Below are 57008 nucleotides of genomic sequence, written 5' to 3' on the forward strand. Positions count from 1 at the left end.
CCGTGCCCCGCGTTTCGGTCGAATGACGGATGCCGCTCACGGCTCCACTCAGTGTGGTCAGTCCCATATCATCCCCTTACGGCTTCATTCCTGCTAAAGTTTTGGCGCTTGCGCCTGCGCATCTGCCTTGCGCTTGGCTTCGGCCTTGAGGCCGTTCACCCATGCGGTGGTGCGCATGTCCGCCGCCCAAATCGCGCCCATGTCGAGCAGCGACGCTCTGGCGATGGTGACAGGGCCATATGTGCCGTGAACGTAGGAGAGCACTTGCCCGCAGGTGGCGATATCGGCGGGCAGCGTCAGGATGCTCGTGCGGGATTGCTGCGCCTGACTCAGCGTTGGAAAAAGCCGCTCGCGCGTAAGGCCACCGCCCACGGGGCGGTTTTGCGCGCGGGAGAACGAGCAGCGCGGCTTGCCCGCTTCTTCCCAGACAATCTCGCCTTCACCCACGAAAGACGGCTGGCCGTATTTGGCGGTGAGGCTGGCGCGGAATTGCTGCTGCGTCGGCGGGTTCTGCGTGTGCGGCAGATTGTGGCGCTCGATAGCGACAACCCGCGCCTCGCCGGGCGGATTAGCGAAATAGACCGTGAACAGGTCAACGGCACCGTTGGCGGTGCGCACTTCCAGACGGTCAAAAAACTCCGGCGTCGATTGCTCGGGACGTCCTTCGCCGGGCGAGTAGTTATAGCGCGTCGTGGTGCGGATAATCCGCATCGACGGGTCGAAGGCCCTGAGCGCCGCGCGGGCTTCCGCTTCGGTCATGCCGATCCTCACCCCCGCAATATCCATCTTGGCCGCAGGCGTGGAGGCTGTTTGTGCAAAGGCGGGCGTGAGCGTGACCAGCGCCACGCCGATAAGAGCGGAACAAAACGCAGCCCTTCGCTGCATCGGGAATCTCCTTATCGAATGGATGAATTGCGGCGTCAGCCCGTCACGTCGCTGATATCGTTGGCGCGCCAGTCAGGCGGCATGGTCGATTGCGCGCAGTAGCGGGCGCTGCGCTCCCAGCCGTGCTCGCTTTTAGCGGTGAAGGCCGTATCCCCCGTGACGGTGTAGATGGAGGTGCTGGTTTCCGGCGGGGCGCTGTCCTGCAAGTCCCCGCAGGCTTCCGTCACGCGGTACGTGTTCGGCCCTGTTTGCTCGATTTTCTTGAACTCGCAGAAATCCCGTGCGCCGCCGATGCCTTCACGGCGCAGCAGCGTCGTGGTGGCGTTGGAGGCTTGGCCGCACGGGGTATCGCTCTCGACGTAGTAACCACGCTTGAGCGGCAGCGCCACGATGGTAGCAGCCACTTGCGCCTTGGCCGGAACGGCTTCGGGCGCAGCAGGTGCAGCGGCTTCGCTTGTGGCAGCGGCAACCTCCGGAGTGTTGCCGGATGCCATTTCATTTGCCCCCTGTGCGGCAGCGGTATTCTCCGCCGTCGCGGCGTTCTGGCCGCAGGCGGCAAGCCCCGCCGCGAGCAGCAGCGGCACGACGAGGGAACGGGCTTTGCTCATGTCATCTCCGTGCGTGAAAATCCTTCCCGCTATGGTTAAGGTGGCGCGGAGGCCCATTCGTCCCCTAAACAGGGGAGAAATCAGGCACGGCAGGACGGCAGAGCAATCCCGCCGCATTGTTCATGCGAGGTTGTTGGTGCGGCGCTAAAGTTGATCCGCACTGCCAGATGATTGAGGGGGTATTACACGGCCATGCCGTCGCAAGAACTCTATGCGTCATCCCGCGTCTCGGGACTAATCGCGCATATTTACGATGCGGCCATAGACGACACCTTGTGGTCAGGCACCGCGAACCGCATCGCGGAAACCCTCGGCTCGACGAGCACCGTTCTTAAGCTTCACGGCGACAATGCTCGCGTGAACCTTCTCGAATGCACGGAAAACCTCATGGTGTCGGAGCGGGAGCAGGCTTGGGCGGATGACTGGCACCGCAAGGATTTATGGGTGGAGCGCAGCGTCGCCTACGGCATGTCGCGGATCATCACCGACGAGGATTTGGTGACGCGCGAGGAACAGACGCGGAGCGGCTTTTATCAGGAATGGCTCCGGCATCTGGATATTCACCACATGCTCGGGGCGGTGTTCCCCGCAGCCGAGGGCGCAGTTGGAGTTCTCGGCATCCACAGGCCGCAAGGTGCCGGAGCCTATACAGGCCATGAGCGGCGGCAGGTGGCTCTGCTCTTGCCGCACTTGCAGCGGGCGCTACGTCTCGGGCAGCGTTTCTCGGCGGTATCACAATCCTATGCCGCAGCCTTACAGGCGCTCGACAGGCTGGATACCGGCGTTCTGATGGTGGACGGCACGGGCCGTGTCATTCAAGCCAGCAGCATGGCGGAACGCCTGTTGCATGATAACGTGGAACTGGCCGTTATTCGTGGGCGGCTGGCGCTGCGCCCGCCTGCGCTGCACGACAAACTATTATCTCTGGTGCAGGGTGCGATGGACACCGCGCGGGGCAGGATCGTCAAGCCCGGCGCGGCGCTCTCCATTCCACGTCCGCACCGCATGCCGCTGGCGCTAGAGGTTGCACCCCTGCGCCCCTCAGCTTCCGCCTTTGGCGAACAGCGGCCTGCCGTGCTGGTATTTATCCGTGACCCCGAAGCGCCAATCGCCGTGGCGCGACTGCGTGAACTCTTTGGACTTACCCGTACAGAAGGTGCTGTTGCCGCCGCCCTTGGGCGGGGAGCCTCGCTTGAAGATATAGCCGTAAATATGGGCATCGGGCTTGCGACCGTGCGTAGCCATCTCAAGCGTATCCTCGCCAAGACCGGAACGCATAGGCAGGCGGAAGCCGTAGCTTTGCTGGCGCGTAGTGTTTCGACGGTTTCCAATCACTGACAATATGGGCGCGTCCGGCATAGCCGGATTGGGCTTTATGCCTTGCGGCACCGAGCCGCCATGCAGGCGCGTCTCGGCCATTCGGTAACAATCCCGCGCGCGGATAAAGCGCGGCCTTCGTCCGCATTGCTTCTTTCTTTTTTCGGGGGCGTGCCGCCCTTCACCGTCAAGACCAAGCCGTAAGGGGCAGAAAACGGGGGCCGTGTAGTCGCTGCGCTCCGGCCCGCGCCATCCCCCGTTTTCCGGTCTGGACGGCTGAATCCCCGCTCATTGCCGCGTGGCTAGTCGGTTGCATGCGCAACCCATCAGCCAAGGAAGAAAAGGCAATGAAACAAGATGTTTATGAGAGAGTAACCGCCCACATTGTGACCGCATTGGAGAATGGCGTCCGCCCGTGGTTCCAGCCGTGGAGCGCCGAGCATGCCGCAGGGCGCATCACCCGCCCGCTGCGCGCGAACGGTCAGCCCTACCGTGGAATCAACGTCCTGATGCTCTGGGGCGCAGCCTGCGAGCGTGGATATAACGCGCCTATCTGGATGACCTACAAGCAGGCGCAGGAGCTTGGCGGCAACGTCCGCAAGGGCGAGAAGGGCAATCTTGTCGTTTACGCCAACACCATCACCAAAACCGAAACCGACGAGAACGGACAGGAATCCGAACGCGATATTCCGTTCATGAAGGGATACACCGTCTTTAACGTGGAGCAGGTGGAAGGATTGCCCGCGCATTTCTATGCGCTGGCCGAGCGTCCCGCCGACACCGTGCAGCGCATCGCGCATGCCGAGGCTTTCTTTGCCGCGACCCTCGCGGATATTCGCCACGGCGGCAGCCGCGCGTTTTTCAGCCCCGCGCAGGACTTTGTGCAAATGCCGCCCTTTGAAGCCTTCCGCGAGGCCGAAGCCTATTACGCCACCCTTGCCCATGAAATGACCCACTGGACGAAGGGCGCGAACCGCTTGGAGCGCGACTTTGGCCGCAAACGCTGGGGCGATGAAGGCTACGCGATGGAGGAACTTGTCGCGGAGCTTGGCGCAGCGTTCCTTTGCGCCGACCTCAGCCTGTCGCCGGAACCCCGTGACGAGCATGCCGCTTATATTGGGAACTGGCTCAAAGTGCTGAAGGAGGACAAGCGCGCCATCTTCAGCGCCGCCGCCCATGCGCAGCGCGCCGCCGACTATCTCCACAGTTTGCAGCAGCCGCCCACCGCATTGCAGGAAGCCGCCTGAAACGAAAACGCCGGAGGGGGCAACCCTCCGGCATCTTGCGGAGCCGCCGTCATGGTGACGGCGGCTATTTCTTATCCCGCCCGACCCACCCCTGAACAGGCGGCGCGGCCTTTGGGGCCGCGCCGGACAGAGGGCTTTCAGCCCTGATATTCTTCGAAGCCGCGCTCCCGCTTGCGCGGCACGTCCTTATGGCCGCTGCACAGCCAGCAGGAACACGGGCGGCAATGCGTAGAGGCATTGCGCCCGACCGCGCGCGGCGAATGCGCAGGCGCATCGGAGAGGCCGCGCGACCATAGCGTCATGACGCGGCGCGCTCGCGCCTTCATGTGTTCTTCGTCCTGTCTGCGCCTTGCTCGCATCGTCCTATCCTGCCGCTTTCAGCCTTAATATGGGCGCTGCGCGCCATAACCGAATTGACCGAGGGATGGCCCACAACAAGGCTCGAATCAACCGGAGACAGCACCGCTTTGATGGGCGATATTGGGGAGGGTAGAAGCAGATTTTCCGCGCATGGCTGCGCGACAATTCCGCAAATTTTTCTGCACAGTACCTGCACAGGCAAAAACCGTGGGTTTTTACTGTTGTTTTTCAAATCTTTAGTGAAATCTGAAGATTTGGAGCGGGTGAAGGGAATCGAACCCTCGTCGTAAGCTTGGGAAGCTTCTGCTCTACCATTGAGCTACACCCGCACACCATGAAGCGCATGCTCCCGGCCGGCCCGACCCGATGCCGGGCAACCCGTGGTGCGAGGCGATTATCGGAACGCACGCGGAGGCGCAAGCTCGGCGGCGCAACATCACGCATGGAAAGGCCCGGCAAGAACCTGATTCGCCTGCGTCCTGATCGCATCCGTTGAGATCGTTACGCTTCCGAAATCCTCATCACGAGGGCACCCTAGTGCTTCGTTAACCAAAGCCGGCAACCTTCCGATTAGATCCGGCTGGTTACCAATGGCGCGTGATGAAGCGCTCCCCCCTCGCTCTCGTCGCGGCGTTCGCTTGCGCCTTTGCCATCCCGGCCGAAGCGCGTTCGCTGCTCGACTATGTCGGCCAATGCGTGCCCTTTGCGCGCGAGGCCTCTGGAATCCAGATCTACGGCGATGCCTGGACCTGGTGGGATCAGGCGGAAGGACGATACCGCCGCAGTGGCAAACCGCGCGTCGGCTCAGTCATTGCCTTTGCCAAACAGTCTCGGCTCCCCTTGGGTCACGTCGCCGTCGTCAGCCGTATCGTCGAGGACCGCGTGCTGATGCTCACGCACGCGAACTGGTCGCGCTTCGATGGGCAGCGCGGCCGCGCCGAGCAGGACGTGACCGTGTTCGACGTCAGCGAACGCAACGACTGGAGCGAAGTGAAGGTCTGGTTCCGCGACGCCGGCGGGCTGGGCGGCACGATCTACAAGGTCCATGGCTTCATCTACTCGCCCAATCAGCCGCGCGAGGAACTGACGAGCCGCAACCCGGATTATGTCGGCGCGCTGATCGATGCCTATGTGCCCCGCGCCAGCGGCGCGCTCCGCTGAGGGGGCCGGTCGCAACTTCGGGCTGTCACCACGCGCTCACATCTGCCATCACGCTGCGAAAAGCAGATGATGGGGCGGATAGCCGATGTTCCTCAACTTCCTAGACGAGCTACGCGTCGCCGGGATCCCGGCCAGCATGAAGGAGCACCTTTTGCTTCTGGAGGCGCTGGACAAGGAAGTGATCGATCGCACGCCGGAGGATTTCTATTACCTCTCGCGCTCAGTGTACGTGAAAGATGAGGGCCTGCTCGACAAATTCGATCAGGTATTCGCCAAGGTCTTCAAGGGCATTGAGACCAGCTTCGCGCAGGAAGGGGCCGAAATCCCGGCAGACTGGCTGAAAGCCGTTGCCGACAAATTCCTGACGCCCGAGGAGATGGAAGCAATCAAGTCGCTCGGCTCGTGGGACGAGATCATGGAGACGCTGAAGAAGCGCCTCGAGGAGCAGCAGAAACGCCACCAGGGCGGCAACAAATGGATTGGTACCGGCGGCACCTCCCCATTCGGCAATTCGGGCTACAATCCCGAAGGCGTTCGCATCGGCGGCGAATCGAAGCAGAAACGCGCGTTGAAGGTGTGGGACCAACGCGAGTTCAAGAACCTCGACAACACCAAGGAACTGGGCACCCGCAACATCAAGATCGCGCTTCGCCGATTGCGTAAGTTTGCCCGCGAGGGCGCGCAGGACGAGCTGGACATCGACGGCACGATCGACGGCACGGCGCGGCAGGGCTGGCTCGACATCCGCATGCGCGCCGAACGACGCAATGCGGTGAAGCTGCTGCTGTTCCTCGACGTCGGCGGATCGATGGACCCGTTCGTGAAGCTCTGCGAAGAATTGTTCTCAGCTGCGACCACAGAGTTCAAGAATCTCGAGTTCTTCTACTTCCACAATTGCCCCTACGAAGGCGTGTGGAAGGACAACAAGCGTCGCTTCTCGGAACGCACGCCGATGTGGGACGTGCTGCACAAGTTCCCGCACGATTATAAGCTGGTGTTCGTCGGGGACGCCTCGATGAGCCCCTACGAGATCACCCATCCGGGCGGCTCGGTGGAACATTTCAACGAGGAGTCGGGCGCTGTCTGGATGAACCGCCTGACGACCACCTATCCCGCCGCCGTGTGGCTGAATCCGGTGCCACAAACGCAATGGGGTTATTCGCAGTCGGTGAAGGTGATCCGCGAACTGATGAATGACCGGATGTACCCACTGACGCTCGCTGGCCTCGACGACGCGATGCGCGAGCTGACTCGCAAGCGCTGAACCTGGCTGGCCGCCCCGCCGCTGGCCGTCGGTTCAAGAGTGGTCACCCCGGCCTTGAGCCGGGGTCCCGATCGTCCTCCCCGACCAAAGACGACGGGATCAGTTTCAATCTGCCTCAGCGCGGCCCGCGCCAGATCCGCACGCGCGCGTTCGGCTTCACGCCGCCCTGATGCGCCGGGCAGCGGGCGTATTGGAACCGCTTGTCCATGCAGATCCATACCTCGTCCAGCCAGCCCTGCCGATCGGTGGTGATGCGCATCATGTTCGCCCGCATACCGGGATTGACTCGCGCGATAGCGGTCGCAAGCCTGCCCGCCGATAGCGGCTGACGCGATAGCGCCACCATGTCGGGATAACGCAGCTTGCCGTAAAGCGCGGTGGCGCGGCGGAAATAGCTGTCGGGGGTTTCCCCCGGCATGCACGTCCCGTGCTTTGCCCATTCGTGCTGCAGCAGCTGCGCCGACGGGGTGGCGCAGATGTTCGCGCGGATCGTCTTCTCCGACAGGAGCGTCGTGGCCTTGCAATATTGCGGCCACTCCTTGCCGATCCCATCCGGCCACAGGCCATGAAGAACGAACCCAAAGCGGTTGGAGCCCCCACATTGGAAACGTGACCGCATGGCGGCGTCGGGCTTGCGGCAATATTGCGGGGACCAGCTGATCGCGAGCGTGTAATGGCCGATCGGCAACAGCCGCTGCGGCTCCTTCTCGCTCGGCAGGTCGGGCCGAACCTGAAGCGCGGTCGCATCCGGAATACCGCAGCTATACGCCTGCGCCGCCGCGACACCGGGCGTCAGCAACAGCACGCCGGCAAGGGCACGGATCATTCCACAGGCTCCTGTTCGATGTTGTCGGCCTCGCCGAACCACAAGCGCGCGTCGGGCCGGAAGAGGTACGTTGTCGCGACGATATAAAGGACGGCAGAACCGATACCGGTGATGCCGGCAGCGGCGGACGGCATTGCCCCGCTCGCCAGCGCCATGATGGCGAACAGCAGGACGATGGCAGAAAAGGCCGCCAGGACGACCGCCACCCATTTGACGATCAGGCTCGGTCGGCGCGCCGTGAAGTACCACACCGCAAGCCTCATCAAGAGGCCAGCGGTGGCGGTTGCAGGCAACAGCCACGAAACCTGCGCCAGCGTCGGATTGGCCGCGAACTGCGCCAGCGAACGGTTCCAAGTGAGCGCCGTGTTGAGCAGCCCCAATCCAACCGCCGCGAGGTAGAGTTGCTCGTAGCGGATAATCGATGCGGGACGATCCATGATCCGATCCTCAGGCAAGGGCGAAGTCGAGGCCGATGTCAGCCGCCGGTGCCGACTGCGTGAGACGCCCGACACTGATGAAGTCCACGCCGGTTTCCGCAATGCCGCGGATCGTGTCGAGGGTGACCCCGCCAGAAGCCTCGCAGGGCACCCGCCCGGCGATCAGCGCCACCGCTGCGCGGAGTTCCTCCAGTGACATGTTGTCGAGCAGCAGGCGCGTCGCCCCTGCCGCAAGCGCAGGCTCGATCTGGTCGACCCGATCAACCTCCACGATGATCTCCGGCACGCCAGCCGCGACCGCGCGTCGAACAGCCTCGCCGACGCTGCCGGCAACCGCGACGTGATTGTCCTTGATCATCGCCGCGTCCCACAGCCCCATGCGATGATTGCGCGCCCCGCCCATGCGGGTCGCATATTTCTCGAGCACGCGAAGCCCCGGGATCGTCTTGCGCGTATCCAGCAGGATCGCGCCGGTACCGGTGAGGCGATCGACATAGGTCGAGGTAAGCGTTGCTATGCCCGAGAGGTGCTGGACGGTGTTCAACGCGGATCGTTCTGCGGTCAACAACGCCCGTGCGCGACCTTCGATGTGCATCAACTGCACGTTGCGCTCCGCTCGCGCGCCGTCTTCGAGCAGCATTTCGATGGTGGCTTCCGGATCGAGCCGGCGGAAAAATGCAGCGGCGATCTCTAGCCCGGCGACCGTGATAGCATCGCGTGTGTTCATCACCGCCGTGAAGCGAGCGTCGGCCGGGATCACCGCATCGGAAGTAACATCGATGCCTGGGCCCAGATCCTCCGCCAATGTCGCGGCGACGAAGGCGTCCATGTCGAAACTCTCGATCGCGCTCACGGCAGCGTCTCCTCTGCGCCCACACCCCACAGGCGGCTAGCCTCGGCATAGCCGGCCTGCCCCTTCACGTCGAAGCGGCACCAGCCACGCGCGCATTGGCTGATCCGGCCGATCACGCCCGGCTCCGCACGCCAGAGGACACGAGCGCCATAGGCAGGCCGGTCACGCAATTCGGTGACCGAGCCCTGAACCATCGCCGTGCGGGTGCTGCTGATAAGCGCGCCGAGCATCCAGCCCTGCGTGCCGCCGGGATCCTCCACCTTGCGCCATTCCTTGAACACGTCGACCACGCGCACCGGCAAATCCGCGCGCACATACAGCCATGTGGCCGGGAAGGTGCGGCCGGGGCCGGAGCGCATGCGCGCCTTCCCTGCCCCGATGGAGGCAAAATAGGGCGGCTTCGGCTTTTCCTTCGCCGCCTGCGCCGCGACATCGCCAGCGGACAGCGCCGTGATCGCGATCAGCGCCGCCCATAAGCCCGTCATCCGCCGCATCTTTCGCCCCTGCCGCATTGCCCCACCTGTAGTCGCGGGTATCGACCCGCTTCAACCGCCAGCCTCAACCGATCGTTGACGGACGACGAGCGCTTCGCCAAGCCCGCTCCCATGGCCGACACTCGCCGCGTTGCCAATCCGAAGGTGGTCGTCACCCGCGAACTCCCCGATGCCGTCATGGATCGGCTGGAGACGTTGTTCGATACGCGCAACAACCGCAGCGACCAGCCGCTGCCGCGCGACCAGCTGGTTGCTGCGCTTAAGGACTGCGACGTGCTGGTGCCGACGGTGGTGGACACCATCGACGCGGAGCTGATCGCCGAGGCTGGCGAGCGGCTGAAACTGATCGCCAATTTCGGCGCCGGGGTGAACCACATCGACCTGAAAGCGGCGCGGGCGCGCGGCATCATCGTCACCAACACCCCCGGCGTGCTGACCGAAGACACCGCGGACATGACGATGGCGCTGATCGTTTCCGTGCCGCGGCGGCTGGCGGAGGGCGAGAAGCTCGTTCGCTCGGGCGAATGGAAGGGCTGGACACCGGGCGGGATGCTTGGCCACCGGATCGGCGGCAAGGCGCTGGGCATCGTCGGCATGGGGCGGATCGGGCAGGCGGTGGCGCGGCGGGCGCGGGCGTTCGGGCTGTCGATCCACTACCACAACCGGCACCGGCTGCCGAAGGTGGTGGAGGCGGAACTGCAAGCGCAGTGGCATCCGAACCTGGACGAGATGTTGTCCGCCATCGACATCCTGACGATCCATACACCCCGCAATCCGGACAGCGAGAACCTGATCAATGCGGAGCGGATCGGGCTGCTGCGGCCGCATGTCTTCCTGATCAATGCCAGCCGGGGCGGGATCGTCGACGAGGATGCGATGATCGACGCGCTGGAGGCGGGACGGCTGGCCGGTGCGGGCCTCGACGTGTGGAAGCACGAGCCGGCGATCGACCCGCGGCTGCTGGCGCTGCCCAACGTCGTCATGACCCCGCACATGGGATCGGCGACCTACGAGGGGCGGCTGGCGACCGGCGAGAAGGTGATCACCAACATCCGCATGTGGGCCGACGGACACCGCCCACCGGATCAGGTGCTGGAGGGTTGGGCCTAGCCCCTTCCCTCCCCGACCACCCGGCCGGGCGGATCAATCGCCGGTCAGGATCCGATCGACCAGCTGCTTCACCGTCGGCACGAAGCCGTTCGAGTAGAAGGGATCGCGCTTGAAATTATAGGCGGAATGGCCGGCGAACATGAGGTTCGCTTCGGTATCGCCGCCATGCGCGATATCCTGCAGCGTCTTCTGGATGCAGAAACTGCGCGGATCGGCGAGACGACCGGTGGAGTTCGTCTCCGTATCCGCCCAGCTGGAGAACAGGCACTGGCTGAGGCAGCCCATGCAATCGGCCTGATCCTTGCGGATTTCCGCCTTCTCCTGCGGCGTCACGAACACCAAGGTGTTGTCCGGCGTCTTCAGCGCATCGGTGAAGCCGTGGCCGAACCATTCGCGGGCGCGCATCAGATCACCCTTGGTGACCCAGAAGTTCTTACCCTTCACGCCGACGTCGAGCTGGAAGACGTGATCGCCAGCTTCCTGCGTGGAGAAGGCGATCTGCCGTTCCGAGCGCGCCTCGAGACTGCGGAGGAACGAATTGCGCACCGCGGAGGAATAGAAGCCGGTGGGCGAGAAACGGTGGAGGAGGACATCGCCCTCCTCGATCGTCATCAGGCGTTCCTTCCACGCCTGCGGGATCGGGCTTTCCTGCGTCAGCAGCGGGCGCGTGCCGTACTGGAAGGCGATGGTGCCCAGTTCCGGATTGTCGATCCAGTTGTTCCAATCACGCAGATACCAGACGCCGCCGGCCATCACGATCGGGGTGGTATCGGGAATACCGCCTTCGCGCATCGTATCGCGCAGCGCCTTCACGCGCGGATAGGGATCCTCCGGCTTCAGCGGATCTTCGGCATTGGAGAGGCCGTTGTGCCCGCCGGCGAGCCACGGATCCTCGTACACGACCGCGCCGAGCAGCTCCGACACCTTGGAATAGGCGCGCTTCCACAGCGCACGGAAGGCACGGCCGGACGAGACGATCGGCAGATACTGGACGTTATGTTCGGCCGCGATCTCGCTGAGCTTGTACGGCATGCCGGCGCCGCAGGTGACGCCGGAGACGAGCCCGCGGGTGCGTTCCAGCACGCCCTGCAGCACGCGCTGCGCGCCGCCCATTTCCCACAGCACGTTAATGTTGATCGCACCCTTGCCGCCGGCGATGTCCCAGGCGCGCTGCACCTGCTGGACCGCGCCCTCGATGGCGTAGGCGATCAGTTCCTCATGCCGTTCACGGCGAGTGAGCGCGTGATACACCTGCGGGATGATGCGGCCTTCGGGATCGTAGCTGTCGGCATTGACCGCGCTGACCGTACCGATACCGCCGGCTGCTGCCCAGGCACCCGCGGATGCGTGATTGGTTGCCGCAACACCTTTGCCGCCCTCCACGAGCGGCCAGACTTCGCGGCCGTTGTAGACGATGGGCTTGAGCCCCTTGAACACGGCAGTAGCCACGGCTTTCCGATTACCTCTTGGATGAAGAATAAGGCGCCCTAACGAGAAAGGTTGCGTGGGGCGAGAAAATTGCGCGCGTAGCCATGTCAGGCCCTTGCGCCCAGCGCGCCGGGCCGGCCGACCGCCTCTTCGTAAAGAGCGGCATAGCGCTGGATCATCTGGCGCTCGTCATATTCCGCCACTGCCTTGCGCCGGTTCGCCTCCCCCACCCGCTTGCGCAGTTCGGGATCGGCGATCAGCGCCTGCATCGCATCGCGCAGCCGCACTTCGCCCGGATATTCGGTGATGAAGGGCGCGTTTTCCGCCGACACCATCATCGGCACGTCGCCTACCGGCGGCGAGACGATCGGCAGGCCAGCGGCCATCGCCTCCACCACCGAGATCGGGAATTGTTCGGACAGGGAGGACAGCGCCAGCAGATCGAAATGGCCCATGAAGCGATAGGGCCGATCGAGGAAGCCCGGCATCACCAGCTGATCCTCGATCCCCATCGCGAGTGCCGCGCTCTCGATTGCGGCGCGCTCCGGCCCCTCGCCCACGATGACGAGGCGAAAGCGCGTGGAGAGGCCGCCGACCGCGCGCACCAGCGCGGGCAGATCCTTCACCGCGCGCAGGCCAGCGACGGTGCCGATCACGGTTTCCTTCGGCTTGCGCACGAAGCCGGGGATCGCCTTTGGTTCAGGCCGCTTGGCGTAGAGCGCGGTATCGATGCCGTTGATGATGCGATGGACCCTGGCGCGCGGCTGCTTCCAGGTTTCGAGCGCGATCCGTTCCAGCGACGTCGAGGGCACCACCAGGCCATGCGCGGCGCTGAGCGCGAGGCGACGGTAGAGATTGCGCTCGCGCTTCAGGCCGCCGGCCTCATCCTCGTTGAAGCCATCTTCATGATGAACGATCGGCGGCACCCCGCGCCCGAACACGCGCCGCGCCATGACGCCGTCGATCGCGCCCCAATTATAGGTGAGCACCAGATCGAAGCGCCGCATGTAGCGCGCGATGGCATCGTAGCGGCCGACCGAGGGCTTGCCCTGCAGCGGCGGCGGGTTCTGCGCGATCTCGTACTTCACGCCCTTGGCGATCCGCTCGCGTGCGCCGTAGCGGCCCTCCATCCCCGAGACGATGGTGTGCCGCGCGCGATCGCCGAAGGCGTTCATCAGGCGAACGGCACGCGCCTCCTTCCCCCCGAGATCGAAGGTCGAATGGAGGTGAAGGATGTTCAGCGGGGCTGCCATCAGCGGCCTTCCGGGCAGCGCGAATGTTGAGGAAGTTGAGGCGCTGGCGCGTTTTTCGCGGCGGCCTCAACATTCGCGGCGGACAGGGCAAGGCGGGTCGGCGATGTCATGGGTGCCCCCATGACACAGGACGGGCCGTGTAGGACAGAGGGGGGTGCCGCGAGGCCATTTCGAGGACCGAACTTGCCGGCCGCGGTTATACGCCGCATATACGTTTCGTATATTCGAGCGGGAGCTACCTTCATGGGCATCGTCAAGATCAACGACGGGCTGCACGAACAGGTGCGGCGGGCGAGCGACGTGATGTGTCGATCGATCAACGCGCAGGCGGAATTCTGGATGACGATCGGGATGCTGGCGGAGGCCAATCCGACCGCATCGTTCAACGAGATCGTGCGCCTGCGCCTGGCGCGCGCGATCGCGCCGGTGCCCCATCCCAAGGCGGTGGCGTGACATGGTGAAGACGCCTGACGAACTGGATCTGATGCGCACTTCGGGCAAGCTGCTGGCCCGGGTGTTCGAAATGCTGGACGGGATCGACCTTGCAGGCATGTCGACGCTGGCGGTGAACGATCTTGTCGAGCGCTACATCACCCATGACCTGGCGGCACGCCCGGCGAGCAAGGGACAATATGGCTTCGCCTATGTGCTGAACTGTTCGATCAACGAAGTGGTGTGCCACGGCGTGCCGAGCGCGGACGAGACCATCAAGCCGGGTGATATCGTGAACCTCGACATCACGCTGGAGAAGAACGGCTTCATCGCGGATTCGAGCAAGACCTATATCGTGGGCGATGCATCCCCGGCTGCAAAGCGGCTGGTGCGGGTGACGCAGGAAGCGATGTGGAAAGGGATCGGCGCGGTGCGGCCCGGCGCGCACCTTGGCGACATCGGCTTCGCGATCGAGCGGCATGCCAAGAAGAACGGTTATTCTGTGGTGCGCGATTATTGCGGCCACGGCATCGGCCGCGAAATGCACGAGGAGCCGCAAGTAATGCATTTCGGCAAGCCGGGCACGGGCGTGCGGCTTCGCGAAGGCATGACCTTCACGATCGAGCCGATGATCAATCAGGGGACGCGGCGCACCGAGACGCAGGACGACGGCTGGACCGTGGTGACCGGGGACCGGAAGCTGTCGGCGCAGTTCGAGCATACGGTGGCGGTGACGGCAACCGGGGTCGAGGTGCTGACGCTGCGGCGGGATGAGACCGCGGTGGGGCTGCGCGGCTGATGTGTGGGCGGGGTGCGGGTTGCCCCTGACTTGACGCGGGACCCCGGCTCGGGGGCCGGGGTGACGTGCATTGGGTTGTTTGGTTGGGTTGAGCCTCGGCCGGCGCTTGTGCGGCTTACCCCTTCGCCAGCTTTGCTGGTCCCTCTGCCCTCGCGTGGCCGGACTGTTCCGGCGGGTGATCGAAGGACGCGAGGATCGGGCATGGGCCGGCGGCGGTGGCGCTGCATTCCTCGGCGAGCCGGCGAAGTGACGAGCGCGCGCGGTCGAGTTCGGCGATCCTGGCGTCGAGCGCGGTGATCCTCTCCTGCGCCAGTGCGCGGACGCGGGCGCGATCACTGGTGGCGTCCAGCGCGAGGAGCTCGGCGATCTGATCCAGCGTGAAGCCGGCCGCCTGGGCCGAGCGGATGAAGCGCAGGCGGCGAACGTCCGCCTCGCCATAGCGGCGGATCCCGCCGCCCGCGCCGCCGCCGCTCCTGTCCGGCGTCTCGAGCAGGCCGCGGCGCTGATAATAGCGCACCGTCTCGACGCCGACGTCCGCGGCCTGGGCGAGGCCGGCGATCGTGAGACCGGGAGCAGCTCCACGCGGTGCGACCACCTCTTGACTCCGTACCATGGTACAGACCCTATATCGCGGGCAGCCTGATTACCAGTCGAGAGCCGCTGCCATGACCGCCACCACCCAGATCGATCGCTCGAGCGCGCCGGCGCCAGCCGCCGGGGCACGCCGCGCCGTGCTGTACCGCATGGTGATGGACAAGCATGTGTGCCCCTATGGCCTGAAGGCGAAGGACCTGCTGCGGCGGCAGGGTTACACGGTGGAGGATCACTGGCTGCGCACGCGCGAGGAAACCGACGCGTTCAAGGCCGAGCATGGCGTGAAGACGACGCCGCAGACGTTCATCGATGGCGCACGGATCGGCGGCTATGACGATCTGCGCCGGCATTTCGGCAAGACCGTCGTCGATCCCAAGGCGACCACCTACAAGCCCGTCGCCGCGTTGTTCACGATCACCGCGCTGATGGCGCTGTCGGCGAGCCAGGCGGCGTTCGGATCGCCCTTCACCTTGCGCGCAGCGGAATGGTTCATCGGGTTCAGCATGGCGGTGCTGGCGCTGCTGAAGCTGCAGAACGTCGAGAGCTTTGCGACGATGTTCCTCAATTACGACCTGCTGGCGAAGCGCTGGGTGCCCTATTCGTACATCTATCCCTTTGCCGAGGCGCTGGCGGGCGTGCTGATGATCGCTGGCGTACTGCCGTGGCTGTCAGTGCCGATCGCCTTGTTCATCGGGACGATCGGCGCGGTGTCCGTCTTCAAGGCGGTGTATGTCGACCGGCGCGAGCTGAAATGCGCGTGCGTCGGCGGATCGAGCAACGTGCCGCTGGGCTTCGTCTCGCTGACCGAGAATGTGATGATGGTGGCGATGGCGATCTGGATGGGCGTGGCGGCGCTTGGCCTGGTGGGCGCGGGGGCGGGCGCGGTGCACGGCTGACCGGCCACGCGCCCTCCTCGCCCGGCGGCGGCGATGGGCGGGCGTCAGCGGCCGAGATGCGCCTTGGGGATATGGGTGATGCGGCAGGCGAGATCGGCCTCGCCGCTCGCCACGATCCAGCGATCCCCGCCGTCGGCAAGACCGGTCGTGAAGACGACGTTGTCGAGGTACATCTGGTCCTTCAGCGGCTCGGTGAGCAAGGGATTGGGCTCGAGCAGCGGATGGTGATCGGTGGCCAGCGTGCGCCACGGCTCGTCCTTGTCGAGCAGCGTCCAGTAGGTGCGGTAGATGCCGACGATGCCGGACGGCTCGACGCCGTGCCACAGGGTGAGCCAGCCCTGCTGGCCGTTCACGTCCGCCAGCACCGGCTGCGCGCCGCCGCCCATGCGCGCGGTGGCGACGGTGGCGGCATGCGGGCGGATGCCGGGATGCTCGCTCGGCTTCCAGTGCAGCGCGTCCGGCGAGGAGGCGAGGTTGATCGATGGGCCGGCGCGCCAGTCGCTGCCCGGCGGATAGGCGAAATAGAGGTCTCCCAGCGGGCGGGTCTGCGCCCAGTATTTGCCGCCGATCAGCCCTTCGAAGATCAGCATGTCCTTGTTCTGGTGATCGAGGACGATGCCTTCGAGCTGCCAGTCCATGGCGTCGTTGCTGGTGTAGAGCGTGGTCGAGTGGCGTTCCGGGCTGACCGAGCAGCTCGTCATCAGGTACCGGTCGCCGATGCGGGTGATGCGGGCGTCCTCGACGCCGTAGCATTGGTAGCTGGCGCGCGGGGCGATGGCGCGATCGTAGTGGACGGCCTCGACGCGGCGGCCGTCGGGATCGAGCTCGACCGGGAGCAGCCAGGAGAGCGAGGTGAGCGCCATCACCTTCCATCCGCCGCCGCGCATCATGAACTTGCGCGGATCGGCGGTGTCGACGAGCTGCAGCGGCCAGGGATCGAGGACGTAGCGGCCCTCCTCCCAGCGGATCGCCCGGACGTGGCCGTCGCGGATCGGGGTGCGCAGCGCCTCTGCCACGCGGACCATGAGGAGGAGGTTGCCGTTGGGCAGCCGGGTCATGCCCGGGTTGAAGGCGCCCAGCGCGTAGGTTTCCTCGTCGATGTGCCCGGCGAGCGGGGAGCGGGACAGGTCGACGTCGTGAGGCGTGAAGACGAGGTGGTCGAGCGGGAAGGTCATTCCTGATCCTGCATGCGCGGCGAGATGGTGACTTGCTGCACGACGGTGCGGCTTGGCTGGGTGAGGAGGTAATGGACGCCGACGGCGATGTCCTCGGCGCGCAGCATCTCCTCCTTGTTGATCCGCTCTGCCTGTTCCTCGCTGGTGCCCTCCACCATGTCGCTGCCGGTGAGGCCGGGTTCGACCAGCGAGACGCGCACGCCCTTGGGGCCAAGCTCCCGCCGGAGCGCGATGGCGAAGCCCTGGATGCCGTATTTGATGCCGGCATAGACGGTGGAGCCGGGGCCAAGGACGTACGCACTCATCGAGCCGATGAGGACGATGTCGCCCTTGGCCTTCGCCTTCGCTTCCTCGCCATCCGCGCCCATCGCCTTCGCGGCGTGCTGGGCGGAGAGGAGATAGGCGGTGAAGTTGCTGCCGATCGTGTAGCGAAGATCCGCCTCGGTCATGTCGAGCAGCCCCTCGGCGCCGCGCGCGGCGTTGATCACCGCGACGTCCAGCCCGCCGAGATAACCGGTCGCAGCCTCGAACAGCCGGGCGACATTCTCCTCCTCGGCAAGGTCGATCGCGATGCCATCGCCCTCGCCCACCTCGCGGATGCGGGTGAGCGCGTCCTCAAGATGCTGCTCGTTGCGGCCGCAGACGAAGACACGCGCACCTTCGCTGGCGAGCAGAACGGCGATCGCGCGGCCGATCCCGGTGGTGCCGCCCGTCACCAGCACGCGGCGACCGGCAAGCGGCGTGATGGCGGTGTGCGCGTCGGATCGATCGGTCATGAAGGCTCCAAGAACTGAGTGCCTTCCTTGACGTTTCAGTCGCTTGCCGGTTCCTTCTCGGCACGCGCCAGCAGCCGGTCGATCGCGCCCTGCACGCCGGGCTCGCTCAGCGTCGGCGCGTGGCCGATGCCGGGCAAGGTGACGAGCTGCGCATCGGGAAGCGAGGCGGCCATCCGCTCGGCGACCGCCGCGGAGAGGATGTCGGACTTGCCGCCGCGCACGATCAGCACCGGCGCATCGCCGAGCGCCGCGAGCGCGCGCCACATGTCCGACCCGGCCTCGTTACCCGGTACGCGGAAGGGCTCGGCGATCTTCAGATCGTAATCGAGCACGATGCGACCGGCACTGTTCAGCCGGTAAAGCCGCTTGGCCATCGCCAGCCAATCCTCGATCCCGTAATCGGGATAGGCATGGGCATTGGCCTCCTGCACCGCGCGGGCGGCGTGCATCCAGGTTGGCCAGACGCTGTTGCGCCCGACATAGCCGCGGATGCGCGCGAGGCCGGCGGGCTCGATCTCCGGGCCGACATCGTTGAGCAGCGCGCCGGCGATACGGCCGGGCACCATCCCGGCCAGCAGCATGGTGACGATCCCGCCAAGCGAGGTGCCGATGGCGACGAAGCGATCGATGTTCTGATCCGCGAGCAGCGCCGCCACGTCCTGCGCATAGGTGAGCGGGACGTAGCTCATCGGATCCTTGGCATAGGCGCTTTCGCCGCGGCCGCGCAGATCGAGCGCGAGCACGCGGCGCTTGCCGGCAAGACGGCGCGCCAGCACCTCATAGTCGCGCGCGTTGCGGGTGAGGCCGGGCAGGCACAGCACCGGCAGCGCATCCGCCTCCCCCGGATAATCCCGCGCATGGAGGCGCAGGCCATCGTTCGACCACCAAAATAGATCCTGCCAGGCGGCCATGGTTGCACCTTTCGTTGCGCGCGCCCCATATCCACGCATGGCCCCAGAACCTCAAGCTGCCCCGCACGCCTATCGGCCCGAGACGACGATCCTGACGCTGGGCGACAGCTTCTACGATCCTGTCGAGGCAGCGAACTTCCCGCAGACGATCCTTCGCTTCCGCAACGATCGCGCCGCCGCCGAGGTGGGGCTGGACCAGCTGGACGATGCGCAGTGGATCCGCCACTTCGGCCGCTTCGAGCCGCTGCCCGGATCGCTGCCCCAGCCGCTGGCACTGCGCTATCACGGCCACCAGTTCCGCGTGTACAACCCCGATATCGGCGATGGGCGCGGCTTCACCTTTGCGCAGCTGCGCGACCGCGACGACCGGCTGATGGACCTTGGCACCAAGGGATCGGGGCAGACGCCGTGGAGCCGCTTCGGCGACGGGCGGCTGACGCTGAAGGGCGGCGTGCGCGAGGTGCTGGCGACCGAGATGCTGGAGGCGCTGGGCGTGCGCACCTCGCGCAGCTTCTCGCTGATCGAGACGGGCGAGGCGCTGGAACGCAACGACGAGCCCTCCCCCACCCGGTCAGCGGTGCTCGTGCGGCTGAGCCATAGCCACATCCGCATCGGCACGTTCCAGCGGGTGGCCTATGCCCGCGACGAGGAGGCGATGCGCCGCCTGGTGCGCTACGTGCTGGCGAACCTTTATGGCGAGGATGGCGAGGATCCGGTGCGGCTGCTGGAGCTCGTCGTGGCGCGCACTGCCGAGCTCGCCGCGAGCTACATGGCGGCGGGCTTCGTCCATGGCGTGCTGAATTCCGACAACATCAACGTCACCGGCGAAAGCTTCGACTATGGCCCGTGGCGGTTCGCGCCGACGTGGGACCCGGAGTTCGTCGCGGCCTATTTTGATGCCGCGGGGCTTTATTCCTTCGGGCGGCAGCCGCAGGCGATCCATTGGGACGTGATGCAGCTTGCCGCGTCGCTTCGCCTGCTGGCCGAGGCGGAGCCGCTGATCGCAGCGCTGGACGGGTTCGGCCCCGCCTATCAGCCGGCGGTGACCCGTGCCTTGCTGTGGCGGATGGGACGCGAGCCGCGCGAGCCCGAGGCTGACGTGGCCTTCATCCAGACGACCGAGCGCGCGTTGCGCGAGACCGGCGTCGGGATCAACGATTTCTTCTTCGACGTGTTCGGCCAGCCGCTGCCGCCGAGCTATGGCGCGGAATGGGACGAGGTGCGCGCCGGGCTCGACGCGCGGCAGCTGCGCGCCGGGCGGGACCATCCCTATTGGTCCGGCGAGCCGTGCGGGATGCAGATCAACGAGGTGGAGGCGATCTGGGATGCGATCGCGCAAGGCGACGACTGGAGCGCCTTCAACGCCAAGGTCGCGGCGATCCGCACGATGGGCGAAGCGCTGCGATGAACCGTCCGCGGCGGGCGCGCCTTGTCTGGCCGTAAAGAACCAACGTAAGGACAAAAGGAAGGATTGCCCGCTATACGCCGGGCGAACGCTAGAGGTCTGATCCGTGAGCGAGTTGGTTTCCCTCGAGCCCGCCACCGGCGCCGAATTGTGGCGCGGGGCGATCGGCGACGTGGACGCGGAAGTCGCCGCCGCGCGTTCCGGCTGGTCGACCTGGGCGGCGCGGCCGCTGACCTTCCGGATCGAGACGATGCGCCGCTTCGCCAACGTGGTGCGGCAGCGGCACGAGGCCTTCGCCGACATCATCGCGCGCGAGACCGGCAAGCCGCTGTGGGAAGCGCGCACCGAAGTCGACAGCGTGATCGCCAAGGTCGACATTTCGGTCTCGGCCTATTCCGAGCGCTCCGCGCAGCGGCGGCTGGACGCGCCGATGGGATCGCGCATGGCGCTGCGCCACAAGCCGCACGGCGTGCTGGCGGTGCTGGGCCCGTATAATTTCCCGGCGCATCTGCCGAACGGCCACATGGTGCCGGCGCTGATCGCGGGCAACGCGGTGGTCTTCAAGCCATCGGAAAAGACGCCGGCGACGGGCGCCTTCCTGATCGACTGCTATCGCGCGGCCGGCGTGCCGGAGGAATGCGCGCGGCTCGTCATCGGCGGGCCGGACGAGGGGCGCGCGCTTTCCGGCCATGACGGGATCGACGGGCTGCTCTTCACCGGATCGGCGCGCACCGGGATCGCGCTCAACCGCGCCTTCGCCGAAAAGCCCGAGAAGATCCTGGCGCTGGAGATGGGCGGCAACAACCCGATCGTGGTGTGGGACACGCCCGATCTTTATGCCGCGGCGGTCATCATCATCCAGTCCGCCTTCACAACGGCGGGCCAGCGCTGCACCGCCGCACGGCGGCTGATCGTCGACGAGAAACTGTGCGAGCCGCTGATCGAGCAGGTCAACGCGTTGCTCTCGCGCCTGATCGTCGGCGCGCCGCATGACGACCCTGCCCCCTTCATGGGCCCGGTGATCGACAATGAGACCGCAGACCAGCTGACCGAAAGCTTCCTCGCGCTGCTGATGCGTGGCGGGCGGCCGGTGCGCCATCTGCAGCGCCCGGTGGAGGGGCGGCCGTTCCTGCTGCCCGGCATCATCGACATGACCGACGTGAGCGAGCGGCCCGATATCGAGCTGTTCGGCCCGATCCTGCAACTGGTGCGGGTGGATGATTTCGACGCCGCGATCGCGGAGGCGAACAACACCCGCTACGGGCTGTCCGCCTCGCTGATCAGCCAGACGCCGGCACTGTACGACCGCTTCTGGGCCGGCGCGCGGGCGGGCATCGTCAACTGGAACCGCCCCACCAACGGCGCCTCCTCCTCTGCCCCGTTCGGCGGCGTCGGCTGGTCCGGGAACCACCGGCCGAGCGCCTATTACGCGGCCGATTATTGCGCTTATCCCGTAGTATCGAACGAAGCCGAGGCCGCGCGCGCCTCGATCGGCATCGGCCTGCGCGACGCCTGAGACGGGAAACCGGGGCGGCGGTTCTCCGTTTAGGACGGATGCGAAACCTTTCCTGCGCGATTGCGCTTGCCGTGGCGCTGGCCGCCTGTTCGTCCGAACCCGACCGATCGAATGAGACGCTGCCGGCCAACGGGCCTGCCGCGGACGTGACGGCGGCGCCGGTCCCCTCGCCGGCGCCGACGCCGGTCGTGAGCGCGAGCCCCACCGCAGCGCCTTCGCCGGATGTGACGCGAGTGGCGGGCAAGACGCTGGCGCTGGAGGGGCTCGGCGCGTTGCGGATCGGGGAAGCGGTGCCGCGCGGCAGCGGCTGGGCGGAGCGCGGGGCGCAGATCGACGAGGGGTGCCGCACGGTCAGCTCGCCCGACTATCCTGGCGTCTATGCGATCGTGACCGAGGGCAAGGTGCGGCGGATCACCGTGGGACAGCGATCCGACGTGAAGCTGATCGAGGGCATCGGCATCGGGACGCCCGAACGCGAGGTGCGCCAGGCGTTCGGCGGCTTCCGCGCCGAGCCGCACAAATATGAGGACCGGCCGGCGAAGTATCTGACCGCGCCCAATGCGGCGAGCGGCGATCCGGCGCTGCGTTTCGAGATCGGGCAGGACGGCAAGGTCAGCCTGATGCACGTCGGGACGATGCCGGTTCTCGGCTATGTCGAAGGGTGCGCCTGATCCGACCTTCGCCATAGGGAATAGCTGACCTACGCCTGCGCGAAGGATCGCTCGGTTGCCGGCCGTCGCGGCAGGCTTCATCTCCCTGAGGATGGCAAGCCTTCTCGATCCCGATGCGCGTGGACGCGTCATCCTCGTCGGTGCGGGTCCGGGCGACCCGGGCCTCCTTACGGTGCGCGCGGTGGAAGCGCTGAAGGCGGCGGATGTCGTCGTGCATGACGGGCTGATCGACCCGCGGGTGCTGGAGATCGCGCCGGCCGATGCGCATCGCATCTCCGTCGCCAAGCGGCGCGCACGGCACACGCTGCCCCAGGAAGCGATCAATGCGTTGATCGTCGCGCATGTTCGCGCCGGCAGCGTCGTCGTCAGGCTTAAGGGCGGCGACCCGTTCATCTTCGGGCGCGGCGGCGAGGAAGTGGAGGCGGTGCGCGCCGCGGGCCTGCCGGTGGAAGTGATCCCCGGCGTCTCGGCGGCGCTTGGCTGCGCGGCGGAAGCGATGCTGCCGCTCACGCATCGCGATCATTCGAGCGCGGTCAGCTTCGTTGCTGGCCAGTGCAAGGGGCTGAGCGACCAGGACTGGTCCGGCCTTGCCGGCCAGGGGCGCACGCTGGTGATCTACATGGGCGTCGCGACGGCGGAGACGATCGCCGACAAGCTGATGGCCGATGGCGTCGCGCCGGACATGCCGGTGGCGGTGCTGGAGAAAGGCACCCTCCCCGGGCACCGCGCGCTGAAGACGCTGCTGGCGGACCTGGGGCCGATGGTGAACCGCGAGGGCGTCGCGAGCCCGGCGATCATCGTCGTCGGCGAAGTGGTGGAATTGAGCGATGCCGAGGACCGGCTCGCAGGATGGGCGCGTGCAGCGGAGTCGATGAACGCATGAAATTGCTGACCGGAAACGATCTGGCGACGGGGGACGTGACGTGGTGGACCGGCGATGGCTGGTCTCGCCATGTCGAGGATGCGGTGGACGTCGGCGACAAGGGCGAGGCGATCGCCACGGCCGAGGAAGGCGCGCGGCGGGTGAATGGGCCGTATGTGATCGACGCGACCGAGACGCCCGAGGGGCCGCGGCCGGCACATATCAAGGATCGCATCCGCGCGCTGGGGCCGACGGTGCGGCCTGACCTGACATTGAAGCCGGCGGATGCGAACGCCGGCAGCTGGGTGATCTGATCGCCGGGTGATGGGAATAACGCCGCTGCGCCCCAAGGGACCGCAGGCGGCATTTGTGGACCGCTGCTGATGTATCAATACGACCAATATGATCAGTCGATCGTCGACGCCCGGGTGGAGGAATTCCGCGACCAGGTGAAGCGTCGGCTCGCCGGGCAGATCACCGAGGACCAGTTCAAGCCGCTACGGCTGATGAACGGCCTCTATCTGCAGCTGCACGCCTACATGCTGCGCGTCGCGGTGCCGTACGGCACACTCGACAGCCGGCAGATGCGGATGCTGGGGCATATCGCGCGCAAGTACGACCGCGGCTACGGCCATTTCACCACGCGCCAGAACATCCAGTACAATTGGATCAAGCTGGAAGACGCGCCCGACATCCTCGCCGAGCTGGCGACTGTCGAGATGCACGCCATCCAGACCAGCGGCAATTGCATCCGCAACATCAGTTCGGATCAATATGCCGGCGCCGCCGCCGACGAGGTGACGGACCCGCGCCCGTGGGCCGAGCTGCTGCGCCAGTGGAGCACGTTCCACCCGGAATTCAGCTACTTGCCGCGCAAGTTCAAGATTGCCGTGATCGCGGCGCCGGAGGATCGCGCGGCGATGCGGCTGCACGATATCGGCATCGAGCTGGTGGAGCGCGACGGCGTGCTCGGCGGGCGCGTGTTCGTGGGCGGCGGCATGGGCCGCACGCCGATGATCGCGCCGGAGATCAAGGACTTCGTCACGGCGGACGATCTGCTCAGCTACGTCGAGGCGTGCCTGCGCGTCTACAATCGCTACGGCCGACGCGACAATATCTACAAGGCGCGGATCAAGATCCTGATCCACGAGCTGGGCGCGGATGAATATCGCCGCCAGGTGGAGGAGGAATTCGGCCATGTGAAGACGCTGGGGATCGATCCCCCGGCGGCGGAGCTGGAGCGGATCAGCGCCTTCTTCGCGGCGCCCGCGTTCGAGGCGGGCGCTTCCGAGGAGATCGACCGCAGCGATCCTGATTTCGCGGTGTGGCTCGACCAGAACGTCCGCGCGCACAAGGCGCCGGGCTATGCCATCGTCAACATCTCGCTGAAGCCGGTGGGCGGCATTCCGGGCGATGCCTCGGCCGACCAGATCGAAGTTATGGCGGACCTGGCCGAGCGTTATTCGTTCGACGAGCTGCGCGTGACGCATGCGCAGAACATCGTCCTGCCCCACGTGCGCAAGGCCGATCTTTACGCCGTGTGGCAGGCGCTGACCGAGGCTGGCCTCGCCGAGGCGAACCTCGACCTCATCAGCGACATCATCGCCTGCCCGGGCCTCGATTATTGCAGCCTCGCCAATGCACGATCCATCCCGGTGGCGCAGAAGATCGCGACGCGCTTCAGGGATCTCGACCGGCAGCGTGACCTTGGCGAGCTCAAGCTCAAGATCTCCGGCTGCATCAACGCCTGCGGCCACCATCATGCCGGCCACATCGGCATCCTGGGCGTCGATCGTAAGGGCAAGGAGAACTACCAGTTGCTGCTCGGCGGATCGGGCGCGGAGGACGTGAGCCTCGGCAAGATCACTGGCCCCGGCTTCGACGAGGACGGCATCGTCGATGCGATCGAGCGCGTGACCGACAAGTTCGTCGCGGTGCGCGAGCCGGGCGAGCGCTTCCTCGACACCTATCGCCGCGTCGGCTTCGACGCGTTCAAGGAGGCGATCTATGGATAACAATCTCCTGCGCTTCCGCGACGACGAGGCGCATGACGAGCCGGCGATCACGCTGGACGCCTTCCTCGAAGGACAGACCAACGCCGGCGCGGTGCGGATCGAGGCGGGCGACGATGCGCGCGCGCTGCTGCCGCACATGGGCCAGCTGGCGCTGGTCGAGGTGAGCTTCCCGACGTTTCGTGACGGGCGCGGCTATTCCGCCGCGCGGGTGCTGCGCGAGGCGGGCTATACGGGCGAGCTGCGCGCGGCCGGGGACGTGCTGGTCGACCAGATCCCGTTCATGCGCCGCTGCGGCTTCGACAGCTTCGCTCCGCAAGCGCCGATCGATCCGGACACGCTGAAGCGCAGCCTGGAGCGCTACGATTATCATTACCAGGCCGCGGCCGACGCCGCGGTGCCGGTGTGGAAGCTGCGCCATGGCTGAGGCCGCGCGGCGCCTCGACATGATCGACGTCGCACCCGCCTTCACCCAGGCGGATGCGGCGGCGATGGAGGCGCGCTTCGCCGGCGTCTCGACGCAGGACATGCTGCGCGAGCTGCTGACGGGCGAGCTGAAGGGCCGCATCGCGGCGGTTTCGTCGTTCGGTTCGGAATCGGCCGTGCTGCTTCACATGGTGGCGCAGGTCGACCGCGACGTGCCGGTGATCTTCACGAACACCCAAAAGATGTTCGGCGAAACGCTTGAATACCGGGACGATCTTGCCGAGCGCCTCGGCTTCACCGAGCTGCGCGTCTATCGCCCCGACCCACGGATCCTGGCGGCGAAGGACGGCAATGGCCTTCGCTGGTCCTATGATCCCGACGGCTGCTGCGAAATCCGCAAGGTGGAGCCGCTGCGCCGCGCGCTGCTGCCGTTCGGCGCCTGGATCTCGGGCCGCAAGGGCTTCCAGTCGGCGACCCGTGCCGCGCTGCCACGGTTCGAGATCGACGACGGCCGTCTGAAGCTCAACCCGCTGGCGGATTGGGACAAGGCGCGGCTGGAGGCCTATTTCGCCGAGCACGAACTGCCGCGCCACCCGCTGGAGGCGGACGGCTACCCCTCGATCGGGTGCAAGCCCTGCACGTCCAAGGTGCTGCCGGGCGAAGACCCACGCGCCGGCCGCTGGCGCGGCTGGGAGAAGGTGGAATGCGGCATCCACGTGCCCGAGAAGCCGGGCGAGGAGCCGGTGTTCTGATGGCGCCGCCGGTCGGGGAGATTGCCCCCGCCGGGCGCCGCGACGCGCGAAGCAGAAGAAGCGGGATCCCGGACCAAGCCCGGGATGAGGGTGGCGCCTAGTAGCCGGCGTAGTCGCTGAAGCGGGTGACGCTGGGATCGAACTTCATCGTCACCTTGCCGGTCGCGCCGTGCCGCTGCTTGGCGATGATCAGTTCGGCGAGACCGTACACGCGCTCCATGTCGCTGGCCCATTGCGCGTGATCCTCGAAGATCTTGGCCGCGTCTCCCTCGGTCGGGCGCTTGGGCTCCTTCGCCGCGACGTAATAATCCTCGCGGAACACGAACCAGACCATGTCGGCGTCCTGCTCGATCGAGCCGGATTCACGAAGATCGGACAGCTGCGGGCGCTTGTCCTCGCGCTGCTCCACCGCACGGCTGAGCTGCGACAGCGCGAGCACGGGGACGTGGAGATCCTTTGCCAGCGTCTTCAGACCACGGCTGATTTCGGAGATTTCCTGCACGCGATTGCCGTCGCTCGCCTTGCCACTGCCTGAGAGGAGCTGGAGGTAATCGACGATAACCAGGCCGATTTCGTTGTTGTGACGACGCTGGAGGCGGCGGACGCGGGTGTGGAGTGCGCTGATCGAGAGACCGCCGGTGTCGTCGATGAACAGCGGCAGGTTCTCGAGGTCCGCGGCTGCGGCGGCGAGCTGGTGGAACTCGGCGCGGCTGATGTCACCGCGGCGCAGCTTTTCCGAGGTGATGCGCGATTGCTCCGCCAGGATACGCGTCGCCAGCTGATCGGCGGACATTTCGAGGCTGAAGAAGGCGACCTTCGCGCCGATCGATTCGCTCGGCGCAATGCCGGCCTTCATGTCCATCATCCAGCGCTGCGCCGCGTTGAAGGCGATGTTGGTGGCAAGCGACGTCTTGCCCATGCCGGGGCGGCCGGCGAGGATCATCAAGTCCGACCGGTGCATGCCGCCGATGCGAGCGTTCACCGTGTCGAAGCCGGTGGTGATGCCCGAGACCTTGCCGCCGGAATTGAGCGCGGTCTCGGCCATCTTCAGCGCGACCTTGGTGGCCTGCGCGAAGCTCTTGATCGCATTCTCGGTCGTGCCGTCGGCGGCGACCTTGAAAAGTTCTTCCTCGGCGAGTTCGATCTGGGCGCGCGGGTTCACCTCCTCCGAGGTATCCATCGCGCGCTCCACCAGCGTGCGCCCGACCGTCACCAGCGAGCGGAGCATGGCGAGATCGTAGATCTGCTGCGCGAACTGGCGCGCGCCGATCAGGCCCGCGCCTGAGCCGGTGAGCTGCGCGAGATAGGCCGGGCCGCCAAGCTCGCGCATCCCCTCGTCCGCCTCGAACATCGGGCGCAGCGTGACTGGGGTGGCGAGCATGTCGCTGGCCCGCAGCGTCTTGATCGCGGCGAAGATGCGGCCGTGGACCGGCTCGTAGAAATGCGCCGGCTCCAGCCGGTCGACGATGTCGTCGGCAAGGCGGTTGTCGATCATCATCGCACCCAGCATCGCGGCCTCGGCCTCGACATTGCGGGGCAGGTGGATCGGTTCGGCCGGGGCCGGTTGCGGGAATGCCAGTGTCGCCATCAGGCGGCTGCTTCTACCCGCGCAACCGGCAAACGGAAACCGGGGCAGCCTGTGGATTACGAGAATTGTCGCCGCGGCGATTGGTCTCTATCGCAACAAGATGGCCGATCCGCGGATCATCGATGTCGAACTGGACGAGCGCACCATCCTGTGGCGATCGGCCGATATCGAGCAGGAACGGCGGATCGCGATCTTCGATCTGATCGAGGGCAACCACTTCGCGCCGCAGAAGCAGCATCCCGATGGCTATGCCGGGCCGTACCGGCTGGCGCTGTCGGTCGAGGAAGGCCGGCTGGTGATGCAGATCAAGCGCGAGGACGGCACGCCGCTCGAGGCGCATATTCTCGGCATGGGACGGTTCCGCCGGCCGATCCGCGATTATTTCGCTATCTGCGACAGCTACTTCCAGGCGATACGTCAGGCGACGCCGCAACAGATCGAGACGATCGATATGGCACGGCGGGGGATCCACAATGACGCGGCGGCGCTGCTGAAAGAGCGGCTGGAGGGGAAGATCGACGTCGATTTCGACACGGCACGGCGGCTGTTCACGCTGATCTGCGTGCTCCACATCAAGGGCTGAGACACATGTACGGGCTGGGCCGATGGGCGCTGATCGTGGTCGCCCTGTGCACGGCGACGTTCGCCGCGTGGCAGGCGGCGGCGCAATGGCGGCCGTCGGTGGACAAGTTCCCGGTGCAGGGGATCGACGTCGGCGAAGCGAATGGCGCGATCGAATGGCCGGTGGTCGGCGGGCGGGCGGACTTTGCCTATGCCACCGCCACTTATGGCGCAAAGCGGCGGGACGCGCGGTTCGAGGAGAATTGGGAAGGCATTGGTGCGGCCGGGCTGCGGCGCGGCGCGGTGCACGTATGGTCGCTGTGCCAGCCGGGCGAGGCGCAGGCCAACGCCTTCAACACGATCGTGCCGCGCGACGATGCCGACCTGCCGGCGGCGATCGACTTCGATTATCGCGAGGATTGCGCCGCGCGCCCGGCACGCAGCGCGCTGGTGGAGGAGATCGCCAAGGCCGCGGCGATCATCGAGGCGCATACCGGAAAGCCGGTGCTGCTGCGCGTATCGCGTCGGTTCGAGCGGGATTATGACCTTTCCACTGCCCTGCCCCGCACGATCTGGGCGGCGGGGAATTTCTTTCCGCCCGATTATGCCGCCCGGCCGTGGCGGATGTGGCGGGCGAGTGACATGCGGCGGATCGACGGCATCGACGGGCCGGTGAACTGGAATGTGGCAGCACCATGAGTGACAAAATGACGGACGAAGCGACGCGGCTGATCGCGCTGGCGCGGGAGGCGGCGCGCCATGCGCATGCGCCTTATTCCAACTTCGGCGTGGGAGCGGCGGTGCTGCTGGCGGATGGCACGGTGGTGACTGGTGCCAACTTCGAGAATGCGAGCTACGGCCTGTCGCTGTGTGCCGAGACGGTGGCGATCGCCAGCGCCAGCGCGCAGGGGCGACTGAGCGACGTGGTCGCGATCGGGGTGATCGGCGGCGTGATCCGCGACGGTGCGGTGACGGGCAGCGACGTGGTGCGCCCGTGCGGCAGGTGCCGCCAGGTGATCAACGAAGCCGCGCAGATCGGCGGCCGCGACGTGCGCGTGCATTGCGCGGGCGCACAAGGCGATGCGGTGAACAGCTACACGCTGTCGCAGCTGCTGCCGGATGCGTTCGGGCCGGCGGACCTGGGAATCGGGGTGAAGGGCTGAACTCAGCACTGCAACCGGCCGAGGCGGGGGTGCCCCCCCGCCCCGCCCCGGATCAGCCGAGTGCGTCGGCGCTCGCGTCGCCGAGGTCACTGCCGCCGTCGACGTTGATGATCGCGCCGGTGACGTATTTCGCCTCCGGGCTCGACAGCCACAATGCGGCTTCGGCGATGTCGGCCTTGGTGCCGTAATCACGCAGCGCGAGGCGCTTCTTGATCTGGGCCTCGCGCGCCGGATCGCCGCCGAGACGCTTCATCCCTTCGGTATCGCCGATCGGGCCGGGCGAGATGCCGTTCACGCGGATGCCGGCCGGACCCCATTCGAGCGCGAGGCACTTGGTGACCATGTTGACGCCGGCCTTGGCGGCGCAGGCGTGGATCTGGAACGCCGACGGATGGACCGCCTGGCCGGCAGTGATCGCGATCAGCGAGGCGCCCGGCTTCACCAGGTGATCGTAGCTGGCGCGGAAGACGTTGAACGTGCCGAGCAGATCGATGTCGACCACCGTCTTGAAGGCGTTGGCCGAGAGCTTCACCGCCGGCGCGAGGAAGTTGCCGGCCGCGCCCGAGATCAGCACGTCGATCGGGCCGAACTTGCCCGTCGCCTCGGCATAAGCGGCCTCGAGACCGGGATAATCGCGCACGTCGCAGGCGATGCCGATCGCTTCGGCGCCGGTTTCGCGGATGCCGGCGGCGGCAGCTTCGATCTTGTCAGCGCTGCGGCTGAGCACCGTTACCTTCGCGCCTTCCGCGGCGAAACCGTGGGCGATGGCGAGGTTGATCCCGCTCGATGCCCCCGCGACGAAGACGTGCTTGCCCGCATACCGACCAGCCATGATCCTCTCCCTTTTCTTACCATAACATCAGTTACGGCAGCGATGCCGTGAACCGCGCGCAAGCGCAAGAGGCAAGCCTTGCCGCGGGGGGAGGCACAAGCTAGCGATGCTGCGGGAGCGAAGAGATGCAGTCGGAAGCGCGCGAGACCCTGACCTGGGAGGAGGTGGACGCACTCGCCGATCAGGTGGTTGCGGCCGGCGTGCGCGCGAACCTGCCCTTTGTTGCAGCGCAAAGCGACATTGGCGACCCGGCCCCGATGGCCGACCGCAACGGCAAAGCCTACGCCGAGCGCATGCCCTGGGTGAAGAGCGTGCCCAATTACTGGCGCAACCGCAGCCTCGCGCTGCGTGCCAGCTTCCTCCATGCCGCGCGCGTCTTCGCCGAGCCGATCTGGTATGCCGACGGACAGCTGGGATCGTGGCGGCCAACCAGAATGCTGGAGGCGATCGATTGCGCCCGGGTGACGCAGGAATTCGGCTTCACCGGCGCGCTGATCGCCCCGGTCCATCTGGCCGGTGGGAAGGTTGGCACGGTGCTGTGGGTGGCGAACGAGCCGATCGACATGAAGGCGACGTTCGACGCGCATGCCGCGGAGCTTTTCGCGCTCGCCTTCCGCTTCCTCGGCACCCACGCGGAACTCACCTCGAACGGCAAGCGGACGCCGCCGGGGCAGCTTTCCGCGCGCGAGGCGCAGTGCGTGCGCTGGGCGGCGGCGGGGAAGACCAACGCCGAGATCGGGACGATTCTGTCGCTGTCGGTTTCCACCATGCGATTTCACCTGCGCAATGCGGCGGAGAAGCTGGGCGCGACGACGCGCGCGCGGATGATCCAGATCGCGACTGGCCACGGGTTCCTGGGACCGCACGCCTGACGCCCCTGCCCTGCGCGACCTTGGCCTGACGCAATGGTCAGCTTGGAGGCGGTGCGGCGTGCGGGCATGATGCCGGCATGGAGAGCCTGAACAGCGCAGACGCGCGCGCCTTTCGTGATGAGGTGCGCACCTTCCTGTCCGAGAAGCTGACGCCGGAGCTTCGCCGCGGCGCCCGGCGCGGGACCAGCGTGTTCCTGCATCCCGACATTGCCGATGCGTGGCAGCGGATCCTGCACGCGCAGGGCTGGGCCGCACCGGACTGGCCGGTCGAATATGGCGGCACCGGCTGGAACGAGATCCAGCGTTACATCTGGGCGGAGGAATATGCCCGCGCCCACGCCCCCGGCCTGTCGCCGATGGGGCTGAAGATGGTGGCGCCGGTGATCATGCATTATGGATCGCCCGAGCAGAAGGCGACGCTGCTGCCGCGCATCCTGTCCGGCGAGGATCGCTGGTGCCAGGGCTATTCGGAGCCCGGCTCCGGTTCGGACCTCGCGTCGCTGAAGCTGCGCGCGGTGCGCGACGGCGACGATTATGTGCTGAACGGCTCCAAGATCTGGACGACGCACGCGCATTTCGCGAACCGCATGTTCTGCCTGGTGCGCACCAGCACCGAAGGACGCCCACAGACCGGCATCACCTTCCTGCTGCTGGAGATGAAGACACCGGGCATCACCGTGTCGCCGATCCACACGCTGGCCGGCGAGCATGAGTTCAACCAGGTGTTCTTCGACGACGTGCGCGTGCCGGTGAGCGGCCGCCTTGGCGCGGAGAACGACGGCTGGACCGTGGCGAAGCACCTGCTGACCTTCGAGCGATCCGGCCGCTATGCGCCGGGACTTGCGGCATCGCTCGACATGATCCGCGAGGCCGCGGAAGCGACCGGATGGCTCGAGCACGAGGGCAACCGCGAGCGGCTGGCGCGCGAGGCGATCGCGGTGGACGCGCTGCGTGCAATCGAGCTTGCCGGCCTCGAAGGCGGCGGCCCGGCGGATGCGGTACGCCCGTCGATGCTGAAGGTACTGGGCACCGAAGCCTCGCAGCGCATCGACCTGCTGGCGCTGGAGATCGCCGCCGGTTGGGAAGGCGACATCGACGATGCGCCGGACGCGATCGCGATCGCGATGCCGAAGTATCTGAACAACCGTGCGTCCACCATCTATGCCGGATCGAACGAGATCCAGCGGGATCTGATCGCGCGGGTGGTGGTGGATCAGGCAGCCTGAGAGCCCGCCGGCGGGAGGAACGGATAGACCCCCTGCCCCCGCCGGCGGGTGGGGGTGTGAATAACAAGCGTCCCGGCCGGAGCCTGTGACGCTTTAGCCGCCTATGCTGCCGCCTTCGCGCGGGCGGGCGCGGGGTTCGAGAACTCCATGCTGTCGTCGACCGAGCCGAAACGCAGCGCCATCACGTCCAGCGCATAATTCTGGTTGAGCTTCCACGGCTTGCGGTTGCCCTGCTTGGGCAACTGATCGGCCACGCGCTGGATGTAGCCGGAGCTGAAATCGACGAACGGCTCGGGCGTGATCGTCTCGTCGCCAACGCGCGGCGTTGCCTGACGCAAGCCACGCTTCTTCATCGTGTTGAGGACGCGGCACATATACATGGCGACGAGATCTGCCTTCAGCGTCCACGAGGCATTGGTGTAGCCGAACGTGAAGGCGAGGTTCGGCACGTCCGAGAACATCATGCCCTTGTACTGGAGCGCCTTGCCGAGGTTCACCGGCACGCCGTCCACCACCGGGCTGATGCCGCTGAGGAGCTTCACCTCGAGCCCGGTAGCCGTGACGATGATATCCGCCGGCAGTTCGCGACCCGACGTCAGCAGGATGCCATTGGGCGTGAACCGCTCGATCGTGTCGGTGACGACATCGGCGCGGCCAGCCTTGATCGTATCGAACAGATCGGCGTCCGGCACGAGGCACAGCCGCTGATCCCAGGGATTGTAGCGCGGGGTGAAATGGGTCGCGACGTCATAGTCGGGGCCGAGATGCTCGCGGACCTGATCGAGCAGCTTCTGCTTCACCTTTTCAGGCTTGGTGCGTGTCATCCGGTAGAAGATCATCCCCATGATGACGTTCTTCCACCGCGTCATGCCGTACGCCGCCTTGCTCGGCAGCTTGGCGCGCAGCCAGTTGGCGAGCGCATCCTGGCCGGGGCGCGAGACGACATAGGTGGGCGAGCGCTGCAGCATGGTGACGCTGGCGGCCTGCTTCGCCATTTCCGGCACCAGCGTGACTGCGGTGGCGCCGCTGCCGATCACCACCACGCGCTTGCCGCTGTAATCGAGATCTTCGGGCCAATGCTGCGGATGGACGATGCGGCCGCCAAAATCCTCCTGCCCCTCGAAATGCGGCGTGTGGCCGCGATCGTAATCGTAATAGCCCGAGCACATGTGGACGAAGTTGCAGGTGAACTGGACGGGACCGTCTGGGCCATCGGCGCTGATCGTCCAGCACGCGTCAGGCGTCGACCATTCAAGGCCGGTGACGCGGTGGCCGAAGCGGATGTTCCGGTCGATCCCGCCATCGCGCGCCGTTTCCTCGATATATTCGCGGATCGATGGCCCATCGGCGATCGACTTGGCCTTCGTCCAGGGACGGAAATTGTACCCCAGGGTGTGCATATCGCTGTCTGACCGGATGCCGGGATAGCGGAAGAGGTCCCAGGTGCCGCCCATCGCCTGGCGCGCTTCGAGGATGAGGTAGCTGCGGTCCGGGCAGCGTTCCTGCAGGTGATGCGCCGCGCCGATGCCGGACAGGCCGGCGCCAACAATGATGACGTCTACGTGCTGCTTCATGCGCGATCCTCTTCCTTGACGCGCATCGTATCGCATCAATCGGTTGCGGAAAAGGACCGATCGCCACCGGGGCGTCGGCGTAGTGCCCCGCCCATCATCACGGGCGGCGCACGATGCCTGACCTACCCTCAATAATCCTTCGAGTAGCGAAGCTCCGCGTTCGATCCGCCGAACGAGCCCGCCTGGGTGAGCAGGCTCAGCGACTTGGTGAGCGCGATGGTGAGCTGCGTCGCGGTGAAGCCGCGAGCGTCGGTCACGATCTCGATATAGATGTTGTCGGTGAGGTACTTGCCCGCCGCCAGCGCGCTGCCACGGCCGGTCGCTTCGTCCGCGCCGAGGATGCGCAGGCGATCGAAGCCGGTGGCGGAGCGCAGCTTGCCGAGCGGGTTCAAGCCGCCGCCCGAGCCGCGCAGCGAGTTGAGCGCTGCGGCTAGCTGGATCGCCTCGGTCGCCGACAGATTCTCCGGGTTGGTGCCGAAGAGCAGGCGGCTCAGCACCTCGTCCTGCGGCAGGCTGGGCGTGGAGGTGAAGCTGATCTGCGGGCGCTGGCCGGTGCCGGTAATGCTGATGACGAAAGTGGTACCCGCGTTGACCGTCGTCGCGCGGATATCGATCTCCGGATCCGTCAGCGGGCCGCCGACGAAGCGGATGCGGCCGCGATCCACCTCGAAGCGCTTGCCGGCGAAGGAATAGGTGCCGCGCACGATATCGAGCCCGCCACTGATCGTCGGGGCAGCGGAAGTGCCGCCGACGCGGATGTCGGCCTCCCATTCGCTTTCCAGCCCCATGCCGGAGACGAACAGGCGGTTGTCCGCACGGATCCGCATGTCGAGGCGGAACAGGCCCGGCGGAGATGCGGGCGGCGGGCGATCGGTGATGCGCGCGGGGCGAATGTCGCTCTTGCGACGCACGCCGGTGAGCTCGGGCACCTCGGCCGCGCCCTGACGGATGATCTCGTAGCGTGCCTCGGGGATGGTGAGATCGGCCTTGATCAGGCCGCCACCGCGCCCGTTGGTGATCGACACCGTGCCGGTGGCGGTGGCGCCGATCGAATCCGATCGGGCGAGCTGCGCATCGTTAAGGCGCGCGTCGATCTGAAGCGGATAGCCCTGCTCCGCGGCGAGGCTGACATAGCCCTGTGCCTGGACGGTGCCGCTGCCGGCCCGCGCGGTGAGGCTGTCGAGCTGCAGCCGATCGTTATTGAAGCGCGCACGGATCGCCATCTGCGACAGGCGCGTGCCGTACGTTTCATTGTCGTAGGTGAGCGCATCGGCGCGGATCACGCCGTTCAGCCGCGGCGCGGACAGGCGGCCGCCGAAATCAGCGGCGATCGCGATCGGGCCGCTGAGCTGCTGTTCCGGGAGCGCCGCCAGGCTGAACAGCACGCCCGACGGGCCATTGTAGCGGATGCCGCCGCTGAGCGGCGCGGCCATCAGGCGCGACACCCACGAACCGCCGGCGCCGAGCGGGCGAAGGAAAGCCTGCATCCGTCCGACGGTGGTCGGCCCGCGCTTGAACAGCGCGCGTGCTTCCGCGCCGTCGCTGACGAGGCGACCGGCGAAGACCACGTCGACCGGATCCGACACGGTGGCGAGGCTGGAGCGGGTGAAGCCGTTGATCGCCAGGCGCACATCGGCCTGCGGGAACGCACTGGCATTCGCCTGCGCGAAATCGAGGCTGCCGGTTGCCTTGCCGCCGATGCCGAGATTCGGAACCAGCGCATTCGCGACCGAGAGATCGAGCGCATCGAGCCGCAGCTGCGCGGTGACGCCGCTGCCATAGGTGCCGGCGATCCGCGCACGGCCCTGATCGAACAGGATCTGCGTCGGCGCGAGGCGATAGGTGCCGTTGCTGGCGGTGATCCGCGCAGGGTTTCCGGTGCGGAAGTTGATCGCATTTGCCTGGCCCTGCAGCGCGACGAGATAGTCGTTGGGCGCAAGCCGGGCGTTGGCGGCGAGGCGGAACGGCACGCCGTTCGAACCGGTGAACAGCGCCTGCGCCGTGCCGCGCCCGCCGGCATAGTTCACCTTAACCCGGCCAGTCTGGATCACCGTCGGGCCGTAGCGGAGGTCGGCGACCTGCGCGTCGGCGACCACCTGCGGCGTATCGTACAGCACGATGCTTGCCGTCACGAGGGCGCGGCCGATTACGAAATCGACGTCGCCCGGGATGGTGGCGGCATAGGCGCGGGCGTTGACGTCGGCGCGCTGGTATTTGCCCTGCGCGCCGAGCTGGACTGCACCCGTGAGGCCAGAGCCGGCGAATTGTACCCGGCCTGAGAAGGGCCCCGCCGCGGTCTGCACGACACGGCCGGAGAAGTTGACGCCGGCAAAGACGATACGCCGGATGTCGATCGCAAGTTGCGCGCCCGGCCGCACCAGAACGTCTGCGGTGAATGGGCCGTAGGTGGTGCCACCGGTCGCCGTCACCGCGTAGGCGCCGCCGCGGCCGACGATGCGCGCATTGAGATCGACGAGACCGACGCCGACCCCGGGCCGCGGGGCACGCAGCGTCACCACCGGCGCAGCAGCGCTGCCGGTGACGCGCGCGGACAAGGGACCGTATTGGTTCGAATAAGCGTCTGCCGAGACGAGCACCGCGCCGGTATTGAGGTCGTACCGGCCCTGCCCGTTCGTCACGCGGAATTGCGGCGCGTTCACCTTCAGACTGCGGAAGGTGACGATGCCGTCGGTATCATAGCCGAAGTTGCTGAAGATCGTGGCATTGCCGCCGAGGAAGCTGCGCACGCCATCGTTGAAGATCTGACGCGTCTGGATGCCGACCCGGCCGACGATGCCGAAGCCGCCGTTGGGCTTCGTCACCAGTTCGGCATCGGTGTTGAGATTGATGATGCCGACGCTTTCGACGCGGAAATTGTTGACCCGGCCCTTCAGCGCGCCGGTGTAGCGCCCCGTTTCCATGTTGGCGGCGACGATCGCGGTGGCATCGATCGTATCCGACCGGATGCGCAGATTGTCCGACAGGATGGTCGGCATGTCGATCGCGAGATCGCCGTCGATCCGCACATTGGTGGTCAGCCCGCCGAGCGCCGGGTTGAGGCCGCTGATCCGCCGCGCGCGGGCGTGCACCGGCACCATGATGCGATCGGCGTCGACCCGCGCGAGCCCCTCGGCATAAAGGTTCTCGACCGTGGTTTCGGCGAAGCCCAGCGCGGTGGCGCGGACCTTGTAATCGACGGTGGGCGTGGCGAATGCGCCGTTCAGGACGACGCGCGCGAGCACGTCGCGACCGCGCAGGTTAGGCGCTATCGCACCGGGGGTGAGCAGCTTCGCATCGACCGCGAAATTGCCGAACTGGCTGTTGGCGAAATCGAGGATGCCGCCAGCGTCTACAGCGAGCGCCGAGGAGGTGAGCTTGACGCGGGTATCGGCCCGGCGTTCTGCCAACGTAGTGTCAATCGCGACATCGAGCTGCGGCGCGGTGAGACGTTCGACCGGCCCCTCGAGATAGAGTCCGGGGCGCGTGGCGCCGCGAATCTCGATATGCCCGTTGCGCGCCGAGAGGTTCAGATCGGCGAGCCGGCCGGCGCCCAGCGTCGCGACGGCCTTGCCCTGCCACGACTTCCAGTCGCCGCGCCCGTCGATCGTGGCGGTGAGCGGCGCCTTGGTGCCGGCGAGGCCAGAGACGAGGCCGCCCGCCGGCGCGAAGAGGCGCGCATCGATATCAAGCTTGTTCTCGTCCGGCACGGCATCGAGCCGGAGCTTCAGCGTGTCGCCGCCTGCGATGCCGGGCGCACGCAATGCGCCAGCGTCGACCGTCAGCTGCGCGCGGCGATCGGCGATATGTGCCGCGCCGTTGATCTGCGCGATGTGGCGCTGCCCCGCGACCGCGGGCTCCATGACGAAGCGGGCGACGCGAAGCCGATCGATATCGATATCGAGATCGGGCAGCAGCGGCGCGTTGGGGTCACTCGGCTGCGGGATGAATTCGGGATTGCGCGTCATGGTGATGAGCTGGCTTTCCAAGCTCTTCACGTTGACGTGGTTGTTGATGAACGAGAACGGCCGCCAGTCCACATCGAGCCGCGGCGAGGAAATGAACACGCCCTTCGGATCGCTGACGCGCACGTCGCTGAGCACCATGCGGCCGTAGAGCGAGCCGTCGATCCGCCCGACCTTGATGTTGAGCCCGCCGGCGGTGCGGTACCCACCGATCTGGTCCGCCACGAGGCGGCGGCCCGGATCGGTGTTGATGCCGAAGATGATCGCGACGAGCAGGAACAGGAGCACGAGCAGCGCGATCCCGATCCACTTCAGGATGCGCTGCCAGAGCGGCCGGTGAACGGTGACTTCCTCGGCCGGGACGGTCTGGGCGTTGTCCATGGCCATCAGAATGCCTGACCGACGGAGACGTAGAGCGCGATCTTCGGATCACCCGGCCGCGGGTTCAGCGGTGTCGCGACGTCGACGCGCATCGGCCCAAAATTGGTGTAGAACCGCCCGCCGATGCCAGCGCCGAAGCGCAAGTCCGACGCCTTGGGGAAGGTACTTTCATAGGCATTGCCGGCATCGATGAAGGGGACGATGCCGAAATTGCCGAAGCGGTAGCGCGCCTCCAGCGAGAATTCGTTGATGCTGCGGCCGCCGATCGGGCGCAGATCGGCGTAATCGATGTTGCCGTCTTCGTCGGGGATCAGTGTGGAGACCGGCTCGAGCGGGCCGAGCCGCTGATAGCCATAGCCACGGACCGAGCCGCCGCCGCCGCCGTAATAGCGCCGCGACGGCGCGATATCGTCGCGCGCGATGCCGAAGATCGAGCCGGCACGTGCGCGCCCCGCGATAACGAGGCTGTCGCTGACCGGCACATAGGCGGTCGCCTCCACCATCGTGCGGGCATAGGGGCGCACCTCGCCCTGAACGGAGGTTTCCGGGCTGAGATTGAGCTTCAGGCGATACCCCTTCGTCGGGTTGAGCAGATCGTTCGACGTATCCCACACGGCCTGCGTGGGGATCGCGGCGATGCCATAGGTGCGGCGGACGCGCTCGTTGCGCTCGAAGTCGAACACGCTTTCGTTGGTGAGGACGAGTTCGCCGCCGAACACATAGGTGAAACGCTTCTGCCAGATCGGCGTGGAATCGTATGACCAGCGCGCATAGGCCGTGCCGGTGAAGGCGTCGAACGCATCATAGTTGGAGTGATCGGCGGTGATGCCGGCGGCAAAGGTGCGGTCGCGCTTGCCCGCATTCTGCCGCCGGAACGTGGCTGCCGCGCCCTGCTGCTGCGTACCGGCGACTGCGGCGAGGATGACGGCGCCTTCGGGTGGGAAGAGATTGCGGTGCGTCCAGCCGCCGGCGAGCTTCACGCCCTCCCCAGTGCCATAGCCGGCGCTGCCGCCGAGGCTGCGCCACTTGCCCTTTGCCTGCTTGACCAGCAGATCCACCTGCTCGGTGCCGTCGGGCCCCGGCTGCCCCGTGCGCACCGGTTCCACGCCCACGCGATCGAACAGGCCGGTCGCGACCAGCGCCTCGCGCAGATCGTCGGCCAGGCGATTGTCGTAGAGCTGCCCCTGCTTGAAGCGCGGGAAGATCGAGAGGTGATCGAGATCGAAGACCGGATCGCCCTCCATGCGCAGCCGACCGAACGACGAACGCGGGCCGGTTTCCACCGGAAGCGTGTAATCGCCCGTGAACGTCTCATCATCGAGCAGGATGTCGCGCTCACCCACCTTTACGAAGGGATAGCCGCGCTGCGGCAGGACGAGGCTGACGTTGGCCTCCGCACCCTGGATCCGGGCCGCCTCGATCGGATCACCGACCTTGAGCGGCAGCTGGGTGCGCACGAGGTCCGGCGGCACCGTCGGATCGGCGTCGACCGTGACCTTGGCCAGCGTGAAGAGCGGACCGGGCGTGGCGGCGATGACAACGCGAAGGCGGCCGGGCTCACCGGGAACCGCCTCCAGCGTGGAAGTGGCGACGCCATCATAATAGCCCATCGATTTCATCAGGCGGATGGCGAGCTGCGCATCCTCCTGGGCGCGGGCATTCACCTGCGTGGCGTTGGCGGCCTTTCCGTCGCCTTCCCGCAACGCCGACAGCGACTTGAACTCGCCTTCCAGCCCAATATCCGCAAGGCCGCGGACTTCGGTTTCGTAGCGGATCTCGGGTGCATCCGCGTCGGCGACATCGGCGGCGGTCACCAGCGGAACCGTGTCGGTGCTGCTGAGCGGGGTGAGCGGCTGCGCCAGTTCGCCATCGAGCGGTGCCGGCGGCGGCATGGTGCCGGTCGGAACGATCGGGGCCGGCGTGGCGGTGGATGGCGCTGAAGTGGCAGGTGCGGACGTGATCGGTGGCTGTGCCGGCGTGCCGGCGTCCGCCGGCATCGGCTCGAGCGGCGCATTGATGTCGTTCGACAGCGGCGGGAGTGCGGCATCGAAGGTCGCATCGGGGACGATGGGGGCATTGCCCTGCGGATCAACCGCCGGCGTTCCCGGCGCTGGCTGAGCGGACGTCTGGTTGTCGCCCGGACGTGGCTTCGGCGCATCCGGCCCCTGCGCCGGCGCGGTGCCGGGCTTTGCCATCTGTCCGCCGGCTGCCGTCGATGCCGCAAGCAACGCAGCAGCCAACCAGCGATGACACCCGGAATTGAACCCCACGCACTGCCCCTTCTCGTACCGGCGGGGCTGCATCTTTGGCTATACCCCCTCCGCTCCGGCTAACGATGCCACAGGCAAAAGGTTGCGATGACTACGTAATAATCCTCAACGACGAGGGGTGGAACGGCGCTTCGAAAGCGGTTACGGCCGTCACTATCGCCCAGCGTTTCAATAAGTTTCCGCGGTGTCGCGGCGCCGCGCTGGAGCGATCCTCATGCGGAGAAAGCAGCCCTCTTGCGGAGAACGGGATATAATGCATCGTCTGTTTGTTCAGCGCGGCGAGGCGGCTTGTCCGTTGATGAGAGCGACGGGCTGCGAGCGGGATTGATGCATCTGATGAACGGACGAGGGCTCGCCCTGGCGGGGGCGCTGGTGCTGGCCGCATGCAGCGGCGGAGAACAGGCAAGCGAAGGCAAGGGAGCGGGCGGACCCGGCGGGCCCGGGGGCGGGCCGGCGCAGGTCGGCTATGTCGTCGTCCAGCCGACGCGCGTGCCGCTGATCACCGAGCTGCCCGGGCGGACCGTCGCCTATCGCAGTTCCGAGGTGCGGCCGCAGGTGAGCGGCATCATCCAGAAGCGCTTCTTCAAGGAAGGGTCGGTCGTCCGCCAGGGCCAGCCGCTCTACCAGATCGACCCCAGCCTCTATCGCGCCGCCGCCAATGAGGCACAGGCCAATGTCGCCAGCGCGAGCGCCACTGCGGAAGCCGCGCGGATCCGCGCCGAGCGGCTTCGCCCGCTCGCCCAGATCGAGGCGGTGAGCAAGCAGGACTATACCGACGCGGTCGCGACGCAGCGCCAGGCCGAGGCCGCGATCGCGCAGAACCGGGCACAGCTGGAAACGGCGCGCATCAACCTTCGCTTCACCACCGTGCCGGCGCCGATCACCGGGCGGATCGGGCGATCGATCTTCACCGTCGGCGCGCTGGTGACGACGAGCCAGGCCGATCCGCTGGCATCGATCCAGCAGCTCGACCCGATCTATGTCGATATCCAGCAATCGGCAGCATCGATGCTGCAGCTGCGCCGCGCGCTTTCCAGCGGCGGCGTGCTGCCGGCGACCGCCACGGTGCGGCTGAAGCTGCCCGACGGCGCCGATTACGGCGCGACCGGCGTGGTCGAATTCTCCGAAGTGGTGGTCGACGAGCAGACCGGCACGGTGACGATGCGTGCGCGCTTCCCCAATCCAAATGCACTGCTGCTGCCGGGCATGTTCGTGCAGGCGGTGTTCGCCCAGGCGATCGACGCAAGCGCCTTCCTGGTGCCGCAGCAGGCCGTCTCGCGCGATCCGCAGGGCAACGCCACGGTATGGATCGTCGGGCCGAACAACAAGGCGGTTCAGCGCACTGTGAAGGCGGGCCGGGCGATCGGCGAGAACTGGGTCGTCACCGGCGGCCTGCGCCCGGGCGACAAGGTGATCACGCAGAGCACGGGCAATCTGCGTCAGGGCGCGGATCTGCGCCCGGTGCCGGCCTCGTCCCCGGAGATCGTGCGTCCACCGTCGCCCGAACAGCTGAAGCAGCAGCAACAGCAGGCCAAGGGCAAGGCCGCCTAACGTGTCACGCATTTTCATTGACCGGCCGATCTTTGCCTGGGTGCTCGCGATCATCGTGATGATGGCGGGCGTGGGCGCGATCCTGTCGCTGCCGATCGCGCAATATCCCGACGTGGCGCCGCCGCAGGTGTCGATCCGCGCCACGTATCCCGGCGCCAATGCCGAGACGATTGAGAATTCGGTCACCCAGATCCTGGAACAGCAGCTGACCGGCATCGACGGGCTGCTGTATTTCTCCTCCTCCTCCTCCTCGCGCGGCTCCGTCTCGATCACCGCCACCTTCGCGAAGGGCACCGATCCCGACATCGCGCAGGTGCAGGTGCAGAACCAGATCCAGCAGGCGCTGAGCCGCCTGCCGGCGCAGGTGCAGCAGCAGGGCGTGGTGGTGCGCAAGTCGAACCCCGACTTCCTGCTGATCGCGGGCGTCTATGACGCCAGCGACCAGATGACGAACCGTGACGTCTCCGACCTCATGGTTTCGACGCTGCAGGATCCGCTTGGCCGCGTGCCGGGCGTCGGCGACACCAACGTGTTCGGTTCGCAGTACGCGATGCGCATCTGGCTGGATCCGGCGAAGCTCGCCAGTTTCCAGCTGATGCCGGGTGACGTGATCAGCGCGATCCAGACGCAGAACACGGAAGTCGCGGCAGGCGAGATCGGCGGCCAGCCGATGCCGAACACGCAGATGCTGAACGCGACGGTGACGGCGCAATCGCGCCTGCAGACGCCGCAGCAGTTCCGTGACATCATCCTGAAGACGCTGCCCTCCGGCGCGACGGTGCGCGTCGGCGATGTCGCGCGCGTCGAGCTCGGCTCCGAAAGCTATAATGCGAGCAGCCGGATCAACGGCCATCCGGGCGCCGGCATCGCGGTGCTGCTCGCCCCCGGCGCCGATGCGCTAAAGACCGCGGAACTGGTGAAGGCGGAGATCGCGCGCGTCGCCAAGACCTATCCGCCGAACATGCGGGTTGCCTATTCGAACGATTCCACCGCGTTCATCAAGCTGTCGATCGACGAGGTGGTGAAGACGCTGATCGAGGCCATCATCCTCGTCATCATCGTCATGTTCGTGTTCCTGCAGAGCTGGCGCGCGACGCTGATCCCGACGATCGCGGTGCCGGTGGTGCTGCTGGGGACCTTCGCCGTCTTCTATCTCGCCGGCTTCTCGATCAACACGCTGACGCTGTTCGGCCTGGTGCTGGCGATCGGCCTGCTCGTCGACGACGCGATCGTCGTGGTGGAGAACGTCGAGCGGTTGCTCGAGGAAAACCCGGAGATGACGCCGCGCGAAGCGACGATCGAGTCGATGCGCGAGATTACCGTGGCGCTGGTGGCGATCGCGCTGGTGCTGTCGGCGGTTTTCCTGCCGATGGCGTTCTTCGGCGGATCGACCGGCGTCATCTATCGCCAGTTCTCGATCACCATCATCTCCGCGATGGTGCTGTCCGTGGCGGTGGCGATCATCCTCTCCCCGGCCCTTACCGCGACACTGCTGCGCCAGCGGCACGCCAAGAATGGCGACGGCGAGACGCCCAAGCGCAGCCGGTTTGCGTGGGTGAACGAGCGGCTGGAGCGTGCGCGCGACTGGTTCAACACCAGCTTCGAGCGCGGCACCGAGCGCTACGTGACCGCGGTGCGCCGCGTGGTGGATCGCAAGTGGCTGTTCGTGGCGGTGTATCTCGCCACCGTCGGCTTGCTGGCGGTGCTGTTCCTTCGCCTCCCGACCGGCTTCCTGCCGACCGAGGACCAGGGCGGCGTGATCGTGCAATATCGCCTGCCGGCCGGCGCGACGCTCGGCCGGACGATGCAGGTGCAGCGGCAGGTGGAGAAGTATTTCGAGACGTACGAGAAGAACAACGTGAAGACGCTGTTCACCGTCTCCGGCGGCGGTGGCGGCGGCGTCAGCGGGCAGAATACGGGCCAGGGCTTCGTCCAGCTGACCGACTGGGCCGACCGCAAGGGCAAGGAAAACTCCGCCGACGCGATCGTGGCGCGTGCCGCCGCGGCGTTCCGCGCCCTGCGCGACGCACAGGTGTTCGCGCTGGTGCCGCCGGCGATCCGCGGCCTCGGCCAGTCCGAAGGCTTCACGCTCGAGCTCCAGAACACCGGTGGGCTGAGCAAGGCTGAGTTCGCCGCGGCCCGCGACAAGCTGCTGGCGGCGGCCAATGCCGATCCGAAGCTGACCGGGGTGCGCCTCAGCGAACTGCCCGATATCGGCACGTTGCAGGTGAAGACCGATCCGCAGCGCATCGCCGCGCTCGGCATCTCGCAGACCGATGTGAACACAACGCTCTCGACCGCCTGGGGTGGCCGGTACGTCAACGATTTCGTCGATCGCGGACGCGTGAAGCGCGTGTACGTGCAGGGCGACGCGCCTTATCGCGAGGCGCCCGACGACCTCTACCAATGGTTCGTGCGCGGGCAGAACGGGCAGATGGCGCCCTTCTCCAGCTTCGCGACCACCGGCTGGTCGCAGGCGCCGACCACCGTCTCGCGCTTCAACGGCATCGAATCGTTCGAATTCCAGGGGCAAAGCGCGGGCGGCAGCTCGGGCGACGCAATGGCGCGGATCGAGGAACTGGCCAGCCAGATCCCGGGGACGAGCATCGCCTGGGCCGGCATTTCCTATCAGCAACGGCTGTCGTCGGGACAGGCGCCGCTACTCTACGGCCTGTCGATCATCGTCGTCTTCCTGTGCCTTGCGGCGCTGTACGAGAGCTGGTCGATCCCGATCGCGGTGCTGCTCGTCATCCCGCTCGGCCTGATCGGTGCGGTCGCCTTCGTCACGCTGCGGGGGCTGACCAACGACGTATATCTGCAGATCGGCCTGCTGACGACGATGGGCCTCGCGGCGAAGAACGCGATCCTGATGATCGAGTTCGCCGAGCAGGAAGAGAAGAAGGGCGCGCGGGTGATCGATGCCGCACTGACCGCCGCCCGGATCCGCCTGCGCCCGATCCTGATGACCAGCCTTGCCTTCATCTTCGGCGTGCTGCCGCTGGCGATCTCGACCGGCGCTGGCGCGAACAGCCGTATCGCGATCGGCACCGCGGTGATCGGCGGCATGCTGACCGCGACGGTGCTGGCGATCTTCTACATCCCGCTGTTCTTCGTGCTGGTGCGGCGCGGCTTCCGTGACACCATGGCACGAATGCGCGGGAAGGAGCCGGGCTACCACCCGCCGGCCGACGACAATCTGCCGCCCGGCGGCACGCCGCGCCTGGAGCAATCGTGATGCGCCGCCTTGTCCCGCTCCTTCTCGGCACGGCGCTGATCGGCAATGGCCTGGCGGCATGCAGCATGGCGCCAAAGTACGTCCAGCCGGCACTTCCGGTGCCGGCGTCCTGGCCGGTGGGCGACGCCTATCTGCGCCAGACCGAGGCGGCGCTGCCCAGCGTTTCCTATCGCGACATCTTCCGCGATGCGCGGCTGCAGCAACTGATCGACCAGGCGCTGGCGAACAATCGCAACCTGCGCGCGTCGGTGGCGAACATCGAGGCAGCGCGGGCGCAATATCGCATCCAGCGCGCCGAGCTGTTCCCGCAGATCGACGTGGGCGGCGCCATCAACCGCCGCGAAGTAGGCGCCGCGGCGGCCGGCGGCGCCTTCACCGTCGGCGGGACGACCTACACCGCGCGGGCCGGCGTCAATGCGTTCGAGCTGGACCTGTTCGGCCGCGTGCGATCACTGAGCGACGCGGCGCTCAACCGCTATTTCTCGCAGGAGGCCGCGGCGCGCGCCGTCCGCCTGACGCTGACGGGTGATGTGGCGGGGGCGTGGCTGACCTATGCCGCGGATCAGAGCCTGATGAAGCTGGCCGAAGACACGGCCGCGATCGCGCGGCGGTCGGTGCAACTGACGCGCGCACGGGTGGAAGGCGGAATCGCGCCGCGCACGGACCTGCGGCAAGCGGAGCAAATCCTGGCCACGGCAGAGGCGAATATCGCCAGCCAGCGGACCGCGATCGCGCAGGACGTGAACGCGCTTCAGCTGCTGGTCGGCGCGCCCGTCGATCCGGCGCTGCTGCCGCGATCGATCGAAGAAGCCGCGGGCACGATCGCGGAGCTGCCGGCCGGCCTCGACAGCCGCGTGCTGCTGCGCCGGCCGGACGTGGTGCAGGCGGAATATGACCTGCGCGCCGCCAACGCCGAGATCGGCGCCGCGCGCGCCGCGCTGTTCCCGACGATCTCGCTGACGGGGCTGTTCAGCTTTGCGAGCACCGCCCTCTCCTCGCTGTTCACCGGCGGCGCGCTGACCAAGAATGTGAGCGCCGCGGCGGATTACCCGATCTTCCGCGCGGGCGCCGGGCGGGCGGGGATCGCACAGGCGACCGCGCTGCAGCGCGCCGCCCTCGCCACCTATGAAGGGACGATCCAGACAGCGTTCCGGGAAGTGGCGGACGCGCTGGCGCGGCGCGGGACGGTGAGCGAGGAGCTTGCCGCGAACGAGCGCTTCGCGAGCGCCGCGGCCGATACGTTCCGACTGACCGAAGCCCGCTATCGCGGCGGGATCGACACGTTCCTGACCAGCCTCGACGCGCAGCGGTCGCTCTACACCGCACAGCAGATCGTGGTGCAGACCCGGCTGGTGCGGGCGACAAACCTTGTCACCTTGTATCGCACGCTGGGCGGGGATTCGCAGCTGGAGACCACCGCAGGGGCGCCGTCGCTCACCGCGTCGCAGGAGCCGCAGCAACAGCCTTGACGCTCGCGATGGGCCATGAAAGTCTTTGCGGCATGGAATGGATCATGCCCGATCGCACGAAGATCGAGGCGAACGCGATCGTTCCAACGGGCGGCGATGTCCGCTTCGTCGCGGGCCGGACCGGGCCCGCCCCCGCCGGATGGCTTGCCGAAAGGCCTTATGACGCACCGTATCAGAGGGTTCCGCATTGCCGATCGCGACGCGATGATCACCTTCGCCAACAGCCTGCCGGATCATGACCTGCTGTTCCTTGGCCGCGACCTGAAGCATCCGCGGGTGATCGCGGCCTGGCTCGGCGCGGTCGCGGAGGGGTGGATCGACAGCCTGGTGGCGGAGGATGACGGCGTGATCGTCGGCACCGCCGCGCTGGTGCAGGATCCGCTGGGCTGGTCCGCACACGTCGGCGAGGTGCGGCTGCTCGTCTCGCACGAGCGCCGCGGCGTCGGGGTCGGCCGTGACCTGCTTGAGGCGATGTTGCGGGTCGCGCACGAACGCGGCCTCGCCAAGCTGACCGCCGCGATGACGCCGGACCAGCAAGGCGCGATCGCGCTGTTCGAGAGCCTTGGCTTCCGCAGCGAGGCGCTGTTGCGCAACCAAGTGCGCGATCGCACGGGCAATGCCCACGACCTGGCGATCCTCGCGTACGACGCGACGCGCACTGCCGCGGAACAGCGCGGCTCGAGCTTCGACATTAACTGATCCGGGAGCGGGCGCCGAACTTTGCATCTGGGTGCGCGTTGACCTTGTGATCCTTCAGGAGACGTTGCGCATGGCCAAAGCCGCCAGCGATCCGGCCGCACCGGCAAAGCCCCCCTCCCCGTTCCTGGCGCTGACGGAACTGCCGCGAGCATTGTTCGAGCTGGGTTCGCTGCCCTGGGCGGCGCCGCTGCTGGCGAGCGCGCCGCGCGGCGACGGCCATCCGGTGCTGGTGCTGCCGGGCTTCTCCACCTCCGACCGGGCAACGGCGGTGCTGCGCCATTACCTCGCGCGGCTCGGCTATGATGTGCACAGCTGGGACCTGGGCCTGAACCTCGGCCCGCGTGCGATAGGCCGGGAAGGCGAGAAGCTGGCGGCGCGGGTGAAAGAGATTCACAGCGCGACGGGACGCAAGGTGAGCCTGGTCGGCTGGAGCCTGGGCGGAATGATGGCGCGCGTGATGAGCCGGCGGATGCCCGAAGCGGTGCGACAGGTGATCTCGCTCGGCTCACCCTTTGCGGGCACGCCGCGGGCGACCAACGTGTGGCGCATCTACGAATTGCTGAGCGGGCAGAAGATCGACGATCCGGTCGCGCGCGCGCAACTGCGTGAGGGGACCACGCCGCCGCCGGTGCCCTCCACCGCGATCTGGAGCCGGGAGGACGGCATCGTTTCCTGGCGCAATTGCGTGGAGCCGTTCGCCGCCAACAGCGACAATATCGAGGTGCACGGCAGCCATTGCGGCCTCGCGGTCAACCCGGCCGTGCTTTACGCCATCGCCGACCGGCTGGCGCAGCCGGAGGACGATTGGAGGCCGTTCGACCGCAAAGGCCTGATGCGCGCGATCTGCTATCCTTCGGCCGGGCACAACTGAGCCCGGCCGAAGCAGGGATCAGAAGCTAATCCGCGCCGCCACGCGAATGTCGCGGCCGGCAAGCGGCACGAAATCCTTGGTGAAGGACGCGTGCCGGCGTGCATCGACATCGAAGATGTTGTTCGCCGACAGGATCAGCGTCGTCTCACTTTCGGTGCCGAACGGCTTCCACGACAGCGAGGCGTTGACGAGGGTGAAATCGTCGGTCGGCGTCTCGAAGGCAGCGATGCGGTTCTGCGGGGTGACATGCTCCACCTCGACGCGGCCGCCGATCGGGCCGCTCCTGGCGCTGAGCCCGGCGAGCACGCGCAGCGGCGGAATGCGGGGCACCGGGCCGCCACCGTTGTTGAGCGTCGCGCGGACATAATCGGCGACGACATTGCCATCGAGCTCAAAGCTGCCACGGCGCAGGAGCTTGGCCGTCACCTCGCCCTCCACGCCATAATAGCGCGCGCCGGATTGACGATATTGGAACACCGGCAGGCCGTTCCGTTCAAGATCGGTCTCGCCTTCGTATATGTAATCGTCAAACCAGGTGGCATAGCCGCTCAGCTGGAAGGTCAGCGGTCCGGCGACGCCGCGGGCGTAGACCTCCGCGCCCCAGCTCTTCTCCTTGCGGAAATCGGGATTGCCGACTTCATAGGCCTGGGTCGCGACGTGCGAGCCGTTGGAGAACAGCTCCTCGCCCGACGGCGCACGCACGGCGCGCGAGCCGTTGATGCCGATCTTCACTTCCGGGGCGACCGCGTAGGAGACACCGAGTGCGCCCGAGAAGGCATCGAACTGGCGGCTGATCGTGGCGACGGGTGCGTCATCGTCCAGCCCCAGGCGCACGTTGGTGCCGCGCACATTGGTATGTTCGTAGCGCGCCGCTGCCTCTAGCCCGAGCTTGCCGAAGTTGAACTCCTGCAGGGTGAAGAAGCCGTATTGATCGGTGACGTTCGGTGCGACGAACGCCTCCTCACCCACGGCAGAGAAGTCGCGGGTGAAGCCCTGGAAGCCAGTGACGCCGCGCCAGCCGTTGCGATCCGCCTGGACGAGTTCCAGCCGGCCCTCAAAGGCTTGCGAGTTGAACACGGTGCCGACTTCGCCGCCCTCAAACTCGGTATGGTCGTAGTCGGCAAAGCCCGCGCGGAACCGGATCTTGTCGATGAAGCTGCCGTAGGTGTTCACCTCGCCGCGCATGTCGGCGCGGAACTGCTTCATCCCGATGGTGACGGCGTCGTGATCATGCCCGCCGCCATGGTCGTCGCCGTGATCGTGCCCGTCGTCATGATCGTGGCCGTGGCCGTGCGGATCGGCGATCTCCGGCCGCTCGGCGACGCCGTACTTGGTGTCGTAATAGCCGACCGAGAAACCGAGGCTGCCGCCGTCGTTGATCAGCGCGACGCCGGCACCCAGCGTATAGGTTTCCGTGCCGCTGTTGGGCAGGCGGCCGCGGCGGTTGGCAAGCGCCGTGGATTCGGCGGCTTCATCGGCATGGCCGTCCTCCGCCTGATGCTCCGCGAGGTGAAGCAGATCCGACCGAAGCTCCGGCGACAGCTGATAGCCACCGATGCGCAGATCGTCGGTCTTGCGATAGCTGCCGTCGACATGGACGACGATCTGCGACGAGAGCGCCGCGTCGACGCCGGCGCCGACACTGCGTTCGTCGGCCGCCGAGCCGTAAGTGCCGGTCGCATCGACGTGATAGCCATGTTCCGGCACCACGCGCGGTATGCGCCGATCGATGACGTTGACGGCGCCGCCGATCGCCTGGCTGCCGAACAGCAGCACCGCGGGGCCGCGCAGGATCTCGATCCGCTCGGCCGTGAGCGGATCGATCGTCACCGCGTGATCGGCCGAGGTGTTGGACACGTCGAGCGAGCCAAGCCCGTCGGTCAACACGCGAACGCGCTCACCCTGAAAGCCGCGCAGCACCGGGCGCGAGGCGCCGGGGCCGAACGACGTGGCGGAGACGCCGGGCTGGCTGACCAGGGTGTCACCGATCTGCGGGCGAATGTCGCGGGTGAGCTGATCGCCCGAAATGACCGACTTACCGGCGAGAATATCGAGATCGCGCACGAACGGCGCGGTGATCACGATCTCGCGATCATTTTCGACATGGGTTGAGCTGGACGAGGCGACGGGTGCCGGCATAGTCTGAACAGCAGCGTCGTTCGGCGGCGCTTCCTGCGCCATCGCAGGGGAACAGATCGCCGCACTACCGGCAAGCAAGATCGAGATTCGTTTCACCAAGGCCCTCCCAGCACTTGGAAGGACCCCCTAAAGTGCATGAGATAATGTATCAAGGGGGTGTTATATCATTTTCTTGATCGCTTGCGGCATGAGGGAGGCTGATGACGATCTGGCTTCAGCCGATCTCGAACCACACGTCGCTGTTGGCGAACAGCTCAGCGGCATCGCGCTGAGCGCCCGAGGGGAAGGTTATTGCAACGCCAGTGGTCGATCCGCGGAGAAGGACGGCGAGCCGTAGCGCCCTACCATCAACGCGGCGTTCGAAGGCGATGACCGTAGCGTCGCCCGTCACGTCGGCCGGTTCGTAGCTGCCGCGCAGGAACAGGTCGGGATGCGCGCGGCGGTGCGCCAGCAGGTCCCGGATGAGCTTCAGTTTGGGCGGGGGATCGGCGAGGGCGTCGATTCGGGCCGCGAAGTCGACCGGTCGGCGGTTGTCGGGATCGACCAGGCTGAGGTCGTCCAGCTCAGCGCCCTGGTAGAGATCCGGAACGCCGGGGACAGTATGGCGCAGCGCGACGGTGGCCAGCGTGTTGCGTAGGGCGGCAGGCGCGATCTCGCGGACGAAATCGTCCATTGCGTCGCGAAAGTCCGAGCTGCCGATCAGTTCACGGGCGAGCGTGTTGCAACGATCCTCATAGGCCTCGTCGGGCGCTTCCCAGGAGGAGCGGAGCTTGGCCTCGCGCAGCGCCTTGGTCTGCCAGGCGATGATGCGGTCAGCGAAATCGGCCTCGGGCGTCGCCGGCCAGGCACCAAGCAGCGACTGGAAGAGCATGTAACGATCGCCGCGGTCGACGCCGGCGGAGAGCGGATCGGCAAGCGCTTCCCAGCGGGCGACTTCCGCGCGCCAGCGATCGGGGATGGTGCTGAGCACGGCGAGCCGCGCGCGGCTGTCCTCGCCGCGCTTGTGATCGTGCGTCGCGGTGGTGAGCATCGCCGCCGGCCAGCGCGCTGCGCGATCCTTCATCGCGGCATGGAATTTGGCCGGCGACAGGCTGAGCCACGCGGCATCGAAGCCGACATCGTTGCGCGAAAGCAGGCGCCCGTAGCGGTAGAAGGCGGTGTCCTCGAGCGCCTTGGCCGCAATCGGGGCGGAGAGTTGCTGGAAACGGCGCACCGCTTCGGCCGCGAGCGCGGTGTCACCCGGCGATGTGCCGGCGAGCCAATCGAGGATCAGCGCGACGACCGGCTCCTCCCCCGGCGGCACGTGGGGCGCAACGCGCCGGCGGACCTCTGCGCGCACGGCCTCGTCGTTCGCCGGTGCGCTGCTGCCGGTGCCGTAGGTGCGATAGACCGGGAAGACCCACAGCAGCCGCTCGATCGCGCGGCGCAGCATGGCGACCGTGAAACCTTCGGCGCCGCGCGCGCTGGCGGCAAGCGCAGCGAAGGCGGCGGCGCAGCCTTCCAATTGGCCGGTGAATTGCCAGGCGAGGAGCTGCTGCCGGGCAAGCAGTTCCTCCGGCGCCAGATCGGCGGGCCGGCTGCTCACATCGTGCCACAGCGCGCCGAGCGGCAGCGCCCCGGCGGGATCGTGGAGCACGGCTGAGGCCTGCTCCATGAAATCATAACCGCTGGTGCCGTGAATGCCCCAATCCGACGCCATCTCCTCGCCCGGACCCAGGATCTTCTCGACCACGATCCACGCTTGCTCCCCGAGATGGGTGCGCAGCCGGCGGCAATATCCTGCGGGATCGGCGAGGCCGTCGACATGGTCGACGCGCACGCCCCGGATCAGCCCTTCGTCATACAGGCGGAAGTAGAGCGCGTGGGTAAGATCGAACACTGCGGGGTCTTCGGCCCGCACGCCCGCCAGTTCGTTGATCGCGAAGAAGCGGCGCCAGTTGAGTTCGTCATTCGCGCTTCGCCACCAGCCGAGCCGGTAATGCTGCCGCGCGAGCAGCACCTCGAGCGGCACGTCGGCCGCTGTCGCCTGATCCTCGTCACGGATCGGGAAGCGGTGCTCTCCGTAAGCAACGATCGTCCAGCGATCCTCGTCCCGTTCCAGGGTGATGGCGCCGTCGCCCAGCGCCTGGCGGAGCGGGGTGCCGAGCACGGGGAGCAGGACCGGGCGACGCCAGTCGATGTCGAACACGCGGGCGTATTCGCTGTCTGGGCCTCGACGCAGCACGTCGTTCCACCAGGGGTTGGCCCCGTCGGCGACGCCCATATGGTTGGGCACGATATCGATGATGACACCCATGCCGCGCGCCTGAAGCGCCGCGACGAGGCTGCGGAAGCCCTCCTCACCGCCAAGCTCGGGATTGATGCGGGTGGGATCGACGACGTCATAGCCGTGGGTGGAGCCCGGCACCGCGCTGGTGATCGGGGAGGCATAGACATGGCTGATGCCGAGATCGTCGAGATAGGGCACGATCGCCTCTGCATCGGCGAAGGTGAAGCCGACGTGGAACTGCAGGCGGTAGGTCGCGCGCGGGATCATCCGGGCCTCACGTCGGAGAGCCGCCGGGTGCGCGCGGCGACTTCCGGCCGGGTGAGCAGGGCCGCGGTGTCATCGGGCATGCGGCGGCGCCAGTTGGGGTGTTCGTCGATCGTGCCCGGCAGGTTCGGCTGTTCCTCCAGCCCGAGGAGATCCTCCATCGGAAAGATGGCGAGCGGCTGGGGCGCGGCCGCCACGGCATCGAGGATCGGATCGAGCGGCGGATCGGCTGGTACGTCGCCGCTGCCGCCGATCGCGTGCCACAGCGATGCCTTCTCGGCGGTGCGCTGCTGGTCCGCAGCGTCCATGCCGCCGCGGCCGAGCTGGCGGCCCCAGTGGATGTCGCGACCGGTCCACCAGCCGGCGAGCGTGGGCGTATCGTGCGTGCCGGTCATCGCCACCGCCGCCCCGGGCCAGCGTTCGGGCGGGACGAAGGCGCCTGCCGCATCACGCTCGAACAAGAGGACGCGCATGCCGAGCATGCCGCGCGCCGCGAGATCGTCGCGGAAGCCGGGCGGCACGGTGCCGAGGTCCTCGGCGATAACCAGGGCATCGGCGCGGTGCGCCTCGATCGCGACGATGCGCTTCAGATGTGCGCCGGGCATCGTGAGGTACGCGCCCTCACTCGCGGCCGCGCCCTGCGGGATGACCCACAGCCGGTCGAGGCCGAGCGCATGGTCGATCCGGATGCCGCCGGCATGGGCAAGCGCCGCGCGGATCGTCTTGATGAAGGGCGCGAAGCCTGCGCGGGCGAGCGCGAAAGGATCGAAGGTGGTGATGCCCCAGCTCTGTCCGTCCGGCCCTAGCGGATCGGGCGGCGCGCCGATGGTTAGGCCGGTGAGAAGATCCGCCGGATGGCTCCACGCAGCGCTGCCGCACGGGCTGACGCCCACCGCCAGATCGGCGATGAGGCCGGTTGCCATACGCTCGCGCGCGGCGGCCTGCGCCGTCTTCAGGCTTTCGTTGGCGAGCCATTGGAGGAAGGCGTAGAAGCCGATCTCCTGCGGGTTTTCCCCGGCAAAGCGGCTGACCGCGGGGCCATCGGCGTCGTGGTACGCTGCCGGCCAGTCACGCCAATCGCTGGAGGCGAAGGCGGCGCACAGTGCGTCGAAGCGGGCGTGGCATTCGAGATCCGGACCGCGCACGCGGCGGAAGGCGGTGACCGCCCCGCGCACCGCATCCGACCGCGCGTCATACGCGGCGCGAAGGTGCGCGAGCCGCGCCGGGATGGCCGAATGCCAGTCGATCAGGTCCCCGGCGGGCTCTGGCGGGAGGGGGGCGCCGATCAGCCCCGGATCGGCGAGAAGCACATTGTGGAAGAGGCGGCTGGACGGCGAATAGGGGCTGAAACGACGCGGATCGCTGGGAAATAGTGCGTGCGTCGGGCTGATCGCGAGGGCGCTACACCCGGCTTGCCCAAGCGCCGCGGCGCTTTGTGCGAGCGTGCCGAAATCGCCGAACGAGGTGTCGCGGGCGCCGCGCAGCGCGGGGATCTGCACAGCCACGCCCCAGCCAAGGCCGGTCGGCTGCGGACAGCGGCGGGGGGCGATGGCGAGGGTGATCGCGTCGCCATCGATGAGAAGCTGATGGTAGCCGATCGCGTCGGGCGCCTGGAGGTCGCCGTCGAGCGTCATGGGGGCGAGCATCTCGGTGCCGTCCTCCAGCACCAGCAGCGCCTGATCGTAGGCGCGATCGAGCGGGAGGGTGGCGCCGGCCTCGGCGGAGAGGAAACGGTGCGTGGGAGGCGTGGTATCGAGGTTCGCGAGGATCGCCTCCAGCACCGCATCCGGCACCTGCTGCGGGCGGCCGTCGGCGTCGACCCACTGGCGTTGAAGACCGGCAGCGGTGGCGGCGGAATCGAGCGCGTTCACCGTGCAATCCCGGCGATGAAACGGCCATCAATGGTGAAGATCTGGCCGGCAATGGTGGGCAATGGTGCCGGATGGTCGGCGAGATCGATCGCCATGGTCAAGATTGTACCGTCCGCCAGCTGCCAGCGCGCAGTAACCGCCGCATCGCCGGTCGCTTCCGCGCCGAGCGAACGGACGTCGTGGAGCTGCGGCACGATCCGTTCGCGGCGGACCGTCAGCAGTTGGTGGTATAGTGCCGTCCAGCTGGGTGCCGCGGGGCCCGGCTGGGGCCGTGAGCTTTCGAACGTCTCCGGCGCGTTGGGATCAGGAATACGCTCGCGCGCCGCAGGATCGGCAAAGGCGGGGAATTTGGCGAACTCCCGCCGTCGCCCCTCGCGAACCGCGTCGGCGAGATCGTCGTGGAAATCGGTGAAGAAGAAGAACGGGCTTTCGCTCCCCTCCTCCTCGCCCATGAAGAGCAAGGGGATGTTCGGGGCGAGCAGCATGAGGGCAGTGGCCGCGCGCAGCTTTGCCGGATCGGTGAGCAGGGTCAGCCGCTCTCCCATGGCGCGGTTGCCGACCTGGTCGTGGTTCTGGAGGAAGTTGACGAAGCGGGTCGGCGGAAGGTGCCCGCTGGGCGTGCCGCGGGGGCGGCCGTCCTGGTTGGGGGAGGGATCGCCCTGGTAGATGAAGCCTTGCGATAGCGCGCGGGCGAGGCGTTCTGCGGGACGATCGGCGAAGTCGGCATAATAAGCGCTGGTCTCGCCGGTCAGCAGCACATGCATGACGTTGTGGAAATCGTCGTTCCACTGCGCATCATAGGCGGCGGCGTGGAGGCGGTCCGCGTCATTATGTTCGTTTTCCAGCACGAGATGGACGTGGCGGTTGGGAAGCGCGGCGCGGATCTCGGCAGCCATGGCGTCGAGGAAGCTGGGGTTGTCGATCGCATGGACCGCGTCGAAGCGAAGGCCGTCGAAGCGATAGTCGCGCAGCCACATCAGCGCATTGTCGATGAAGAAGCGCGCCACGGGTTCCTCGTCGACCGCCACCGCGCCGCCCCAGGGTGTGGCGACGTCGCGGTGGAAGAAGCGATCGGCATAGAGGCCGAGGTAATTACCGTCGGGACCGAAGTGATTGTAGACCACGTCGAGAAAGACGCTGAGGCCGAGTTCGTGCGCCGCGTCGATCAGCGCGCGCAGCTCGGCGGGGGAGCCATAGGCCTCATGCACGGCATAGGGCAGGACACCGTCATAGCCCCAGCCGCGGTCGCCGGCGAAGGCGTTGATCGGCATGAGCTGGATTGCGGTGACGCCTAGCGCGGCCATGACAGGGAGGCGCTGGGTGACGCCGCTGAAACCGCCGAGCGTGCCGGCGTGAAGCTCCATGATCACCACCTCGTGCCACGGGCGGCCGCGCCATTCGGGCACGCGCCAGTCATGGCTGTGATCGGGAACGATGCTCCAGCCGTGAACGCCGCCATGCTGGCGACGCGAGGCGGGATCGGGGACAGGTGTGTCGCCGATGTGGAAGCGGTAGCGGGTGCCGGGCGGCGCCGAGTGATCAGCGATATGCCAGCCGTCGTCCTGCGGCGTCATCGGCAGATGCGTGTCGTCGCAGTCGAGGACGACCTGCGGCGTGCCCGGTGCCCAGAGGCGGAAGCGGGTGGTGCCGTCGGGCAGCGGCTCCGGCCCCCAGGCGTTCATTCCTCCCATGCGCTGGTCCAGCTGAGGAGGACGGCGCCCTGCGGCGCGACCTCATATTC

At 66.9% G+C, this 57008-nt stretch carries 50 protein-coding genes and 1 tRNA gene (2 of these 51 cut by a window edge); 26 read left to right on the top strand and 25 right to left on the bottom strand.

The annotated features are described in order from the left end of the window. The 3 genes in view from ACH0CP_RS13975 to ACH0CP_RS13985 are tightly spaced (at most 53 nt apart) and all read right to left on the bottom strand, a layout consistent with a single transcriptional unit that may run on beyond the window. A protein-coding gene (locus tag ACH0CP_RS13975; protein ID WP_406889656.1) for a hypothetical protein crosses the window boundary here: on the bottom strand, window positions 1-40 show its 5' portion. 353 nt of this gene lie to the left of the window's left edge; the window shows 40 of its 393 coding nt (coding positions 1-40); the start codon lies at window positions 38-40; its stop codon lies off the left edge, out of view. A gap of 53 nt (window positions 41-93) precedes the next feature. After that, window positions 94-885: a hypothetical protein gene (locus ACH0CP_RS13980; protein ID WP_406889654.1), complete on the bottom strand. Its 792-nt coding sequence runs from the start codon at window positions 883-885 to the stop codon at window positions 94-96. 35 nt (window positions 886-920) lie between these two features. Further along, a complete protein-coding gene (locus ACH0CP_RS13985; RefSeq protein WP_406893922.1) occupies window positions 921-1550 on the bottom strand; it encodes a hypothetical protein in 630 nt (209 codons plus the stop codon). A gap of 135 nt (window positions 1551-1685) precedes the next feature. Here ACH0CP_RS13985 and ACH0CP_RS13990 point away from each other — a divergent pair, with 135 nt between their 5' ends. Next, on the top strand, window positions 1686-2831 hold the full coding sequence (locus ACH0CP_RS13990) for a helix-turn-helix transcriptional regulator (RefSeq protein WP_406889650.1): 1146 nt from the start codon (window positions 1686-1688) through the stop codon (window positions 2829-2831). Window positions 2832-3157: 326 nt separating this feature from the next. After that, the gene (locus tag ACH0CP_RS13995) at window positions 3158-4057 is read left to right on the top strand and encodes an ArdC family protein (RefSeq protein ID WP_406889648.1); all 900 of its coding nucleotides are present in this window, start codon (window positions 3158-3160) and stop codon (window positions 4055-4057) included. A 137-nt stretch (window positions 4058-4194) separates the two neighbouring features. Here the strand turns inward: ACH0CP_RS13995 and ACH0CP_RS14000 are convergent, their stop codons facing one another. Together ACH0CP_RS14000 and ACH0CP_RS14005 are read right to left on the bottom strand one after the other, a co-directional pair. Next, window positions 4195-4383, bottom strand: coding sequence for a hypothetical protein (locus ACH0CP_RS14000; RefSeq protein WP_406889646.1), 189 nt, complete (start codon window positions 4381-4383; stop codon window positions 4195-4197). 289 nt (window positions 4384-4672) lie between these two features. Then, window positions 4673-4746 (bottom strand) — tRNA-Gly (locus tag ACH0CP_RS14005). Window positions 4747-5017: 271 nt separating this feature from the next. Between ACH0CP_RS14005 and ACH0CP_RS14010 the strand changes: the two genes are divergently transcribed. Together ACH0CP_RS14010 and ACH0CP_RS14015 are read left to right on the top strand one after the other, a co-directional pair. Beyond that, the gene (locus tag ACH0CP_RS14010; RefSeq protein WP_294442420.1) at window positions 5018-5578 is read left to right on the top strand and encodes a CHAP domain-containing protein; all 561 of its coding nucleotides are present in this window, start codon (window positions 5018-5020) and stop codon (window positions 5576-5578) included. Between the two features lie 85 nt (window positions 5579-5663). Further along, window positions 5664-6842, top strand: coding sequence for a VWA domain-containing protein (locus tag ACH0CP_RS14015; RefSeq protein WP_294442419.1), 1179 nt, complete (start codon window positions 5664-5666; stop codon window positions 6840-6842). A 115-nt stretch (window positions 6843-6957) separates the two neighbouring features. Here the strand turns inward: ACH0CP_RS14015 and ACH0CP_RS14020 are convergent, their stop codons facing one another. The 4 genes from ACH0CP_RS14020 to ACH0CP_RS14035 are packed head-to-tail and all read right to left on the bottom strand — an operon-like array spanning window position 6958 to window position 9443. After that, on the bottom strand, window positions 6958-7668 hold the full coding sequence (locus ACH0CP_RS14020) for a ribonuclease T2 family protein (RefSeq protein ID WP_294442418.1): 711 nt from the start codon (window positions 7666-7668) through the stop codon (window positions 6958-6960). Then, complete coding sequence (locus tag ACH0CP_RS14025) at window positions 7665-8105, bottom strand: hypothetical protein (protein WP_294442417.1); 441 nt, start codon at window positions 8103-8105, stop codon at window positions 7665-7667. Before ACH0CP_RS14025 ends, ACH0CP_RS14020 begins: the two co-directional genes overlap by 4 nt. Before the next feature lie 10 nt (window positions 8106-8115). Continuing rightward, window positions 8116-8934, bottom strand: coding sequence for a carboxylating nicotinate-nucleotide diphosphorylase (nadC, locus tag ACH0CP_RS14030; RefSeq protein ID WP_294442429.1), 819 nt, complete (start codon window positions 8932-8934; stop codon window positions 8116-8118). A gap of 20 nt (window positions 8935-8954) precedes the next feature. Further along, on the bottom strand, window positions 8955-9443 hold the full coding sequence (locus ACH0CP_RS14035; protein ID WP_294442416.1) for an SH3 domain-containing protein: 489 nt from the start codon (window positions 9441-9443) through the stop codon (window positions 8955-8957). A gap of 120 nt (window positions 9444-9563) precedes the next feature. On the opposite strand from ACH0CP_RS14035, the gene ACH0CP_RS14040 reads away from it, so the two are divergent. Next, window positions 9564-10562, top strand: coding sequence for a D-glycerate dehydrogenase (locus ACH0CP_RS14040; RefSeq protein ID WP_294442415.1), 999 nt, complete (start codon window positions 9564-9566; stop codon window positions 10560-10562). 33 nt (window positions 10563-10595) lie between these two features. On the opposite strand, the gene ACH0CP_RS14045 is transcribed toward ACH0CP_RS14040, so the two are convergent. Continuing rightward, window positions 10596-11999: a nitronate monooxygenase family protein gene (locus ACH0CP_RS14045; RefSeq protein ID WP_294442428.1), complete on the bottom strand. Its 1404-nt coding sequence runs from the start codon at window positions 11997-11999 to the stop codon at window positions 10596-10598. Between the two features lie 98 nt (window positions 12000-12097). Next, window positions 12098-13243, bottom strand: coding sequence for a glycosyltransferase (locus ACH0CP_RS14050; protein ID WP_294442414.1), 1146 nt, complete (start codon window positions 13241-13243; stop codon window positions 12098-12100). 243 nt (window positions 13244-13486) lie between these two features. On the opposite strand from ACH0CP_RS14050, the gene ACH0CP_RS14055 reads away from it, so the two are divergent. Together ACH0CP_RS14055 and map are read left to right on the top strand one after the other, a co-directional pair. Continuing rightward, window positions 13487-13696, top strand: a complete 210-nt coding sequence (locus tag ACH0CP_RS14055) for a ParD-like family protein (protein WP_294442413.1) — start codon at window positions 13487-13489, stop codon at window positions 13694-13696. 1 nt (window position 13697) lies between these two features. Continuing rightward, window positions 13698-14474 carry a type I methionyl aminopeptidase gene (gene map, locus ACH0CP_RS14060; protein ID WP_294442412.1) on the top strand — a complete coding sequence of 259 codons (777 nt, stop codon included), beginning with the start codon at window positions 13698-13700 and terminating at the stop codon, window positions 14472-14474. A gap of 115 nt (window positions 14475-14589) precedes the next feature. Here map and ACH0CP_RS14065 read toward each other — a convergent pair whose 3' ends face one another. Beyond that, window positions 14590-15087 carry a MerR family DNA-binding protein gene (locus tag ACH0CP_RS14065; protein ID WP_294442411.1) on the bottom strand — a complete coding sequence of 166 codons (498 nt, stop codon included), beginning with the start codon at window positions 15085-15087 and terminating at the stop codon, window positions 14590-14592. Between the two features lie 52 nt (window positions 15088-15139). Between ACH0CP_RS14065 and ACH0CP_RS14070 the strand changes: the two genes are divergently transcribed. Continuing rightward, window positions 15140-15964, top strand: a complete 825-nt coding sequence (locus ACH0CP_RS14070) for a glutaredoxin family protein (protein ID WP_294442410.1) — start codon at window positions 15140-15142, stop codon at window positions 15962-15964. Between the two features lie 44 nt (window positions 15965-16008). On the opposite strand, the gene ACH0CP_RS14075 is transcribed toward ACH0CP_RS14070, so the two are convergent. From ACH0CP_RS14075 to ACH0CP_RS14085, 3 genes are read right to left on the bottom strand one after another with little or no spacing between them, the layout of a single operon-like run. After that, the gene (locus ACH0CP_RS14075; protein ID WP_294442409.1) at window positions 16009-17139 is read right to left on the bottom strand and encodes a glycosidase; all 1131 of its coding nucleotides are present in this window, start codon (window positions 17137-17139) and stop codon (window positions 16009-16011) included. Beyond that, the gene (locus ACH0CP_RS14080; protein WP_294442408.1) at window positions 17136-17915 is read right to left on the bottom strand and encodes an SDR family oxidoreductase; all 780 of its coding nucleotides are present in this window, start codon (window positions 17913-17915) and stop codon (window positions 17136-17138) included. Before ACH0CP_RS14080 ends, ACH0CP_RS14075 begins: the two co-directional genes overlap by 4 nt. Before the next feature lie 35 nt (window positions 17916-17950). Further along, window positions 17951-18826 (bottom strand): alpha/beta fold hydrolase, encoded by an 876-nt coding sequence (locus ACH0CP_RS14085; protein ID WP_406875535.1) that lies wholly within the window; start codon window positions 18824-18826, stop codon window positions 17951-17953. 37 nt (window positions 18827-18863) lie between these two features. On the opposite strand from ACH0CP_RS14085, the gene ACH0CP_RS14090 reads away from it, so the two are divergent. From ACH0CP_RS14090 to ACH0CP_RS14125, 8 genes are all read left to right on the top strand, one after another. Continuing rightward, window positions 18864-20234, top strand: coding sequence for a protein adenylyltransferase SelO (locus tag ACH0CP_RS14090; protein WP_294442406.1), 1371 nt, complete (start codon window positions 18864-18866; stop codon window positions 20232-20234). A 103-nt stretch (window positions 20235-20337) separates the two neighbouring features. Continuing rightward, the gene (gene astD, locus ACH0CP_RS14095; RefSeq protein ID WP_294442405.1) at window positions 20338-21747 is read left to right on the top strand and encodes a succinylglutamate-semialdehyde dehydrogenase; all 1410 of its coding nucleotides are present in this window, start codon (window positions 20338-20340) and stop codon (window positions 21745-21747) included. A 38-nt stretch (window positions 21748-21785) separates the two neighbouring features. Further along, window positions 21786-22418, top strand: coding sequence for a hypothetical protein (locus tag ACH0CP_RS14100; protein WP_294442404.1), 633 nt, complete (start codon window positions 21786-21788; stop codon window positions 22416-22418). Between the two features lie 91 nt (window positions 22419-22509). Next, window positions 22510-23301: a uroporphyrinogen-III C-methyltransferase gene (gene cobA, locus ACH0CP_RS14105; protein WP_294442403.1), complete on the top strand. Its 792-nt coding sequence runs from the start codon at window positions 22510-22512 to the stop codon at window positions 23299-23301. Further along, a complete protein-coding gene (locus ACH0CP_RS14110) occupies window positions 23298-23594 on the top strand; it encodes a DUF2849 domain-containing protein (protein WP_294442402.1) in 297 nt (98 codons plus the stop codon). The genes cobA and ACH0CP_RS14110 overlap by 4 nt, the downstream gene beginning before the upstream one ends. 69 nt (window positions 23595-23663) lie before the next feature. Continuing rightward, on the top strand, window positions 23664-25295 hold the full coding sequence (locus ACH0CP_RS14115) for a nitrite/sulfite reductase (protein ID WP_294442401.1): 1632 nt from the start codon (window positions 23664-23666) through the stop codon (window positions 25293-25295). Further along, entirely contained in the window at window positions 25288-25719 is a 432-nt protein-coding gene (locus ACH0CP_RS14120; RefSeq protein ID WP_294442400.1) for a DUF934 domain-containing protein, read from the top strand. The genes ACH0CP_RS14115 and ACH0CP_RS14120 overlap by 8 nt, the downstream gene beginning before the upstream one ends. Continuing rightward, window positions 25712-26470 carry a phosphoadenylyl-sulfate reductase gene (locus ACH0CP_RS14125; protein ID WP_294442399.1) on the top strand — a complete coding sequence of 253 codons (759 nt, stop codon included), beginning with the start codon at window positions 25712-25714 and terminating at the stop codon, window positions 26468-26470. Before ACH0CP_RS14120 ends, ACH0CP_RS14125 begins: the two co-directional genes overlap by 8 nt. A 97-nt stretch (window positions 26471-26567) precedes the next feature. Here the strand turns inward: ACH0CP_RS14125 and ACH0CP_RS14130 are convergent, their stop codons facing one another. Continuing rightward, window positions 26568-28058 carry a replicative DNA helicase gene (locus ACH0CP_RS14130; RefSeq protein WP_294442398.1) on the bottom strand — a complete coding sequence of 497 codons (1491 nt, stop codon included), beginning with the start codon at window positions 28056-28058 and terminating at the stop codon, window positions 26568-26570. Window positions 28059-28158: 100 nt separating this feature from the next. On the opposite strand from ACH0CP_RS14130, the gene ACH0CP_RS14135 reads away from it, so the two are divergent. The 3 genes from ACH0CP_RS14135 to cdd are packed head-to-tail and all read left to right on the top strand — an operon-like array spanning window position 28159 to window position 29782. After that, window positions 28159-28641 (top strand): UPF0262 family protein, encoded by a 483-nt coding sequence (locus tag ACH0CP_RS14135; protein ID WP_294442397.1) that lies wholly within the window; start codon window positions 28159-28161, stop codon window positions 28639-28641. Window positions 28642-28646: 5 nt separating this feature from the next. After that, on the top strand, window positions 28647-29318 hold the full coding sequence (locus ACH0CP_RS14140) for a GH25 family lysozyme (RefSeq protein WP_294442396.1): 672 nt from the start codon (window positions 28647-28649) through the stop codon (window positions 29316-29318). An 8-nt stretch (window positions 29319-29326) separates the two neighbouring features. Beyond that, the gene (cdd, locus tag ACH0CP_RS14145; protein WP_406889644.1) at window positions 29327-29782 is read left to right on the top strand and encodes a cytidine deaminase; all 456 of its coding nucleotides are present in this window, start codon (window positions 29327-29329) and stop codon (window positions 29780-29782) included. A gap of 52 nt (window positions 29783-29834) precedes the next feature. Here the strand turns inward: cdd and ACH0CP_RS14150 are convergent, their stop codons facing one another. Next, complete coding sequence (locus ACH0CP_RS14150; RefSeq protein WP_294442395.1) at window positions 29835-30614, bottom strand: SDR family oxidoreductase; 780 nt, start codon at window positions 30612-30614, stop codon at window positions 29835-29837. A gap of 125 nt (window positions 30615-30739) precedes the next feature. Between ACH0CP_RS14150 and ACH0CP_RS14155 the strand changes: the two genes are divergently transcribed. Next, complete coding sequence (locus ACH0CP_RS14155; protein ID WP_406889642.1) at window positions 30740-31486, top strand: LuxR C-terminal-related transcriptional regulator; 747 nt, start codon at window positions 30740-30742, stop codon at window positions 31484-31486. 77 nt (window positions 31487-31563) lie between these two features. After that, window positions 31564-32712: an acyl-CoA dehydrogenase family protein gene (locus ACH0CP_RS14160; RefSeq protein WP_294442393.1), complete on the top strand. Its 1149-nt coding sequence runs from the start codon at window positions 31564-31566 to the stop codon at window positions 32710-32712. Between the two features lie 101 nt (window positions 32713-32813). Here the strand turns inward: ACH0CP_RS14160 and ACH0CP_RS14165 are convergent, their stop codons facing one another. The 3 genes from ACH0CP_RS14165 to ACH0CP_RS14175 all read right to left on the bottom strand — a co-directional run bounded on the left by ACH0CP_RS14165 (window position 32814) and on the right by ACH0CP_RS14175 (window position 40824). Next, window positions 32814-34286, bottom strand: a complete 1473-nt coding sequence (locus tag ACH0CP_RS14165) for an NAD(P)/FAD-dependent oxidoreductase (protein ID WP_294442392.1) — start codon at window positions 34284-34286, stop codon at window positions 32814-32816. Between the two features lie 128 nt (window positions 34287-34414). After that, a complete protein-coding gene (locus ACH0CP_RS14170; RefSeq protein ID WP_406893923.1) occupies window positions 34415-38635 on the bottom strand; it encodes a translocation/assembly module TamB domain-containing protein in 4221 nt (1406 codons plus the stop codon). Then, window positions 38635-40824: an autotransporter assembly complex family protein gene (locus ACH0CP_RS14175; RefSeq protein ID WP_294442391.1), complete on the bottom strand. Its 2190-nt coding sequence runs from the start codon at window positions 40822-40824 to the stop codon at window positions 38635-38637. The genes ACH0CP_RS14170 and ACH0CP_RS14175 overlap by 1 nt, the downstream gene beginning before the upstream one ends. A 402-nt stretch (window positions 40825-41226) precedes the next feature. On the opposite strand from ACH0CP_RS14175, the gene ACH0CP_RS14180 reads away from it, so the two are divergent. The 5 genes from ACH0CP_RS14180 to ACH0CP_RS14200 all read left to right on the top strand — a co-directional run bounded on the left by ACH0CP_RS14180 (window position 41227) and on the right by ACH0CP_RS14200 (window position 48724). Next, window positions 41227-42450: an efflux RND transporter periplasmic adaptor subunit gene (locus ACH0CP_RS14180; RefSeq protein WP_294442390.1), complete on the top strand. Its 1224-nt coding sequence runs from the start codon at window positions 41227-41229 to the stop codon at window positions 42448-42450. Window positions 42451-42508: 58 nt separating this feature from the next. Then, entirely contained in the window at window positions 42509-45685 is a 3177-nt protein-coding gene (locus ACH0CP_RS14185; protein ID WP_406875549.1) for a multidrug efflux RND transporter permease subunit, read from the top strand. Further along, complete coding sequence (locus ACH0CP_RS14190; RefSeq protein WP_294442388.1) at window positions 45685-47154, top strand: efflux transporter outer membrane subunit; 1470 nt, start codon at window positions 45685-45687, stop codon at window positions 47152-47154. The genes ACH0CP_RS14185 and ACH0CP_RS14190 overlap by 1 nt, the downstream gene beginning before the upstream one ends. A 159-nt stretch (window positions 47155-47313) precedes the next feature. Beyond that, complete coding sequence (locus ACH0CP_RS14195) at window positions 47314-47853, top strand: GNAT family N-acetyltransferase (RefSeq protein ID WP_294442386.1); 540 nt, start codon at window positions 47314-47316, stop codon at window positions 47851-47853. A gap of 70 nt (window positions 47854-47923) precedes the next feature. Next, window positions 47924-48724, top strand: coding sequence for an alpha/beta fold hydrolase (locus ACH0CP_RS14200; protein ID WP_294442385.1), 801 nt, complete (start codon window positions 47924-47926; stop codon window positions 48722-48724). Between the two features lie 18 nt (window positions 48725-48742). On the opposite strand, the gene ACH0CP_RS14205 is transcribed toward ACH0CP_RS14200, so the two are convergent. The 5 genes from ACH0CP_RS14205 to glgX all read right to left on the bottom strand — a co-directional run. Next, window positions 48743-50959, bottom strand: coding sequence for a TonB-dependent receptor (locus tag ACH0CP_RS14205; protein WP_406889640.1), 2217 nt, complete (start codon window positions 50957-50959; stop codon window positions 48743-48745). Between the two features lie 118 nt (window positions 50960-51077). Then, window positions 51078-53399 carry a malto-oligosyltrehalose synthase gene (gene treY, locus ACH0CP_RS14210; RefSeq protein WP_294442383.1) on the bottom strand — a complete coding sequence of 774 codons (2322 nt, stop codon included), beginning with the start codon at window positions 53397-53399 and terminating at the stop codon, window positions 51078-51080. Next, on the bottom strand, window positions 53396-55267 hold the full coding sequence (gene malQ / locus ACH0CP_RS14215) for a 4-alpha-glucanotransferase (RefSeq protein ID WP_294442382.1): 1872 nt from the start codon (window positions 55265-55267) through the stop codon (window positions 53396-53398). Before malQ ends, treY begins: the two co-directional genes overlap by 4 nt. Next, window positions 55264-56958, bottom strand: coding sequence for a malto-oligosyltrehalose trehalohydrolase (gene treZ, locus ACH0CP_RS14220; protein ID WP_406875532.1), 1695 nt, complete (start codon window positions 56956-56958; stop codon window positions 55264-55266). The genes malQ and treZ overlap by 4 nt, the downstream gene beginning before the upstream one ends. Beyond that, window positions 56946-57008: the 3' end of a glycogen debranching protein GlgX gene (glgX, locus tag ACH0CP_RS14225; protein WP_406875531.1), read on the bottom strand. The gene runs 2016 nt beyond the window's last position; 63 of the gene's 2079 nt are visible here — the last part of the coding sequence; its start codon lies off the right edge, out of view; the stop codon is at window positions 56946-56948. The genes treZ and glgX overlap by 13 nt, the downstream gene beginning before the upstream one ends.

The sequence above is a fragment of the Sphingomonas sp. 179-I 2A4 NHS genome, from assembly GCF_045369135.1.
Taxonomy (GTDB): domain Bacteria; phylum Pseudomonadota; class Alphaproteobacteria; order Sphingomonadales; family Sphingomonadaceae; genus Sphingomonas.

Coding starts and splice junctions, on each gene's coding strand:
- ACH0CP_RS13980 (WP_406889654.1), bottom strand. CDS start 885: ATGCAGCGAAGGGCTGCGTTTTGTTCCGCTCTTATCGGCGTGGCGCTG.
- ACH0CP_RS13985 (WP_406893922.1), bottom strand. CDS start 1,550: ATGGGCCTCCGCGCCACCTTAACCATAGCGGGAAGGATTTTCACGCAC.
- ACH0CP_RS13990 (WP_406889650.1), top strand. CDS start 1,686: ATGCCGTCGCAAGAACTCTATGCGTCATCCCGCGTCTCGGGACTAATC.
- ACH0CP_RS13995 (WP_406889648.1), top strand. CDS start 3,158: ATGAAACAAGATGTTTATGAGAGAGTAACCGCCCACATTGTGACCGCA.
- ACH0CP_RS14000 (WP_406889646.1), bottom strand. CDS start 4,383: ATGAAGGCGCGAGCGCGCCGCGTCATGACGCTATGGTCGCGCGGCCTC.
- ACH0CP_RS14010 (WP_294442420.1), top strand. CDS start 5,018: ATGAAGCGCTCCCCCCTCGCTCTCGTCGCGGCGTTCGCTTGCGCCTTT.
- ACH0CP_RS14015 (WP_294442419.1), top strand. CDS start 5,664: ATGTTCCTCAACTTCCTAGACGAGCTACGCGTCGCCGGGATCCCGGCC.
- ACH0CP_RS14020 (WP_294442418.1), bottom strand. CDS start 7,668: ATGATCCGTGCCCTTGCCGGCGTGCTGTTGCTGACGCCCGGTGTCGCG.
- ACH0CP_RS14025 (WP_294442417.1), bottom strand. CDS start 8,105: ATGGATCGTCCCGCATCGATTATCCGCTACGAGCAACTCTACCTCGCG.
- nadC (WP_294442429.1), bottom strand. CDS start 8,934: ATGGACGCCTTCGTCGCCGCGACATTGGCGGAGGATCTGGGCCCAGGC.
- ACH0CP_RS14035 (WP_294442416.1), bottom strand. CDS start 9,443: ATGACGGGCTTATGGGCGGCGCTGATCGCGATCACGGCGCTGTCCGCT.
- ACH0CP_RS14040 (WP_294442415.1), top strand. CDS start 9,564: ATGGCCGACACTCGCCGCGTTGCCAATCCGAAGGTGGTCGTCACCCGC.
- ACH0CP_RS14050 (WP_294442414.1), bottom strand. CDS start 13,243: ATGGCAGCCCCGCTGAACATCCTTCACCTCCATTCGACCTTCGATCTC.
- ACH0CP_RS14055 (WP_294442413.1), top strand. CDS start 13,487: ATGGGCATCGTCAAGATCAACGACGGGCTGCACGAACAGGTGCGGCGG.
- map (WP_294442412.1), top strand. CDS start 13,698: ATGGTGAAGACGCCTGACGAACTGGATCTGATGCGCACTTCGGGCAAG.
- ACH0CP_RS14065 (WP_294442411.1), bottom strand. CDS start 15,087: ATGGTACGGAGTCAAGAGGTGGTCGCACCGCGTGGAGCTGCTCCCGGT.
- ACH0CP_RS14070 (WP_294442410.1), top strand. CDS start 15,140: ATGACCGCCACCACCCAGATCGATCGCTCGAGCGCGCCGGCGCCAGCC.
- ACH0CP_RS14075 (WP_294442409.1), bottom strand. CDS start 17,139: ATGACCTTCCCGCTCGACCACCTCGTCTTCACGCCTCACGACGTCGAC.
- ACH0CP_RS14080 (WP_294442408.1), bottom strand. CDS start 17,915: ATGACCGATCGATCCGACGCGCACACCGCCATCACGCCGCTTGCCGGT.
- ACH0CP_RS14085 (WP_406875535.1), bottom strand. CDS start 18,826: ATGGCCGCCTGGCAGGATCTATTTTGGTGGTCGAACGATGGCCTGCGC.
- ACH0CP_RS14090 (WP_294442406.1), top strand. CDS start 18,864: ATGGCCCCAGAACCTCAAGCTGCCCCGCACGCCTATCGGCCCGAGACG.
- ACH0CP_RS14100 (WP_294442404.1), top strand. CDS start 21,786: ATGCGAAACCTTTCCTGCGCGATTGCGCTTGCCGTGGCGCTGGCCGCC.
- cobA (WP_294442403.1), top strand. CDS start 22,510: ATGGCAAGCCTTCTCGATCCCGATGCGCGTGGACGCGTCATCCTCGTC.
- ACH0CP_RS14110 (WP_294442402.1), top strand. CDS start 23,298: ATGAAATTGCTGACCGGAAACGATCTGGCGACGGGGGACGTGACGTGG.
- ACH0CP_RS14115 (WP_294442401.1), top strand. CDS start 23,664: ATGTATCAATACGACCAATATGATCAGTCGATCGTCGACGCCCGGGTG.
- ACH0CP_RS14120 (WP_294442400.1), top strand. CDS start 25,288: ATGGATAACAATCTCCTGCGCTTCCGCGACGACGAGGCGCATGACGAG.
- ACH0CP_RS14125 (WP_294442399.1), top strand. CDS start 25,712: ATGGCTGAGGCCGCGCGGCGCCTCGACATGATCGACGTCGCACCCGCC.
- ACH0CP_RS14130 (WP_294442398.1), bottom strand. CDS start 28,058: ATGGCGACACTGGCATTCCCGCAACCGGCCCCGGCCGAACCGATCCAC.
- ACH0CP_RS14135 (WP_294442397.1), top strand. CDS start 28,159: ATGGCCGATCCGCGGATCATCGATGTCGAACTGGACGAGCGCACCATC.
- ACH0CP_RS14140 (WP_294442396.1), top strand. CDS start 28,647: ATGTACGGGCTGGGCCGATGGGCGCTGATCGTGGTCGCCCTGTGCACG.
- cdd (WP_406889644.1), top strand. CDS start 29,327: ATGACGGACGAAGCGACGCGGCTGATCGCGCTGGCGCGGGAGGCGGCG.
- ACH0CP_RS14150 (WP_294442395.1), bottom strand. CDS start 30,614: ATGGCTGGTCGGTATGCGGGCAAGCACGTCTTCGTCGCGGGGGCATCG.
- ACH0CP_RS14155 (WP_406889642.1), top strand. CDS start 30,740: ATGCAGTCGGAAGCGCGCGAGACCCTGACCTGGGAGGAGGTGGACGCA.
- ACH0CP_RS14160 (WP_294442393.1), top strand. CDS start 31,564: ATGGAGAGCCTGAACAGCGCAGACGCGCGCGCCTTTCGTGATGAGGTG.
- ACH0CP_RS14165 (WP_294442392.1), bottom strand. CDS start 34,286: ATGAAGCAGCACGTAGACGTCATCATTGTTGGCGCCGGCCTGTCCGGC.
- ACH0CP_RS14170 (WP_406893923.1), bottom strand. CDS start 38,635: ATGGCCATGGACAACGCCCAGACCGTCCCGGCCGAGGAAGTCACCGTT.
- ACH0CP_RS14175 (WP_294442391.1), bottom strand. CDS start 40,824: ATGGCAAAGCCCGGCACCGCGCCGGCGCAGGGGCCGGATGCGCCGAAG.
- ACH0CP_RS14180 (WP_294442390.1), top strand. CDS start 41,227: ATGCATCTGATGAACGGACGAGGGCTCGCCCTGGCGGGGGCGCTGGTG.
- ACH0CP_RS14185 (WP_406875549.1), top strand. CDS start 42,509: ATGATGGCGGGCGTGGGCGCGATCCTGTCGCTGCCGATCGCGCAATAT.
- ACH0CP_RS14190 (WP_294442388.1), top strand. CDS start 45,685: ATGCGCCGCCTTGTCCCGCTCCTTCTCGGCACGGCGCTGATCGGCAAT.
- ACH0CP_RS14195 (WP_294442386.1), top strand. CDS start 47,314: ATGACGCACCGTATCAGAGGGTTCCGCATTGCCGATCGCGACGCGATG.
- ACH0CP_RS14200 (WP_294442385.1), top strand. CDS start 47,924: ATGGCCAAAGCCGCCAGCGATCCGGCCGCACCGGCAAAGCCCCCCTCC.
- treY (WP_294442383.1), bottom strand. CDS start 53,399: ATGATCCCGCGCGCGACCTACCGCCTGCAGTTCCACGTCGGCTTCACC.
- treZ (WP_406875532.1), bottom strand. CDS start 56,958: ATGGGAGGAATGAACGCCTGGGGGCCGGAGCCGCTGCCCGACGGCACC.